This window comes from Sulfurimonas sp. (assembly GCF_018698455.1).
Lineage (GTDB): Bacteria > Campylobacterota > Campylobacteria > Campylobacterales > Sulfurimonadaceae > Sulfurimonas.
Genome location: NZ_JABIOQ010000054.1, coordinates 1 through 55,682, shown reverse-complemented (window position 1 = coordinate 55,682; position 55,682 = coordinate 1). Strand labels below are relative to the sequence as shown.

Genomic DNA, 55,682 nt, shown 5'->3' with positions numbered 1-55,682 from the left:
TACTAAAATCTCACCAGTTTTAGTTAAAAACAACTCAACACCGAAAATACCAACACCATCAAGAACTTCTATAGATTTTATAGATACTTCCAGCGCTTTTTCTTCTATTTCTTTAGATATTTTAGCTGGTGCCATCACTATGTCACAGATGTTCGTTCTATCATCAAAAAGCATCTCTACAACAGGATAACATTTGATTTCACCTTCTATATTTCTCGCTACGATGATGGCTAGTTCTTTGTCTATGTCTATGAGTTCTTCTATGAAAGACTCTGTTTGAAGAGCATTTGGAATATCCTCTGCTGATTTAAACATCTGGACACCCTTTCCATCATAACCCTCTTTTTTTGCTTTTTGTATAACTGGAAATCCAAAACTAGCAAGATCTTCATCAGTCTTAACGTCTTTGTATTTAGGAACAGCTATTCCTCTTTCATCTAAAAGTTTCTTCTGTTCATACTTGTTTTGAATGAGCTCTATTACATAAGGTGAAGGATGGATAATATGTCCATTATCATAGAGTTCTTTGAGTATTGAAGTCTCAACATGTTCTAACTCGAAAGTTGTGACATCACTTTCTTGAACTAGTTGCTCAAGCTTTGCTTTATCATGGAATCCGCCCATGATGTGTTTATCTGAGACTTGTGCTGCAGGACAGTTAAAAGTTGGATCCAAAATGGTGACGTGAAATCCCATCTTTTTGGCTTTTTGAGACATAATCTTTCCGAGTTGTCCCCCACCAATAATGCCTAGTTTTAAATTAGAATAGTTGAAATTTTTATCCATTTGTTCTCTTTTACTTAAAGTACAGTATTTTAACCTAATTAGCTTGTTAACTGTATAAAATATTTAGAGCTTGTGGAATATTTTTTTGACTTATCTTTATATTTTCCAAAAGTTATAGGAATCAAAAATAAAGAAGCACTCAACAATTAGTTGAGTTCTTGATCTTCTTCTTTGAACTTCTGGAAGTATTTACTAACAATCGTTCCAGCTGGCATACTGTCAATTTCTGAGAAAATTACATAACTAATTACAGCATGGATAACTAGAGTAACTATTAGACCTTCAAAGATACCGACTTTAAATACCAATCCTGCACATACAGTTGCAAGTAGTACAGCATAAGGACCAAATGTAGCGACATGTAGCAAGCCTAAGAACATTTTAATACCAACAAATGACATAATAATTGCCAATGCAAAGTAAGGTAAATAATGTAAATATTGAGAGTTAAATACAAAGAATGTTATAAGTACACCAATTACCAATACTGATAGTTTTGTATAAGCACCTGCAAGACGATTTGTTGAAGATTTTGCTAAACCATCAAGATTTGTCATACCGCCAAAAAAGCTCGAGCCCATGTTTGATACCCAAATGGACAATAAAGAATTATTTGAATTAGATGGACGTTCCAATGGGTCAATTTTTTCAATTGCCGCATTACTCATCACCTGTTCAATAACATCAACCACAGCAAGCATCAATGAGAAGAAAATTGCATAGATCCACAAATATAAAGAATCAAACTCAGGGATAGGCAGTGAAAGAGCAAAATCAACGTCTTCTACCATAAGCATTTTTACATCAACAAATACAGAAGCCACAATACCGTATACAATTAAAGTAAAATATGGTAATGCTGGTTTTGTATCTTTAAACTTTTTAAACAAAAGAAGAAAAATAATTGCTCCAACTATAGAAAGGGCAATTACTTGAAGACGAGCATCACTCCAAAACTCTTCACCAACACTCATACCAGCTGGTAACATCCATAGATATGGTAAAAATTTCAGAGCGATTTTTAAACCGATACCCGCTAATAAACCTTCAACTAAGTAAGGTGGCACAGCCCTTAAAAGATAGCGTTGCCAGTTAAAGCTCCATATTAGTGCTTGAAATGTCGCCGTCATAAAAACAATAAAGGCCATGTTCTCCATTCCAAAGGTTGCAACACCCATCGCAAGAATTGGGGCTAAACCTGCTGCAATTCCAGGAGCTCCTACATAGTTACCTGGACGAAATATAGCAAATATGAATGCAATAAAAGAGGCAAAAGCAACTGTTGCAAGTCCTACTTGAATTGGATAGTCTGACATCAGAGCAATACCAATAGATAATGGTATTGCCATAGTTGCTGTAATGACACCAGCTTGGAGATCGCGACTAGCATATTTCGCGACAAACGCGGCAGAACCGTAATCTATGTTCTGATTTTGCTTTGTATTTTCATTTTTCATAGTTTTACTACCCTAATTTTTGATTTAGAAATAATAGCTTTCAACTGTTTAAAAAAACTAAAGATAAGAGGCGAGAAAGTTTCTATTAAGATTTTATAAAGTTTAGCTGTATACTTATCACTAATTACTTTTTTTCTTTCTAGTTTTGGAAACCCTAGTTTTATTCGCTTTGTATTTATAACTTTTAAGATTTAGGGTGACTTTATCCGAGAGTTCATGTATGTCTTTGACCATACACTCGTCTTCTTTTTCAAAGTACTTTCTATTCTCTTCAAACTTACTCATAAGTTCTAAAAAATCTATGTCTTTTAAAAATGGATAGAGTTCAATCGAGTGTTCTTCTCCCGCAATCCAGTTGTCGAGTGCACAAACAACTAAAAACTCAGGGAGAAATGCAGGCTTGTCTTCATAGTGGTCTCTAATTACTTTTGCCATTACATCATAGTAGTTTATTAAAGGCTCTTCACTTTTAGCTAATTGTCTAAACATCGGATTCTGTTTAGATAACTCAACCAAATCAAGAAAATAATCTACATTAACAACACTATCCTGAAGATTAACCAGCAAGCTTCTAAGAGTCTCATATACATATATAGTATCTTCATTGGTTCCAACACTTGCTTTATACTCAGCTTCATCTATTTTAGCGAAGTAACGCTCAAGAGCGGTTCTACAAAACACAAGCAATGCCTCTGTTTTAACGTCTCTTAACATAGTTGGTCTTACTCTGTTTTTACAGTTGTCACTTATAAAGTTATTTATTGGCATTACACTCATGGTAACTCCTTAATATAGTGTGAAGTTATTTTTCACTGAAACTAAATTGTTTTCTTTTATTATTCTCAACATATCCGCTAGCTTAAGAGATTTGTCTTCTTCATTAGCAATTGAGCTCTTTACATCTAGTTTGAATTTTTTCATGTTTGTATCTAAGTATCCAGTATTAAACTTTCCAGATATAAAAGCCTCATCTCTTACTATTTCTCTATGAAGTGGTATGTTTGTTTTAATACCCTCTATGTAGTACTCATCAAGTGCTCGTCTAGCCTTAGCAACAGCACCTTTCCAGTCAAGTGCAGACACAATGAGTTTACCTAGCATTGAGTCATAACATGTAGGAAGTTCGTATCCAGAGTAGAGACTAGTGTCAAGTCTTACTCCCGGACCACCAGGAGTTAAATACTTTTTGACAGTTCCCGCCGTAGGCATAAAGTTATTTTGTGGATCTTCAGAATTAATCCTAAACTCTATAGCATAACCTCTGAAATTGATCTCTTCTTGCTTGTATTTTAACTTGTCCCCTCCAGCTATTTCTATCATTCTTTGAATAATATCAACTCCGGTAACTATTTCACTTACAGGATGTTCAACCTGCACTCTTGTGTTCATCTCTATAAAATAAATATTATCATCTTCATCAAGTAAAAACTCAACTGTACCTACACTTTCATAACCAAGCTTTTTCATGGCATTTACAGAGATGTCGGCAAGTTTTTGTCTAGTTTCATCATTTAAAAGAGGTGATGGAGTTATCTCTATCACTTTTTGGTGACGACGCTGTATAGAACAATCTCTCTCACCTAAATGAACTACGTTTCCATAAGCATCTGCGACAACCTGAATCTCTATATGCCTAGGGTTTTGGACATATTTTTCTATAAACACTTCGCCTCTTCCAAAGTACTTTATTGATTCATTAGTAGCCGAATCATACATATTTGAAAACTCTTTTGCGCCGTGAACGATTCTCATACCTCTTCCACCACCACCAAACGCAGCTTTTATAATAATAGGAAAGCCTATTACTTGAGCAATCTCTTCACCTTCTGCTTTATCAAGAACAGGAGTATTCGTACCTTCAAGGACTGGAACACCTATCTTTTTCATAGCAACTTTTGAAGCCATCTTGTCACCAAACAGTTCTATATGATGTGGTTTTGGTCCTATAAATATCAAACCATTATCCGCGCAGGCTTGAGCAAATTCAGCACTTTCAGATAAAAAACCATACCCCGGATGAATAGCATCACAGTTTGATTTTTTTGCTAAATCAATTATTTTATTATAATTTAAATAGGCTTCAACGGGATTACCTACTATTGGATAACATTCATCTGCTCTTGGAACCCATACTCCATTAACATCAGCCTCTGAAAACACAACAACACTTTCAATTTCAAGTTCTTTACAAGCTCGAATTATTCGCAAAGCAATTTCACCTCTATTAGCAATTAAAACTTTTGATATTTTTTTCATGGTTTTTCCAAAGTAATTTTAGTTATCGAAATTTTAGTCTCTTTAAAAAAAATATTCTTCACTAATATTGTTAAATTTATTATCTATTCTTGTTATGAATCCAGTCTATTAGTTTTATTTTTAATTACATAATATGCTATTTTTTTGTTATAATTAAAACTATGAAAAGAGATACACTTAATAAAAAAACAAAAATATCAAATGATATACTATTCTACATCTACACAAACATCGATGTAGACATAAATATGGATGAACTTGCACAGAGTTTTGACATTAGTAAGTTTTATATGCATAAAATATTTAAAGAAATATTCGGAAGAAATATATACCAAAGTATAAAATCTATAAGACTTCAAAAAGCATCTACTCTCTTACTTACAAACAAGTACTCTACGATCACAGAAATAGCTTCCTTATGTGGATATAGTTCTCAGACATCGTTTATTAGAGTTTTTAAAGAAAGATTTCTTATGACTCCAACACAGTGGAAAAAAGATGGGTATAAAAGATACTCACAAACAATACTAGAAGAATCACAAAAAGCAAAAGAGTCAAACGCGAAGTTTGACAACCTTGAAGCAAGTATTGTAAAAATGCCACAAATCGAAGCCTATTATATAAGACATAATGGCTATAACGATGAGATAAAACAGACTTGGCAAAAGATTCAAACATGGACTTATAGTAATAACATTAAAAACTATATACATATTGCCTTGTTTCATGATAACCCATCAGTGACTCACCTTGAAGAGTGTCAATATGTCGCTTGTATTGAAGTGAATGACAAAGCTATTCTTGAGCATGAACGACTACCAAAATTCAATATCTCGGATGGTGTTTATGCTAAGTTTGACATAGAAGGTGATGATGGTGATTTTTTACCATTTATGCATTGGCTTTATACTGAATGGTTGCCAAATAGTGAATACGAAACTACAACCAAACCACCATATGCTATCTATAAAAGAAACAAGTACCTATCAGATGACAACAGATTCGAATTAAGCTTTTATCTATCTATAAAGTTTTAAATTTTAAATTAAAAAAATCGACGGGACGAATCTTTCCTTTTTGCAGGGATTCATTTGCCTTTTGTAAAATGGGTATATTTTTTGAACAGTGTATATATGCTTCTTCAACATCTATCAGAATCCAGAAAACATTTTTCTGATTAATAGAAGTGTGAATTGTTTTTTCCTCACTATAATGAGAACTATCCATTAGGGAAATAAGTTCTTCTTCGTTTATCATCTTCGCTTTTCCATTAATGTGCATGCCCACCTTATTTTCAAAGAAATCAATAAATAAAAGACCAATATGTGGATTTTCAGAAATATTTCCAGCAGATGCTAAAACACCATTTCCTTTGTACTCCGCATAAACGACTCTTTTTTCATCTATTACCATTACAAAGCCAGCTTCACCACTTCTAAATGAGCTATCACACTCTCCATGAGCATCAGAAGTCGCTATAAACATCATCTCTTGCTTTGCTAAAAATGATTGCATATCTGGTGCTAAATAATCTAGCATCTGTCTACTGTAAAAATCTTTTGCTTTGTCCTGCGTTTTAAATACTTTTTGCATGTTATGTTCGCCATCGGAACCGGGTAAAGAAGTTTTCTTACCTGAGTTTAACAACACTATACTTGCACTAAGAAGTGCACCTAAAAACACTATGGTATAACCAGTTGGTAAGTCAAAATAGTATGAAATAACTATAGCTGAAATACTAAAAAACCATCCGAAGTAGAAACTAGAAAGTAGCGGATTTCTAAGTTTAAGTGATACTGCAACAAATGCAGGTGCTATAAGGAGTACAAAAACTACTAAAACACCGGCAAGTTGTACTGATGAAGTAACGGTTAACGCCAACAAAGAGAAAAATGCAAGCTCTTTAAAAAACCCTTCTAATCTAGGATAAACTTTCCAAAGGGCTAAAGCTATAAAAGCATATATAATGGCACTTTTCACAACATCCTCTGGAGATGTAAAAAGTATGTCACTTGCAAGTAGAGATTTAAAGTGTTCCATTCCCTCTGAGGAGTTAGATAAGACCATCATTATTCCACTCGCACCTAGGACATACAACAAACCAATAAAGGCTTCTAACTTTATATGTCTTTGTGAAGCAACTGCTATTAAAAGAGCACTAAAAAGAGCGAAACTCAGAGTAAGCACATAAAAGTACTCTTCATGAAAGTAACCTAAACTTATAGCCGAACCGAGTGCTGCGAACTGTGCTATAGCTAAGTCGGTAAAGATAATCCCTCTTTTTAAAATTCCTAAACCAAAGTAACTATGAAGCATTACAAGTATAACCACCAATGCTATGGGAGTAAGAAAAATATCTATCATTTTATAGCACCTGTTAGATAATCAAAAAGAGATATCAAATCTTCTATATTGTCTAAAGCACCAATATCGTGAGGCATTAAGATAATAGGAATTCCTGTTTTTGATGAGATGTATTTAGCACTCTTTGTAGAGTGATAAACATCATGGAGTATATAAGCTGGATTTTCTTTTTTTATAAGTTTTATAAGACTTATGATATATCTTGATGAGGGTGGGATACCCGGAAGTGGTTCTATAGTAGCAATACTAGTTAATCCGTATGCCTTATTAAAAAAAGCGAGATTATCATGAAACTGTATAACTTTTAGCCCTCTTTTAGTAAGCATTTTTTCATTCCATATACTTATTTTCTTTTTCCACATTTGGGAAAATTCTATATAATTTTTTTCATAAATATTTGTATCATCAGGATTAATTGAAGATAAATAGAGTTTAATAACATTTGCCAAAATTAAAATATTGTTTGGGTCAAGGTGAAAGTGTGGATTTCCATCTGGATGTACATCACCATTTGCTCGATCTACACTTGAAGGTTTGTTTATAAGCTCTATGTATCGAGAAAGGTTTAAAAAAGTTTTAGTGTTTACATTTGTTTTTGGATTACCTGCTCTTCTTATAAGTGGAGGCAACCAACCTATTTCAAGTTGACCACCGTTAATTATAAGTCCATCAGCATTTCTTACTTTTGCAATAAGTGAAGGTCTCGGGATAATAAAATGCGGATCCCAATTTCCTTTTGCTAGAACAACAGGATTTACATTTTTACCGCCTATACTTTTTGTTATAGCACCTATATAAGGATAAGAAACTGCAATATTTAGATTTGCAAGAAGGCTTAGAGGTAGTAGTGTTAGCAGCAGTAAATATTTATTCATAAAATCTTCTTTAAAGTTTGTTTTATCATTTGACACCTATAAAAAGGTGTCAAGTGCTTTTTAGAACGAGTGAGCCGAGTGTGCACCAATAGCAATGTTTGCTTGAAGCATAATCGTGTCTACGCTTTGTTTATGTTGTACACCATTATCATCTTCTTCACCATACATAGCATCATTATGGTTGTACTGAAGTCTAAAACGTGCGAACTCACTTGTGTGATACTCTACCATTCCAGAGTACTTATTTAGGTCAGTTGGAGCAAATGAATCATCTCCTGCACTTTTTTCTATGTCATTTTGATAGATTGTATCGTATCTCAGACCCATTTTCCAATTTTGGTTATGTGTGTAAATAAGTTGAGAATATAGACCGCTCTGTTTTTTATTTAAGGCTAGCACTGGTACTGTAGCATTTACATCTAAATTATACTGTGTACCATCCATCTCTCTACTTAACCACTCACTTTGCCATTTTATTGAGCTGTAAGAGTTAAACGAGTGTAAAACAACCAAGTCGGCTCCATAAAGTTTACTATCACCACTAAATACATGAGGTCCTTCCTCGTCAGTACTGTGGTCCACCATTGAACTACCTTGAGCATATGATACTCCACCAAAAATTGTAGTGTCACCAATGTCAAAAGAGGTTTTCACGTACCCTACCATGAGTGATGGAGCATCAACACCTTTAACTATTGGGTCTTCAACATCACCAATAGTAGCATTTCCAAACATCATTTCATTTTCACCTTGTAGAACTTCAAAACCTGCCATTAAGTAAAATGGAGTTGGCGCAGTCCACTGAAGTTGAGCACCAAGTTCATTTATACCGTGTGTTCCTAAAAAGGCTTCATAAACAAGTGGCATATCCCCAAAATCCCAGTAATGGTGATGCTGAGCATTTAAATAACCAAAGTTTGAGAGAATTTTTCCACCTCTCGCTCTAAGACCATTTCCAAGAGCTGTACTTGTAAAGTAAGCTTCTTCTATTTCGACTCCATGTTGGCTAAAGTGAAAAACGGCATCCATACTGAGAAATGGATCTACATTACTCGATAAAATCATTTCAACATAGTTTAGGTTAAAGCCTTGTTTTGCATTGTAAGTCGCATGAGTCGTATCCCCATCAGTGTGTTCACCTAAAAGTCCGTGAGCAATACCTGGAAGTTCTAAATGTCCGATTTCATCATTTTTCACACTGTTATTTACAAATGAGAAATCTAGAATTGCAGAGATGTCTGGAACATATTGTGATTGATCAAAGGTTCTTTTTTCAGCCGGTAGTAATGTAGCTACATCGCCATAAGCGAAACTTGCACATAGTGCACTTGATAATAGTATCTTATTTATTTTTTTCATAGTTGTATATCCTGTTTAATAATAATATTTTGTTTTTATAAAGTTTTTTGTTTTATTATTGGGCAGTTAGGATACTGAAGGTGGAGCACGGTTTTGGTTGTTTCTATCTTTTATATGAAGAGTGGAAATGAAGTTGTTTTGTGAAATTTTTTCAAAATGGATAATCTCGACAAGTTGAGATATATCAATGACATCAGCTGATATTAAATTATTGTTTACATTACAGACTAAACATGATGAATCATCATCAAGCATAATATGTTCTACTTCATGAGCAGCTGATAAAGTTGTAACAATTATAAAAAAGATAGATAACAGTACATTTAATTTCATAATTGGAATTTTATCATATTAAATTAAATATTTATATTATAAATTAATACAGACAAAATTACTTAAGTTTTAAATCCGATAAAACCCCAACTCAATAAGTATATATCAAAATTACGATACAATGAATCTATAAACTAAAATCATATGAAGGAGATCATTATGGCGAAAGGTAAAGACGTTCAAAAATCTGCAAAAAAGCACCTACTAAAACTTTAAAAGAAAAAAGAGAAGACAAAAAAGCTAAAAAAGAATCTAGAGGATAGTCTATTTATAAAATTGAAAAAACTTTAACTATAAAACCTGACTATATTGATGCCTATACTAATGGTTATCCGCTTATTTCCAAAAAGTCTATAACTAACTTAGAGCAATTGCCCGAAGAAGGAACCGTTATAAACCTTGTCGATGAGAAAAATAGATTTATAGTAAAAGGCTATCATGGAATTCAGAACAAAGGCTATGGCTGGGTACTTACTCAACACAAGAACGATTCCATAGACATAGACTTCTTTGTCAAAAAAATCAAAGCAGCAGTTGCCTATAGAGAAGAGTTTTATAAAAATGAGTCTACTACCGCGTTTAGAGTTTTAAATGGTGAAGGAGATGGTCTTGGCGGTTTAACCATAGACTACTTTGATGGTTTTTATATGCTTACTTGGTATAGCCTTGGTATTTATGCGCTCAAAGATATTATTCTTGAAGCATTAAAACAGAGTGTTGAGTACAAAGGTATTTACCAGAAAAAACGTTTTGATGGAAAAGGAAAATACCTTGATGATGACAATGATTTTTTATTTGGAAAAGAGGCAGATGCACCAATAATTGTTAAAGAGAATGGAGTTAACTTTGCCATATATTTGGATGATGGTGCGATGGTTGGAGTGTTTTTAGACCAACGAGATGTAAGAGCGGCCATTAGAGACAAATATGCTAAAGGTAAAACTGTTTTAAACACTTTTTCATATACTGGTGCATTTTCAGTTTTCGCAGCTGTTGGTGGGGCTAAAAAGACTACAAGCGTAGACTTAGCCAAACGCAGTCTAGTAAAAACACAAGAACAGTTCAATGTAAACGCCATTGATGTGCAAAAGCAAGACATCATAGTCGAAGACGTTTTTAACTACTTCAAGTATGCCGTTCGTAAAAAGCTACTCTTCGACATGGTCGTAGTTGACCCTCCGAGTTTTGCAAGAAGTAAAAAGCACACATTTAGTGCGAGTAAGGACTATGTCAACTTACTAAAAGAAGTCATTCAAATAACCAATACAAACGGAATAATCGTCGCTTCAACGAACTCTGCAAACTTTAGCATGATGACTTTTAGAGATTTTATATCTAAAGCGTTTAGAGAGTTAAAGGGAAAGTTCAAAGTCGAAGAGAGTTTCACTCTGCCAAAGGACTTCAAAGTCCTAGAGAAGTTCAAAGAGGGAGACTACTTAAAAGTTGTCTTTATTCGAAAGATTCGCTAGGTTTCTAGTGTTTCTTTTCAATCTGTCATATTTTTAACCCTACTCTCTAAAACAAGCTAATCTTACACTATGGATTTTAATAAACTAAACGCAGCACTCTATCAACAATCAGCAACATATAGATTTGCAAAGAAACCAAATGACTTTGACAAAGGTTATATGAAAATATCTAAGTGGTTAGCAGACTTATGTTATTACTATGAACATAAACGCGAGCAACAAGAGCTAGCTAATGGAGATGAGTTTATGTCTCTTATAAACGACTACAAGGCAAAGATAAGTGAACTTGGAGAAAGTGACTATAAAGATGGTTTACTAAAGGCTATTAGCGAGATTCAATAGTCTTTAGTCTAGGACTTTATATTAAAACTTATCTTTTTGTATAGTGGATACTCTTGAGCTTAAAGTGCTATACGGTAACAATAGTAAAGTCATTGTTATTGCTGAAGCCAAAGATGGAAAGTTTTATATGGCGGAGCATTCTTATTTTAGGGCAATATATGTCAATGTAGGTGGTTGATTTATATAAATAGAATAATATATTTCACAAATTCTTGACAGCTAATAAACTTGACTAACTACTTGAAATTAAATTGCACTATGCTTTTAATGTTTTAGAAGTGTCATAAACCATCTCATAATAGTAGTTGCCATTAAACTCAAACTCTTGTATCACTTCGAGTCCCAGTTTTCGTTTATGGGCTTCGTACGAGCGAGGGTTTATCTTGTTTACAAAGGTTACAAGAATTGGATAACGTTTAGACATCTCTTCTCTTGTAAAATCAAATATTTCAGGTAACACCTCAGTCCCTCTAACACTTTTATCTATGCAGATAGGTCCGTATTGGTAAGAGTTCTCTACACTTAGTGTTTGACCTAAGTAAGTTAGATTATGTAAATCTTTTATCATGTGTGCAAACATTGGCCATCTAGACCAAAACTGCCATGATGCAGCCATCACATAAGCCATAACCTTTTCATTTTGTACACCTATGAAAAGACCTTGCTCTGTAGTAATCAATTCTTCTAGTTCTTGTGCGCTAAACGCAGTCGTCACAAAACCATCTTTTTTTTCTTCTTCTTTTATAGTGTTTACTTGGTACTTAGAGTGCAATTCTAAAACACTCGGTATATCTTCTACTGTTGCTATTTTATATGTCATATTAAATCTTTGGATGCTATCTTCATTGCAATTTTTCTTGAAATAGGAAAAACAAGTAAAATCGTTGGAAGTGCGATGGCAAAAGCAAATATCCAAGCACGAAGCCATATTAGGATAAAACCATCTATAAGTCCCAAGTTTATAAAAGTAATTATCCCCGACATGATGAAACTCATAAAACCAGAGAGTAAAAAAGATTGCACTAGTGAGAGGTACTTAGAAGATATCATCTTATCCTGCTCTCATTTTTAATATCGCAGCAACATCTATCTTTTTTGTGTATTTCACAAATGCTTCACTTTTCTCTTGTATGGTATACATTGTCATTCTATCCGCTAACTCGTTACCTTCAAACCCTGCATGGGCTTTTATGTGTGAGAGTTTTACATCTTGTTTGATGTCGTTGTAGAGATAGTAAGCTTCTTTTATTATGTCAAGATTTTTAATCGCACCACCCTTTTTAGTCCAGTTCTTCTTTTCCCATGAAATAGCCCAAGTTTGTATGCAGTTTATCGAGTACATTGAGTCACACTTTATCTTAACCGTATTTCCATTTATAAGCTCTTTTTGCGCTAAAAGTAGAGACTGATAAAGAGCACCAAGTTCAGCGGTGTTGTTTGTTCCCATAGTTTCATAAAGTCCATACCAGAGTTCAGAGAGTTCCCCTCTTCTGTAAACAGCAACTCCCGAACCAGCTTTTCCAGGATTTGGAGTACAACCACCATCACAGTATATGGTAACATCGCCATTAGTACTAGGAGCACTTGTAGTGATCTGTATTTCTTTCTCAGTTTGTTCTACTATACTCATGTCTTCTTTACCGATTCGGCTTTTAAGCCTCACTTGGTCTAACGGATGTTGGCCTAGACGAAACTTTTGTAATGCCTTATAGTTTTTGATGATTCTATCACGAGCCACTTTCGCTTTTATGCCACCAATCAAGACAAAAAGTTCCGCTCTTGCATCTGAAAGTTGTTTGCCAAGTGCCATTTCTACCCATTGAGCCTTTTCATTCTCATCTATATCAAGTAAAATCAGCTGAGAGTCATTTATATCAGTATCCGTCTTTACACCTAATTCTAAGAATTCTTTCGTAACTATTTGCATTTTCTTTCCTTGATTAATTGTAACAATATTTTAGTTCTTTTGTTGAATCTTTCTTTCCCATTCTGATTGAGTAGCAACATCATAAACACTCCATCCTCGTTCTCTTAGAACTTTGGCACTGACACTACTTCTACTCCCTGTTCTGCAATAAACAACGATTTCTTTATTTTTAGGTAATGGTATTTTACCCTTCATAATATTTTTTATTGGTAAGTTAATAGAACCTGATATATGTTTAACTCTAAACTCTTTGGGTGTTCTTACATCAACTATTAACGCACCATTTTTCACAGCTTTTCTAGCTTTAAGTAAATCTTCATCACTAATTTTAGAACAACCTGAGAAGAGACCCACTATTAATAAGAACATACCAATTATTTCTTTCATTATTTACCTTTAATTAAACTTTTGACGATAAGAACAGTGTTTACAAAGTTCTTCTATAACATTTCCTGTACTCAGTATGGCCATTTGAGAGCTAAGTCCATGACAATGTCCCTTATCGCCTACAAAGTCAGCCTGGAGTGATGGCCATTCAAAAAGATTGTCATAGTTAAAAAGTACCTTAGATATTACTCGAAGTTTTTTACTCTGCATATCCATATCACTTGGAATTTCAGCACCCAGTTTTTCAAACATAGTTTGAATAACCTGAGTATTATAATCTTGTTGAGAATTGTCTTCTTCTTTATTCCATAGTCTATAGTTTATAAATGATTTAGTATTATTTTTACGGAATGCGAGTGTAAACTCTGCTATTTTTCCTAGGTACTCATCTAAAGATATAGGAAGTTTATTGCCCCTGTAACTATTAAGTGAGAAGTTTATTTGTTTGATTACCGGATGGTTGAGGACATCGGAATGAGAAGGTTTTAAGTAGTAACCAGCCGTTGTAATATGAACATTAAGCCCAACACTATGGCTTATGTCTAAATACTCTTTGAGGTTATCAACTATTAATGGATCACCAACGACATGATAGGCCACATCATTGGTAAAAGCTTTTATCTCTGTATTTATCTTTGTAAACAGTTCTATATCCATGTCACTTAAAACTCTACTAGCAGATGGACAAAAGTCACAAGAGAGTCCGCACTTAGATGTGAGTTCTATGTATACCTTTTGCATATGCTTGATTTTCAAAAATTAGTCTTTATTATGTAGTGCTAACTCTTTTTCTAGATACTCTCCAGTAAATGAGCCTGTCTCTTTATAAGTACTCGCAAGTTCTTCTGGACTTCCCTCTGCTATGATAAGTCCACCACCAGCACCACCTTCTGGTCCCATGTCTATAACATAGTCAGCATTTTTAATCATGTCAAGATTATGCTCGATGATAAGCATAGAATTTCCAAGTTCAACAAACTGGTGAAGTACCTTTGTAAGTCTGTCTACATCTGCAAAGTGAAGTCCCGTTGTAGGCTCATCTAAGATATAGAGTGTTTTACCAGTGTCTTTACGACTTAGCTCTTTAGAAAGTTTGATACGCTGTGCCTCTCCACCTGAAAGTGTCACTGCATTTTGCCCTAAAGTGATATACCCTAAACCAACATCAACAAGTGTTTTCATTTTCAAGTTTATCTTCGGAATTGGCTCAAAGAAAACATAAGCTTCATTAACACTCATAGAAAGAACATCTGCTATTGTTTTTCCCTTGTATAAAACTTCTAAGGTCTGGTTATTATAACGAGTACCATTACAAGAGTCACATTTAACCATGATGTCTGGAAGAAAGTGCATTTCTATCTTGTTTTGACCTTCTCCTTGACACTTCTCACAACGACCACCTTTAACGTTAAAACTAAAACGCGACGTCGTATAACCTCGTATCTGAGACTCTTTTGTTTGAGAAAAAAGATTTCTTATCTCATCCATAACACCTGTGTATGTTGCAGGATTTGAACGCGGTGTTCGGCCTATTGGGCTTTGGTCAAGATAGATAACCTTGTCTACATGTTCTAAACCAGTTATTTCTACACCAGCTACTTTGTTTACTTTTCTTGCATGGTTGAGAAGTTCACGTGCCGTTGGAAGTAGTGTTTGAAGCATAAGAGAACTTTTACCACTTCCACTTACTCCTGTAATACATACAAAGTTGTTTAGAGGAATTTTAGCACTAAGATTTTGTATGTTGTTAAGTGTGACATTTTTAATTTCTATATATTTATCTTGGGAGCGTCTATAAAAGTATTCTATTTTTTTACGGCCATATAAGTAGTCAGCCGTAAGAGTTTTTGCTTTTTTAAGCTTCTCTAACGTTCCACTAAAAACAACATTACCACCATACTTTCCAGCACCTTCACCAATGTCAATAATAAAGTCAGCATTTTCAATAGTTTCTTTGTCATGCTCAACAACTATAACACTATTTCCCTTCTCTTGAAGTGAGCGCAGTGTTCTAATGAGTTTTTGAGTATCTCTTTCATGAAGTCCAATACTTGGTTCATCTAGCACATATAAAACACCAGTTAAACCACTTCCTATCTGTGAAGCGATTCGTATGCGTTGTGCTTCTCCACCTGAAATACTTCTTGCATCACGTCCAAGTGTAATGTAGCTTAAACCAACATCAAACAAAAAGTATAAACGCTCTCGAATCTCATTTAAGATTGGTGCTGAAATCTGTTCATCTTGTGCATCCATATATTCAAAATTTGTTTTATCAGCGAACCATTCATACGTTTCACCGATTGGCATTTTAAGTAAGTCTGCTATTCCCTTGTCTGCAACTCTCACAGCTAAAGACTCGTGTTTAAGACGATTAGAATCACAAATGCTACACACTTTCTCACTCATGTAGTCAGCTAACTCTTTTTCATCTTTAAACATGTCATAAGCTATACGAATTATTCCAGGGAAGAGGCGTTTGACTTCATGGTTTTTCCAAAGGAATGTCACTTCTTCTATGTTTCCATGAAGTATTGCTTTTTTCTGGTACTCTTCTAATTCTGAATATGGCACTGTTATATCTATGTCATTATGTGCACAAAATCCCTTTAAAAATGTAAAGTAATAGCCCTTGTTAAAACCATAAACAATCTTAACGGCTCCCTTTTCAATACTCAAATCTCCATCAATGATTTTTTCTTGGTCTAATGCGTAACGCAGTCCTAAACCATCACATTCTGAACATGCACCTTTTGGTGAGTTAAACGAGAATGAGAGAGGTTCTAGTGGATCAAAACTGATTTTACAGTCAAAACAAGCATTATGCTCTGAGTAGTGCATATGTGCCACACAATCAAGTTCTTCATGATTTAGTATTTCTATTTCTAGTTCGCCATAAGATTCTTTAAGTGCTTTTTCAACATCGGCAGCTATTCTCTCTTTATTTTCAGGCTTTACAACAACTCTATCGATGACAACTTTAATAGTGTGTTTTTTAGTTTTTGAGAGTTCTATTTCCTCATCAAGACGTACCATTATTCCATCTATCTGAGCACGAAGATAGCCCTTTTGAACTAAAGACTCAATCATCTCTGCATAAGAACCTTTTTTCTCACGAACAAGAGGGGCCAAGAGAACAAGTTTTGCATTTGCAGGAAGTTTATGAACTTCGTTAATAATGTCTGAAGCAGACATTTGAGAGATAACTTTTTGACATTTATGACAATGCTGTACACCGACACGAGCATATAAAAGTCTAAAATAATCATAAATTTCAGTAATCGTCCCAACTGTTGAACGAGGGTTTTTTGAAGTTGTTTTCTGGTCAATTGCAATAGCAGGAGTAAGTCCTTCTATCTTGTCAACATCAGGCTTTCCAACACGGTCAAGGAACTGTCTTGCATAAGAAGAAAGTGACTCCATATAACGACGTTGTCCCTCAGCATAAAGAGTGTCAAAAGCGAGAGTAGACTTTCCACTTCCACTGATTCCAGTCATTACAACTAATTCATTTTTTGGTATAACTAAATTTATATTTTTTAAATTATTTTCTCTTGCACCTGTTATGGTGATAACATCATTTTTTTTCAAATTATTTCATCCTATTTATATAAATATTCTCTGTACTAGATAGACTACCACGCACAAGTAAAAAACTACAAGTAAATTTTTTTGTAGCATCGTGTTTACAGTATCTTTTAAGGCTATTCCTACATAAACACCAAGTAAAGAAGCCAAACCAACAATCACACCATCTTCGTACATAATATTTCCCGCTAAAGAGTGAGAAATAAATCCTGAAATAGATGAAAAAACTACAAAAAATAAACCAGCAGAAATTGCTTTTTTTAGTGGTACATGTAAGTAACCGACTAAAATAGGAATAAGTAAGATACTCCCACCAACGCCAATAGTCATACTTAAAGCACCTAATAAAAAACCTATAATAAAAAGAGCCATACCATGTATCTCTTTTACCTGTTCATGTTCCTGCGTTTTGAAAAATAGCTTTAATAGTGCAAAAGTTGCAAAGCTTAAAAATACAAGTTCAAGTGCTTGTGTACTAACAGCAGAGGTAATCGTACCACTTAAGAGTGCACCGATAAACCCTCCAATAGCAATATTTAACACCATAGGCATATCTAAAGTGCCCTTTTTAGAATTTAAGTAACTTCCATAGATAGAACTAAAGACCATCTGTACAATTGCAATGCCAATGGCATCTTTTGTTTGATAGTCTAAAAACAAAAGTAAAGGAACTAAAATCGTTCCTCCTCCGATACCGAAAAAACCGGATAACACTCCAACAGAAATACCAATTAAAATTAATTCAAACATAACTATCCATAAATATTTTGCGAAGTATACTCGAATAAGACTTCACAATAGATATAAGGGTACATTTAATTTTACTTTGTGTTTCATTAAAGTATAATTATTCCTAATCAATAAAAGGTATACCATGATAGACACTATAGAAGAGGCTCTAAAGAATTTTTGTACTCATCAAATAAGAGAAGAATTTGAAATTTCTAACGAAATTTGTAAAAAGAGCACATTTATTGCTTACGTAGATATTCAAACTGCAGATAACATAAAATACCGAGTCTATATTGCCTATGATCAAAACTTTATACAAAGAATCTCAACAATTTTTCTCGAAGAAGATAAGAGTGATAAAGCAACACTCATAGACATGGCATTAGAAACAGCAAATATGATTATTGGCAGTGCTAAGCTTATATCTGAAGCTCAAGCCGAAAATCCTTATACAATGGGTATTCCAAATTTTGAAAAGATTGGTGACTTTGATATAACTTGTCAAGACTTCAAAACTATAAAAATTCAAAACGATGAATTAACTATCGCAATTAAGGAAATAAATGGCTAAGAAGCTAAAACATAATTTTTTAGAAAATCATAACTATAACGAAGAAGAACTCTCTTGGATGGACTATTCTGGTGTTTTAGATATGCAAGTAGAGTTTGTTGCCGATTTAGGCGAAACAAAACTCACACTAGGTGAAATTCTAAAACTAGACCAAGGCTCTATTATTGATCTTAAAAAACCAGCAGGTGAAAGTGTTGAGTCTTATGTAAATGGCCGTATACTAGGTAAGGGTGAGGTTATGGTTTATGAAAAGAATCTTGCCATTCGTATTAATGAAGTTTTAGATTCTAGTGCTGTTTTATACCACCTCTCAAAAGAAAAACTATGATTAAATACTTTTTACTACTACTGCTTCTTCCACTTTCACTTTTTTCATCAAAAATACTTAGTTATAACATTTATGAGAGAACAGATAGAGCCGATGTCATGATTACCTTTGATACTCCATATCACGGAAATATCAAACAGAGTATAAGTAACTCAAAAATTATTATAAAGCTTAGGGATGCTTCTATAGAATCATCCAAAATAAAAAAAGTATCTTCCCCCTATCTTCAGTCACTTGCAATAACAAAGCTCAAAGGGCAAACGCAGCTAGTGGCTCTTGTCTCTCCATCAGTTAGACTTATAGCTTCCAAAACAACTGATGCATATGGATTGAGACTAAGATTTACTAGTAAAGTAACTCAAGCACCAATGATAAATAAGCAGTTAGTTACCCAACAAAATCCTTTTTCGGCACTTCCTACTAAAAAGAATAGTGATATGTCTTCAAGCTATTATATAGTTGTTGGTATCTTAATTCTAGGTATTATTATACTTATGATTTTAAAAAATAAAATTCAAGGACAACAGCCTAAAAAATCAAGGCAAGCAAAAAACTCTTGGCTATTTAAATCTACAGATCAAGTAAATGACATACAAGCTCAAAAAACTGATTATAGAGATGTTTCTATTAGATTTCAAAAATTAATAAATGATAAGAATAGTGTTGTAATGCTAGATTTTGGTGTAGAGAGTTATTTGGTTCTCATGGGAAATAGTAACATTTTACTCGACAAATTTACTGACAATAAACCTAGTAATCAAGAGGAATTTGAAAGTGTTTTACAAAGTAGGAATCAAGAACTAGAAGACTTTTTGGGAAGTAACTATTCAGAGGGCTCTAGAAAAGAACCTCTTCAAGCTTACAAAGAAAAAGCGGCATCACTCATTTATAGTAACGAATCTATCTCTTAAAAGTTTTTTAATAACTTTTATCTGATCAAGATCTAATATATAACTCTCATCCATCTGCTTATTAGAGTGGAAAACTTCCGTTACAGTTATACCGTAAGGATCCTTTTTCTCTTTTGTCACCTTCCCTGACTCATCAAAAGTGTAAAGATAAAGAGTTTTTCTTGTTGTCTGAATATAATATGTCAGTATAATCTCATCAGAATGTTTCTTCTCGAGAGATACAACAACTCTCTGGTCATCTTTATACTCACCTTGTAAGTTTAGTAGTTTTTGAGCATCTTCTATACTTAAATAGCCTATATAAAACTTATTGTAAAGGTCATGATACCTTTGCACTTTGAAGCTCATTAAGAAGTTCATATCAATGATATGCTTTTTACTACTTCTAATTGTCTTAGTTATCCATGACATGGTATTATAATATCTGAAATTATGAAGCTTAAGAATATGTGCTTCTATCATACCGCCAGTTTTAATAATCTCTTTTGCTTGAATTTTTGGTTTATTCTTTGAAGTAAGGTATTCTAAGACATTCCCTGCTGAAAATTCTTTAGTAAACCACACTTTACAGTAGTCTGGAAACTGTTTGTGACCAGTTGCACCTTCATTTAAAATGATAAGTGCTTTAATCTCATAATGAGGAAATATTATTTCTAAAAGTGCTTTTTTCTTTCTTAGTCGACGTCTAAGCTTTAGAACTGACTTTACAAGTGTCATTTCTACAAAATAAAGTTCATTCTCTGTAGTAACAAACATTGCATCAAACTCGCTAATTTCTCTACTTTTAGTTCTATAAACTATCTGTTCTTTTTCGCTAATAGAAAGTGTATTTGCATAAGCTTTATGTCTATTCTGATGAAAACCCTTCAGTACAAACTTATCTATATAGTCATTTTGTTGTGCATAGCGTAGAAGTTTTTCATAAACAAAATTTTCAAATACTTCACCCTCAAAAGAACGATAAGAACTCATATATGCTGGATCATCTACTTCTAAGCCTTTGGCTATTAAAGAGAGAAGGTGTTTTGTATTATAATCATAGTATAAAAGATTATCTTTTATATCAACGGGGTCTAGGTCTTTGATTGATTTACTAATGCCTAACATGTTCAAGCCATTTCTCCATTACTAAAGAATGTGTCAAGTCTATCTCTATACTCTTGTATATCTGTGATATTATTAACCTCATTTCTAAGCACTGAAGCTCCTCTATAACCTTTAGAATATGTATGTGTATGTTTTCTAAACATAGGTACACCAAAAGAGCCATAAAACTCTATCATTTTATCAAAGTGTTCCATAATAATCTCATGTTTTAATTTTGGATCTATCTCTTGGATACCGGTACGAAGCTGATGAAATATCCATGGAGAACCAACGGCACCACGGCCTATCATTAAACCATCAGCCCCAGTATGCTCTAAAACCCATTTTGCCTTATCATAAGAATCTATATCTCCATTTGCTATAACAGGTATATTCACAGCTTCTTTTATCTCTCTTATAGCATCATAATCAACAGCTGCCTTAAACTTTCCAGTTCGAGTACGTCCATGAACTGCTAAAAAATCAGCACCGCTTCCTTCTATCATTTTTGCTATTTCAACATGATTTTTATCTTCAAAGCCAAGTCTCATTTTCACAGATGTTAAGCTTTTATTTGAAGTATCTTTTATACCCTTTATGATATCACTCATGAGAGGTAAATTTAGCAGAAGAGAACTTCCGCTACCATGTCCAACTACTTTTGGTACAGGACAACCACAATTAAGGTCTATAACGTCTATTCCTTCGCGTTCATTTAAAATCTCAACAGCACGTTTAGCCATATCAACCTCTGAAGCAGAAATCTGTACAGAATAAGGATCTTCATTATTCGATTTTAGTAGCATATGGAGAGTTTTTTTAGAGCCATGGGCAAGAGCATTTGAACTAAGCATTTCACTTACCGTCAAATCCGCACCAAATTTTTTAACGACACTTCTAAAAGGTAAATCTGTAAAGCCGGCGAGTGGTGCTAAAACATAGATTGGTTTTTCAAAAGAGAGGTTTTCTATCATAATATTAAATAAACAATTCTATATTAAAGTTTTTATTTGCTTCTTTAAGCGCTCGGTATGCTTTAAAATTTTGATACTCTTCAGTTTGCGAGATATCAAGTATATCATCAGCTAACGAGAGCATCTCTAAATCAAAAAGTGTATAAAGGTAAGCATCCATAGCATCATCATTTTCTTCACTGAAAAGTTCAAATAATTTCATTCTCTGTTCTGGAATCATGCCACCACGAGAAATAGTAGCTGAGAGTTGAATTAGGTCTTCTTTAGTCAAGTCTAGTTTTCTAAGAAGTACAATGAGTACATCATTTGAAATTTCTAAAGTATTTTCATCTGCATTAACACGAGACAAGATGGTGCTTAAAGACTCTTTTGTAAGTACCTCATTATACTTTTCAATCATTGGAAGAGAAGCTGTTCTAACAAAATCAACATAAACTTCTTCTCTTAGAACAGTTGCATACTTACTAGCATTTAGGAGTATTATTTCAGCAGTAAGTTCTTCTTTTTTATATCTATTTCTTTCATTTTGAATAACTAAGTCATTTGTTGTAAGAAGGTTATAAGGCTTTAAGTCGACAATCTCGCCATTTTTTATTCCATCAATGGCTTTTAATACAGTGTCAATTTTAGTATTATTTGTTGTTTCTAAATCTGCAGTAGGGAAAATTTTAATATTTTCTAAAAGCATTCCCATTAATTTATACTCTGGTGTTTTAAAGCTATATTTTCTACCACTCTTACTAAGATATGTATCGACTATGGCATTTATAATTTTCTCATAATCTTTTTCAGATTTACGAAGATTCAAACTACTAAGAAAAGAATAAAATAACATATGCAAGAGACTCGCTATATATAAAACAAGCAGAGGTAATAAGACTAAAAATGCTACAGGAAGAGGTGGCATGGAAATACTAAATAGTTCTAATGCGATACTCTCTTGTGTTATATACATATAAACGAACGAACCGATTAGTGCCATCAATAAAAAAGAGGCTATTGAATATCTTTTGATATACATGATAATCCTTTATTAAGTTTTTTCTATTATCTCTCTACAATCAATACAATAAATTGCATGCGGTTTTACTTTTAATCTCTGAAAACCTATATCATCTTCGCACATTTCACAGATTCCGTAGCTTAGATTTTCTATTTTACCTAATGTAACTTCAATTTCTGATAATTCTTGTGTTTGCTGAATAACAATTGCACTTTCAATCATTGCATTGTTATTAACTGATGCATGATCACCCTCATCATTCAACTCTAAAGAATTTAATTGACTTAACTCAGCATTTACACCATTAATATTTTTCTTTATTTGTACTTTACGACTTTCTAGTAGCTCTTTAAAATAATTTAACTCACTTGTTTGCACTTGTGTATCCCTTTACTTATGATATGGATGGTTACTTAAAATAGAAAAACCTCTATAAATCTGTTCTAGCAATACAGCTTTAGCGATTTTATGACTCATAGTAATTTTTCCAAGACTTATTACAGCATCACTTTTTTTCAAAAAGTCATCCTCAAATCCATAAGCTCCACCTATAAAAAATTTAATTGACATTTTATCATTTAAAAGCTTACTAAATTCATAACTGTCAACAATTTTACCATCAGGGTGCAATAATACAGTATAAGAACTTCCTATATGGGGCTCCAATACCTTTGTATATGCCTTCTGAGAGGCACTTGGGGAGACAGTGTGTGCTTTTGTTACATCTTTAGTAAAGATTTCAATATCTTCTACTTTTGCAAACCGAGAAATCATTTTTATAAGCTCTTTATAGAGAGGATCGTAAATACTCTTCTCTTTTTTAGCGATACTTACAAGTTCTAGTTTCACTTAAGAAGTCCACTTCCAATTACTCGATATGTTACATGTTCAAAGTCGTCTTCTAATGTTACTCCACCAATAGCACCAACGAGATGCTTTGATTTAGAGGCAATCTTATCAAGTGAGTCTCCTAGTGTACCTGTTATATCATGCTTTGTTGTAGTGTCTCTAAATGCACCTAATCCAATATAGTTAATATCAAGGCTATTTGCTTGAGCCACTTCTTCTTCGTTATGAGTTGAAATACCTAAAATTTTATCTTCAGAGACTACACTTCGGAGTATTCTAATAGCTTTAGTAATATCTTCATCTACAAGAGCTAAATCCCCCTGTCCCATATGAACCCCATCACAATATTCTATAAGCTCATATGCATCATTAACTATTAAAAAACCCTCATATATTTTTCGAATTCTGATGAGTTGTTGTTTAATAAAAGAGACATCAGAATTTTTACTTCTATATTGAATTATTTCTGCATTATGTAATTTAGCTATCTCTACAAATTCTTCAAGAGTAACACCCTTAGTGTCCAGCATATCTTGATCGCAAAGAGCATATAGTTTCATACTAAACTTTTAAAAGAGTAAGCATATCTGCAAGAGTTTTTTTAAGATTATTTCTATTAACGATCATATCAATAGAACCTTTTTCAAGTAAGAACTCTGCACGTTGAAAACCATCAGGAAGAGCAGAGCCTATCGTCTGTTCTATAACACGCTGTCCAGCAAATCCGATAAGAGAACCTGGTTCAGCGATGATAATGTCTCCAAGGGTTGCAAATGAAGCGGAGACTCCACCCATTGTTGGATCAGTTAATACTGAGATATATGGAAGTTTGTGTTTTGCAAGTTTTGCTAAAGCAGCTGAAGTTTTACTCATTTGTAAAAGTGAAAATGTAGACTCTTGCATTCTAGCTCCACCAGAAGCAGAAAGGATAACAAGACCTTCACGGTTTTCTACAGCACGGTTCACGGCACGTACTATCTTTTCACCTTCAACAGAGCCTAAAGAACCACCCATAAATGCAAAATCAAAAATAACAACTTGTGCAGATACTCCATTCATAACAATAGAGCCACTAACTACTGAAGACTTATGCCCTGTTTTAGCAAACCCTTCTTCTATTCTTTGTGTGTATGGTTTTTTATCTACAAACTTTAATGGATCTAGTGGTTCTAGAGTATCATCAAACTCAACAAATGTGCCCTCATCTGCTAAAAGTGCTATACGTTCTTTCACACCAATACGAATATGATATCCACATTTAGGACAAACATAATTTTGGTTCTCAACTTCTCTATAATACATTGTAGAAGAACAAGACTTACATTTAATCCAATGTGAAGATGCTTCTGCCTTTACTGGCTGTTTATTATCAAAAGTTTTATGAAAGAGGTCAAATAGGTTCAAAAAAAATCCTTAAATTATATAATAGCTCTTATTATATCTAATTTATACTTATTCTATTGAATTTTTGTTTTACTTTTTTGAGTATTTCTTATCTTCTCTATATCCAAAAGTAAAACTAAAATCACAGTAGTACTTGGAAAAGCTCCTCTAATAGGTATGGATGAGATAAGCTGTAAGGCAAATGGCTCTAAACATTGGCATTAGACTTTTCAGAAGAGAGTAAGACTTTGATAGTTTCAGATAAATCACGAGCAACCAAGGTTATCAAGAACACAGGAAAGTGCTCTCTTTTAAAGAGGGTGGTTAGTTACAGAATATGGATAACATATATTTTTTCATTTTAGTAGAGATTCAGATATATTGTAGCATGACCATTAAACACAGCCATTACTACTAAGTCAGCACTAAAGTCACTTGTGATCTTTTGCTGTTCGCAAAAGAGATACACCTTTTAAACATTCATCGATTAAGTTATCTATTTTTTCTTCTGTTGAACCGACTACTACACTTAAATTATTAATGCAACTGACACATTTTTCAAGGGATGACTTTTTACTTTCTATATTTGCAAATGATGAGCAGCTAGCTATTTCATCATTCTTTGCAGATAGATTTATACTTAAGACAATTGTTATTAGTACTATTTTTTTATACATAATTTTTCCAAATTTTATTTTAGTAGAGATTCCTATATACTTCGTACAGCTTTACAACCATCAAGCGAAGCCCTAAACTATTATTAACCCTAATGACATTTGATATTATAACTGCATCTTCATTTGAGCTTTTAAAATACAAATAGCATTTTTTACTATTCCCCTCTTTTACTAGCCTCTAATGTAGGCCGAGCACCTCTTGGAATTACCATCCATATTTTTCTAACTTCACTTCTAAAGCTATGTAAAATATCTTGTGCTTTTTGACTTCCAGTTTTAAGAACATAGTCTTTGAGAAGATTTTTAAGCTCAAACATATCTGCATCAAACTCATCATTATCAATTCTAATTGCTTCTACAAGCTCCGTATTTATCTTTTCGTAGAATGTTCTATCTTCATCATAAACAAATGCTTTACCACCAGTCATACCGGCACCAAAATTAACACCTGTTTTACCTAAGATTACAACTATTCCACCTGTCATATATTCACATGTATTATCTCCAGTACCTTCAACAATAGTAGTCGTACCAGAGTTTCTTACCGCAAATCTCTCGCCAACTTGACCATTGATATAAAGAGAACCACCAGTTGCACCGTAAAGACAAGTATTTCCACCAAGTGCAAACTCTTGCCCGCTATTTTCAGCTGTAATTACAATGTTTCCACCGTTCATACCTTTACCGATGTAGTCATTACCTGCACCGTCTATGTTGATATTTATTCCCTTAGTCATAAATGCACCAAGTGATTGTCCTGCTACACCTTTCATATTTAATGTAATTGTGTTATCAGGTAATCCGTCATTTCCATATCTTGAAGCAATCTCACCTGAAATTCTCGTAGCAAAACTTCTATTTAAGTTAGAGATCTCTTTTTCTAATACAATCGGTTTTTCCGGATTTTCAATTGTAGGAAGCAACTCTTTAATAAGCTCTTTTTCATACTCATTTTGATCGTACGGTTCATTAAACGGTACTTGACAAGTATTAACACCCTCTATTCTATAAATTAGTGATTCAAAGTCAAATTTTTGTGCGAACTCATCATCAATAACTTTAAGAAGGTGATCTTGTCCAACAATCTCTTCTAAAGTTTTATATCCAAGTGACGCAAGGATCTCTCTAACATCCTCAGCTAATAGTGTGAAGTAGTTAATAACCTTATCAACATTACCATTGAATTTTTCTCTTAACTTTTCATCTTGAGTAGCAACACCAACAGCACATGTATTCATGTGACAGACTCTAAGCATGATACATCCAACAATTACAAGTGCACCGGTACCAAATGCATACTGTTCTGCACCAAAAATAGCAGCTTTAACAACATCTAAACCAGTTTTTAAACCACCATCAGTTTCAAGTGTAACTTGTCCTCTTAAGTTATTTACTTTAAGAGAGTTATGCGCTTCAGAAAGACCTAGTTCCCAAGGGTTACCAGCAAATCTAACTGATCCAATAGGCGCAGCACCTGTACCACCGTCCCCACCTGAAATAATGATCTTATCAGCATATGCTTTAGCAACACCAGAGGCGATTGTGCCAACACCAGCAGAAGATACAAGTTTAACTGCAACTTTAGCTCTAGGGTTAGCTTGCTTGAGGTCATAAATAAGCTGAGCTAAATCCTCAATTGAGTAAATATCATGATGTGGTGGAGGTGAAATCAACGTAACACCAGGTTTTGTAAATCTAAGTGTTGCTATAAGTGGAGAAACCTTTGATCCAGGCAACTGTCCACCCTCACCGGGTTTAGCACCTTGTGCAACCTTTATTTGGATTTCCTCGGCAGATTGTAAATACTCCGGTGTAACACCAAATCTACCTGATGCAACCTGCTTTATCTTAGAGTTTCTATTACTTTTAAGTCTCTCTTTTGCTTCACCACCCTCACCTGAGTTTGATTTTCCACCGATTGTATTCATAGCTACTGCTAAAGTTTCATGTGCTTCTTGTGAAATAGACCCCATAGACATAGCCGCTGTTGAGAATCTTTTAAAGATTTCCGATAAGGGCTCAACATCATCAACTGGAATCGCTTCTCTATCACTTTTTAGTTCAAAGAAATCTCTAATAAATTTCTTATCTCTTCCATTTACTAACTCTTTTAATTTATTCCAATCTTCTTTTTTTCCAGATGCCCCAGCATTTTGAATTGCAGCGATTGTTGGTTTAGATAAATCATGGAACTCTTCACCTTTTCTATACTTGTAGTATCCACCTTTGTATAGTGCTTTGTCTTTACCTTCAAATTTATCGGTAAACGCTCTTTTATGATTAGAATTTAATCTCTCATCAATATCTTCATAACCGAGCCCTGCTAACAACGAAATACTTCCATCAAAACAATCATTTACAATTTCTTCGCTTAGCCCGATCACATCAAAAAGACGAGAGTTTTTGTATGATGAAATAGTTGAAATTCCCATTTTAGACATAATTTTTGAAAGACCTGCACCCATAGCTCTTCTAAATCTTCTTAAATTATGAGGCATATCTTCCGCATACTCTGTACCTTCAGCTATTTGCTTAACTGTATAATATAGAAGATAAGGAAAAATAGCTACTGCACCATATGCAATCATACAAGCAGCTGAATGTGGATCATAAACTTCTCCAGTAGCTGCAACAATACTTACAAGATGTCTCAGTTTTACATCTAGTAGCCTTTGACTAATACAACCAATTAGCATTAGCATTGGGATTACTTTATTGTTTTCATCTAACTCTCTGTCATCCAAAATAATAGTTCTTACACCATTATCTCTTACATCTACTATGATCTTTTCTATTAAAGCATCTAGAGAGCCTCTGAGGTCATGAGTATATGTTGTTGCATATTTACCAACTTTATATGCTGGATCATATTTTGAAGAGCTTGTATCACCAAACTCTAGCAAAATTAGAAATTTTTCTTTTGACATAACAGGAAGCACTGTCTTAAGTCTCTTCCCATGTTCTGCATCATCTGCAAGAATATTTCTTTTTTCTCCAAAACCAGTATTTAAACTCATTACAATTTTTTCACGAATTGAGTCTATTGGAGGATTTGTCACTTGGGCAAATTTTTGCTTAAAAAAGTCTGTAAAATTTCTTTGCTCAGTCGAGAATGCTGCAATTGGTGTATCATCACCCATTGCACCCGTTGTCTCTTTGCCCTCTTTTAACATTGGACTAATTACTTGTTTATTTAACTCTTGAGTGTAGTTGAAATATCGCTGTTTTGCTTCCATTTCACTCTCTTTAAACTTACAATCTTCAAAATCAGCTGTAATTGCATGCTCTTGAAGATAAGACATATTTTCAGACAGCCATTTATCATAATTATGCATACTTTTAAGATGCTTATTGATATCTTCATTTTTAAGTACTTTTCCGTATTTAAGGTCGATTCCAATCATCTCTCCAGATTGCAGTCGACCTCGCTCAAGAATCTCCTCTTCAGGTAACTCTAGTACACCATATTCAGATGAGATGAGCATTCTATTGTCAGTTGTACGGATATATTTAGCTGGTCTTAATCCATTTCTATCGATCACACATCCGATATATCTTCCATTTGTCATACTTACTGCCGCTGGTCCATCCCATGGCTCAAAACAAGCACTTGCATACTCATAAAAGGCTCTAAGTTTTGAATCCATAGCATGGTCATTATGCCAAGGTGCGGGAATAAGAGAACGGGCTGCTTTAAAGAAGTCCACTCCATTTACCTGTAAAAACTCCATAAAGTTATCTAAACTAGCAGAATCACTCATTCCATCTTGAATAACATCCGTGAGTTTACTCATCTCTTCATCTGAAAATATTCCAGATTTAACGGCTGCCATCTTCATTTTTACATTAAATCGATTTGCTGTAACAGAGTTGATTTCTCCATTATGGGCAATACTTCTAAATGGTTGTGCTAGTTTCCATTGTGGTAAAGTATTTGTAGAGAATCTTTGGTGAAATAAACAAAAAGATATTTTAAAATCTTCCGAGGCCAAATCTGTGTAAAAATCTTTGATATGTGTTGGCATAACAAGACCTTTATATGATATAACAGTTGTTGAAAATGATGGGATATAAAATGTTGTATCATCTTGAAGCTTCGTTTCTATCTCTTTTCTTGAAAGATACACAAGTGCATCCAGTCTTTCATTTGCAACTGGGGAATCTGCTACAACAAAAAGCTGCTTGATAGTTGGAAGTGACTCTAATGCTTGAGCCCCTAGTGCGGCAGTATTGACAGGTACTTCTCTTGCATAGACAACTTTAAGATCATTATTTTTACATATAGATTCCATAGTATCGAAATCACTTTCATTATTTGAAAATACCATAGCTACAGCATACTTTTCTGGAATATCAACACCATTACTAGCAAGCTCTTTTTCAAAAAATGATTTTGGCATAGAAAGTAATAAACCTGAACCATCTCCTGTTTTACCATCTGCTGCTACAGCCCCTCTATGCATCATTCTTGATAATGAAGTTACTGCATCCTCTAAGTTTTTATGTGTAGGTTTATTGTCTATTGAAGCTAATAGTCCAAATCCACAGTTGTCTTTAAAAGAAGTTAATAAATCTAAATTGCATGCCATTGTAGTCCTTCTTGATTATTATAAATAATTATTTTTTTATCCTATGGATATTTTCAATCCTATGGACATTATGAGTATGGAATTCTATCTAATAAAGCATTAAAACAAGGTTAATTTGGTATACTCACAGTATGCAAGGTTTTATCATAAACATTAACAAAGTTAAAGATGAAGATCTTATAGTTACTATTCTTTCAAAAAACAACTTGGAAACCCTTTATAGGTTCTATGGAGCACGCCATGGAACTATAAATATTGGCTTCAAAATAGACTATGAAATAGAGCCCTCCGCCAAATCAACTATTGGTAGACTCAAAGATGTTGTACACATTGGTTATAAATGGATAAACGACTATCATCTCCTGCGTTTATGGCAAGATTTCCTCTCTCTTTTTTTTAGTCATCTTAAAGATGCAGAAAATCTTGGAACTTTTTACTTTGACCTAATAGACAATGCCTCAAATAAATGGGCGAAACAAAATCCAAAACGTGTAGCTATTGAAACCTATGTTAAACTTTTAGCGCATGAGGGAAGACTTCACAAGGAGTTGTACTGCTTTTTATGTTCTAAGGAGATACAAGGCGAAGTATCACTCATCCGTGCCTTTCTTCCAACTCACTATAATTGTACACATACTTTAGGCATTAAACGCGAAGCGCTTAATGCACTCTACGAAAACCATTCAAGTCTTTTTTTAAGTGACAAAGAAGTTGATAGACTTTGGCGTATTTTACTTGAAGGGCTTTAATGCCAGAGTTGTTTAAAAAAATTTACAACTAAAGAGGAGAATTTATTCTTTCCTAGCAACAAGCGAAGCTACCATTGTTGCTTCTCCTCTAAGATTTACATCTTGTCTCTCTTCATAATAAATAACATCAAGTCCAATAAAAGCATGAAGCAACTCATTTTTTCTAAGTAAAAATTCTGGATTTACTGGTTGAGTAAACTCTCCATGTGCAATGATAAAAGTCTCAAAAATAATAACTCCACCACTACGAAGAGCTTCTTTCATCTGAGGTATAAGGCGTCTTGATAAATAGTTAATGTTCACGATTAAATCGTATTTGTTTATCTCTAAATTATAAGTATCTAAATCAACATCAAATTTTTTAATGGCCTTTATATCTTGAATTTGAGAAAGAGCATAGTCACTAATATCAACAGCATCAACTAAAAACCCTTTCTCTGCGAGAAAATGAGTGTTTCGTCCTACTCCACATGCTATATCTAATGCTTCACCAACATCTGCAGCCCCTATATATTTTTCTATTATCGGTTCTACATTATGACGCATTGGTTTTTCTACATGGCGCTTGTTCCATCTTTCTTTATCTTCTGTCATTTTTTATGTCGTTCTGAAGTTGTAAAATATAGAAGCAACAACCATAAAGCAAATTTTTCTAAGTTTATATATCATAATACTACTCTTGATTTTTTTTATCATATTGACCTGAGTTATTATATCTATTTATCACCTTATAATCAATTATTTGACAAATATACTCAATAATTAAAGCTGACTCCCTTATTTTCAACAAGCAACTATCTATCTTACTAACTTCTTTGAATATTTTATTTTTGTGTCTATTATCATGATACTGATGTACGATATTTTCTACATTAACAACAATTACCTAAACTTTTTAAAATTGTGCCGAATATAGTGGCTAAATATAAGCAAGAATCAACATGCAAATACAAGTCTATTATGAATACACTTTTTTGAGTTTACGGAAATTTTGAGAAATAAAGACTTTTCTAGTTGGAATTCTTCTCATAAATTGGCAGTCAAATTCAGTGTCCGATTTTGATACTGTTTTTGTTTGAATACCTTATGGAACACGGAAAACTAATGTGAGTACTATGTGTTCCAAATATGAGAGGTACTTGAATACATAAAACTGTCTACTTTATAGGGGACATTCCAAGTTCCCTTTTTTAATAAGTAGTCCATCTGCATCATAGCTATTTTCTTCTGTTGTCTCTGCATAACCTATGTTTTTTACTCTGGAAAAGTCATCATACTCAAATACTATAGTCTCACTAAGTGTGCCTGTATATGCAGCAAAAGGACCTTGAACCTGAATGTTCATTTTTTATCTGACTAAATGGTGGAGTATATCAACAACTTGGGATTCAGAGCTTACAACAGCTGATGCAGCAGCATCAATCTCTTTAAGAGCATGTATAAACTCTTCAGGATGAATAACTATAACCTTTTTACCTAATGCCGAAGCGTATCCAGCATCAAATGCGGCATTCCATTGTTTATACTTCGGACCAAACTTTACAACCAGGATATCTGCTTGTTTAATGAAAGTATGGTTTCTCATAGAGTTTATTTTCGCACTTATATGGTCGTTATAAAAACTACTTTTTTGTTCTCCTATTACATCTTTACCTATGTCATCACTACTGGCATGATCATGTTCAGGTATAAGAAATTCAATATCATGATTTTCACAACCTCTCATAATTTCTTCTCTCCAGTTAGAATGAATTTCACCCGCAAGATATACAGTGTACATATTGATTCCTTTAAAATTTTCTTTATTATCTCTTAATTTTCTTAAGCTAACACATATAAAGAACTTAAACTATTGTAAAGTTAGATAGAATTATTCAAGCAAACAGTCTTGACTGTTCATATAAGAACCCCTAATTAAACTAAGGAATTAGAAAATGGAAATAAAAGTATATTTTTGTGCTGTCATATACAATGAGGATTCTGAAATAATCCAAATAACGGACATTAAAAAACAAGCGGCTAATGACGGCGTAACAGATGTTATATCTCAACTTCAAAACTCAAAAACTACATTGGCAGCTTTATATAAAGATGGCTGGAGATTAATTCAAGTTGTTTCTTCTCACGAGACGAATGGTTATAGACTTTTTCTAGAAAGAGGCTAATTTTTCTACGAAGAACATCGTTCTCAAACTTAGTCTAAAAACCTATTTCTTATGTCTAAGTTTGAAATACTGCAGCTTTCACTCTGTCCAAAAACTTTATAACGATTTTTTGCAATAAGGTCGTAAATAAAGTCTCTAGTAAATCTTGGAACCACGATACATACAAATAACAGTTTCCAAAATCCACCTAAATTCTTAAAAATATGCAGTGCCGCTGAGGATTTTATATGTATTGTCCCTCGTTTGGAATAAACAAGTGAATCAAAATCAGATGTGGAGAGATTATTTTCATTTAGTAAATCTTGTCCAGCCCTAGACTCGAGAGAAGCAAAATAAAACTTAGACTCAGAGTCTCTTCTGTAAATAAACCTTACAATTGCAGAACATAAATTACACGTTCCATCAAATAATATAATATGTAATTCATTTTTATTGTTCAATTTAAACTAATGGTTTATTTTTTAATTGACGATGTAAAATACGCCATCATCTTTTTCATTTTAGGAAGTACTGGGGAGTTTTTTATCTTATAGTTATCAGAAAGGTATCGTGTTTTTCTATAAGCAACTATCACCTTGCCATCTTTTTCATACACCATGATACGCATAGGAAGTTCATATCCCATTAAAATATCAGCTTGCATGAGTTTTGTTCCTGCCTTTGGATTTCCAAAAACTATTACCTGAGAAAATGGAAGATTCATATCTACAGAAGTCGCATTTTTTTGATGATTAAAAACAGTAAAGATAGAAAAACCTTTTTTTTCTTCAATCATTGTACTAATTTTATTGACTGTCGTCTGAGCATTGTACTTGCTCTCTATTTCAACAAATGTTGAGGCATAAGTATTTAGTACTATAAGTAGTAAAACAATAACTTTTTTCATATTCGTCCCTTATATTATTAAAGCATATTAATTAGAAACAATTCTTCTTAATGTTTTATATGCGATATATAAATCATAGTATACATTGTTATACTCATTTTCTGCTTGGGTTAGGTTTGATTGAGAAACTAAGAGGGTTAGTGTTTGGACATCTCCATAACTATATCTATCTGCGGTTATTCGATAATTTTCTTCTGCACTACTTTTAGCACGAGCAGCTACATGCTTTGCACTTTTAGCAACTTTATAGTTTTCATATGCTTGAACAAGCTGATTTTTTAGATCTAACTTGAGTTGATGTAAGCTAAAGTTGTATTGATTTTGTTGCTCTAGTAAAGCTTTTTTCATTGCTGAATTTCTCATTCCAGCATATAAACTCCAAGTAACATTCACTCCATAACTTGTTTGATCTTTTGCTTGAAAAACTGATTCGCCTGATACTCTCTCTTGGCCATTAATCTGATGTCTAGCTTCAAGATTTACCTTTGGTAGATAGTTCCCATTAATAGCATTTTTCTGAGCATTGAATGATTTACTCATAAGTTTCATTGCTTTCATTTCACTACGGTTTTGCATCATTTTTAATTCTAAAGAAGTTATGTCTTCTACATCACTTACACTTGCATCAAAATCATCTATTAACTCATTTGTATCAATATTCAGAGCTATAGTATTTGCCAAATTGCTCTTTACTTTTACTAGATTACTTTTCCCCTGAATGAGTGCTTGCTCAGCTTTTAGTTTTTCAACATCAATGAGAAGTAAATCATTTTTAGCTACTACACCCTGCTCGTATCTTACCTTTGTATCATCGTATTGTTTTTCGAGTGATACAAATTGTTTTTCTTGTGTTTTAATGAGCTTTTTTGCTTTGAGGTAATTAGTATAAGCTACAATAACGGAAAGCTTTAAGTCCTCTACTACAGCTACCTCCTGTAGTTTAGAAGACTCTAACTCAAACTCTTTAGAATCAACCGTATAATAGTCAGAAAGACCATTAAACAAGTTGTACTGTAGATTTATATTATAATTATAACTAGTACTAAATGCGAAAGTTGTCGGGTTTTCCAACTTCTTCCAGTTAAATCCAACTTCAAGGGTAGGATGATAAGCACCTATTGCTGCATCCTTTATATACTCATGATACTTAACAGTACTTTTAGAGATTGAAATTTTTGGAGAATTTTTCAAAGCTAAATCAATGGACTCGGATAGTGTCAATCCAAATACAAGTGCATAAGATGAAACTAAAGTTAAAACTACTCTCATGAAATATCCTTTTCTTTTTTACCTTCAAGGCTGAGTATTAAGTACATCAGTGCAGGTGTAACTAAAATAGTAAATAGCATTGATAATGCTAGTCCTCCCGTAATTACTGAACCTAAACCTCTATAAAATTCTGAACCTGGACCAGGGATTAAAACCAATGGCAACATTCCAAATACTGAAGTTAAAGAACTCATAAAAATAGGTCTTAAACGCGAGCTTGTCGCCTCTATAATTCCTTCTTTATTTTCCATTCCATTATGTCTTATGTTATTTAATGACTGATGCACAATTAAAATGGCATTGTTTACAACGATTCCAATTAAAATAATAAATCCAAGCATGGTAAGTATGTCAAGAGGTTGTGGTGCTACAAACATATTTGTCAGTTTTAGACCTACAAATCCACCGGCAGTCGCCATAGGTACAGTAAATAAAATTACTAGTGGATAGATAAAGTTTCCAAATAAAGCACTCATTAAAAGATAAATAATTGCAAGTGCAAACACTAAATTCCATTTCATAGAAGTAATCGTCTGAGCTAGTTTATCTGCCTTCCCTGCAAGTTTTACTTTTTCTCCACCTCTAAGCATAGCTGGAGGAACAGTCTCTTTAACAATTTTTTCGAGTATCTCTACACTTTCTTCTAAGGTCATTGTAGTTGGTGGTGTCACCTGAAGAGTTATGGTTCTTTTACCATCAACATGACGTATCTTTGTAATGCTCGTTGTATGTGTTAATTGAGATAGTTCAGACATAGGGACTAAACCTGCATTAGGTGTTGATATTTGAGTAAGATAAAGTGCTTCAGGTGAGTTAATCAAATTGTCTTGAGATTTTAAAATCATATCTATAGACTTTTGTCCATCTTGTGTATACTCGCTAATTTTACGTCCATCTAGAAGAACATCTGCAGCAAAACCAAAACTTCTACTATTCATACCTACATTTACAAGAGCGTTACGGTCTGGAATAATCAAGGCCTCGGGAAACAATAGCTCAATAGATGGTACTGGACGCACTTGAGCACCTTTGAGACCTTGTGAAATTGCACCAAATAACATTCCACCAATGTCAGTTAGTTTTGACATATCTTGACCACTTATATCTATGTCAATATTACGCCCTTCTCCTATACCTTGTTCAAATACTCCACGTTGTAAAGATATACCAAAAATACCAGGAAAACTATTTACAATAGGCATCATAAAAGGAATATATTCAGCTCCCCTAGTCTCTTCTCTAGAAATCATTCCTTGAATAATAAAATCGCCAGCTGCTACATAAAAACTATTTGCGATAGGTGGAATACCATCAATCTCTTCTTTATAATGAGGTTCTAGGTGTTCATATATTTTATGCCCAATATCTTTCTTTTCCTTCTCAGACAATCCTGGAGGTGGAATTAAAATATTCATTATAAGATTTTGATTTCCTTGTGGTAAATACTCCATTTTTGGGAACAACATTATGATTGTAAGAACAGAAATTGTTCCCATAACAATGAGCATTATAAATTGGTTGAGTCTTCTCTTTAAACTCCAAGTCACACCTGACATAAATAAAGCATTGATTTTTTTAGCCATTTTTTTTAAAAATGAATCTGGCTTGTCTACAATAACATGTTTTGCTTCATGGTCCTTTGAACTTAGTTTAATAAGTTGTGTCCAAAACATTGGTATAACAGAGATCGAAACAAATAAAGAAAAAGTAATTGCAGCAGTAACAGCAATAGCAATATCCTTAAACAGTTGCCCTGCTTCTGACTCTAAAAAGATTACTGGTAAGAAAACAGCTATTGTCGTTAAAGCAGAGGCTACAAGTGCACCCCAAACTTCAGTTGTTCCATCATGTGCTGCATCAAACGGTTTTTTACCCATCTTTAAATGTCTATCTATGTTTTCTAAAACAACTATGGCACTGTCAAGTAACATTCCTACGGCAAATGATATACCAGCAAGCGATATAGTGTTTAAACTTCTATCCATGATGTTTAAAACAATAAAAGTAGCCACAATACTAATCGGAATTGCAGCCGATACTACTGCCGTAGGTAAAAATGAACGTAAAAATAGTAATAAAACTATGATTGCTAAAACTGCACCAATGGTAATATTTTGCTTTACTAAGTCAATCGCACCTTGAATGTAGCCTCTTTGGTCATAGAACCAGTCAAGATGTATATCATGTGATGGAAGTATATTTGCATTGAGGTGCTCTACTACTTTTTCTACTCTGTTAGTAGTATCTACAACATTTGCAGAGGGGTCCATTCTAACACCATATATAAGTGCCTTATTTAAGCCGTTTCCATTTGACTGTAAAATGTTTGCTACAACTTTACTGTAGCCTTTAGATATCTCGGCGACATCCCCTAAACGAATACTTTGTTCACCATCATTAAAAAGTACCATTTGTTCTAGTGCTTCTATAGATGTAAACCTTGCAGATGTTCTCACTCTATATGTTCGTCTATCAATATCTACCGTTCCGGCTGCTGTATCAATATTTTCATTTTGGATAGCTGTCGCAATGGAATCTATAGTCAACCCATGTGCAGCTAGTCTCTCTGGGAAAAGTTTGATATGGAGTTCATCTTTAGTTCCACCGGGAACAAAAATACTTGCTACGCCCTCCACTCTTTCAAACATCTCTTTTACATCATTGTCTAAATATGTCAGATATGTATCTACATCTCTATTATTACCCGCGTTTACAACAAAGCCTAACCATATAGTTGGTGATGCATTAGAACCAGCTGATTGAATAATTGGTTTTTGGACATTTTCAGGGTAGCGATCAACTTGATTGAGTTTATTTGACACTTCAAGAAGTGCTTTATTCATGTCTGTTCCGACTTCAAATGTTAAAGTTATTTCTGAAATATTATCAGATGCAGTTGCTTCATAACCAAGTAGTCCAGGAGTAGATTTTAGTTGTTCTTCTTGCTTCTCAATGATATCGCGTTCAACTTCACTTGGTGTGGCACCTGGCCATAAAGTCACAACTCCGATTTCTGGTTCTATTACGTTAGGTGTTAGTTTATATGGAAGCTGAGTAAGAGAAACTATACCAAACATCAAAATTAATACTATACCAACAAAAACACTTACAGGTTTTTTTATAGATGTATCAATCAAGTTCATCAGTCTGCCTTCTCAATTACCGGCATATTAGGAAATATTCGCTCATTGCCTTTTGTGATGACTTTCATACCCGCACTCAGACCTTGAGCATGAACTGCTGCTTCATGTTTAACATAATTGATAACTTTGACTGGTATCATTACAGCTTTAGAGTCTACCACACAAAAAACGACAAAACCACCAAACCGCTTAATCACAGCATCACGAGGAACAAGTAAAGATTTTTCTTTTTTTATTGTTGGTACTTTTACATCTACTCTCATGCCTTCTATAAAGTTTTTTTGATTTTTCAGTGAAAGTTTTAGTGGAAATGTACGACTACCTTTATCTGCTAAAGGAATAATATTTTTGACATAAACATTTATCTCTTTAGAATTTATTTTTGCCTGCAGCATTTGTTTTTTTGAAATTGTATTAAAAAGTTTACTAGGAATGTTTATTTTAGCTTCTATGCTATTTGGGTCAATAATATTAAAAACACTACTACCTACCGCTACCCATTCGCCTATGTCAACAGATCTTTCTACAACAACTGCGTTATATGGTGCTTTAATTGTTTTGTTTTGTAGCTCTATTTCCATTGAAAGCAACTCTGCTTTATGTGCGTCAATTTCTGCGTTTAAAGCTTCTAGTGTATAAAATGTAGTGTCATAGCTACTTTGTGCAATACTTTGCTTTTTTAATAAAGCATCTGCTCTCTTTAAATCTGTTTTTTGCTTCGTTTGTTGTGAAATAAAAGAAGACAATATTGCTTCTTTCGCTTTTACCTTAGCTTCAAGAATTGAACCCTCTAGTTTAAGTAAAGGAGCACCTTTTTTAACAAATGACCCCTCTTTAACAAAAAGTTTACTTACTACACCTGAACTTTCCGATGCTAATTTAGAGTTTTTATCGTAGTATAAAGTTCCTACATAGTTTTGGAGAGAACTTACATAACCCTCTTTGACTATTACTGTCTTGACTAGCGATGCACGTGGCTGACCGTTTGCTTGTAAATTTAAAAGTAAAGCTATTGCCAATAGTATATGTTTCATTTTTTGCACTTCCTTAATTGTCTTTCCGGAAAGATACCATACTAAATCTTACATATTGCTTTCTAGAAAGATATATTTACTTATACTAATAAATCTAGTATAATTAGGTCATGAATGCAAATGAATTAAAATTACGTCTTGACAATAAAGACAAAGAAACATGTAGTAGTGATATAGGTTATGTTGTCTTACCTTTAATAATACTCTCTCAAAAACTTTTATCAGATATTTCTAAACTTTTAGATGAAGAGTTCAACCTATCAAACAGTGAATTGGATGTTTTAGCATCCTTACATTCTTCACAGGATGAAGACCACACTCTAACTCCTACACAGCTCTATGAAAGATTGTTTTTCTCCTCGGGTGGTATGACAAAAGTTCTCAATAAGCTACAAATAAAAGAGTTCATTATAAGACTTGAAAATAAAGAAGATAAAAGAAGTAAACTTGTACAATTAACACCTACCGGGATAGAAATTTTAAAAATTGCATTGGCTGATGTAACAAAACTTGAAGAAACAATTTTTTCAAATGTAAACGACAATGAAAGAAAACAACTTTCAAACTTACTCTTTAAAACACTTACTCATTATGAAGTATAGTACTAAAGAGAGTAAATGCATTTAGACCTAACTCAGGGTGATATAAAACCCCATATATTCAAATTGGCTTTCCCTGCCGTCATAGGTTACTTTTTTCATACTATGTTTAATGTAACAGACACTTACTTTGCCGGTATGATTTCAACTGAAGCACTTGCCGCTCTTTCACTCTCAGCTTCTGTATTTTTCATGATTTTAGCTATAGCTATAGGAATGAGTGAGGCATTAACCTCTCTTACTGGGAATGCTCTGGGCGAAAAAGATATACCAAAGGCTCAACATATAGCACTCAATGGCATTGTATTTTCGATACTTCTTTCTATATCTCTTTCTATTATAGGTCTTATCGCTACTCCCTATCTTGTAGAAGCCCTGGGCGACCCATCTTATGTAAAAGCAACACTAGAATATATAAATATCATACTCTATGGTGTCATCTTTTTTGTAAGTTCATTTTTTCTCAATGCCCTTTTAAATGCCCTTGGGGATACGAAATCATTTAGAAATATACTTATTTTTACTGCGTTTTTAAATATACTGCTTGACTATATGTTTATCAAATACTTTGAAACCGGTGTAAAAGGCATCGCGTTTGCAACTATAATATCTGAGAGTATTGCTATGCTTTATCTCTTTTACAAGCTCAACAAAACAAAACTTTGGCACAAACTCTCAGACTATAGATACGATCAAAAAATCATAAAAAAACTTCTACTTCAAGGAATACCTCCAAGTGTTAATATGTTCATGATGGCGTTTGGAATGTATATCATCACATACTTTGTAGCTGACTATGGAAAAGAAGCCGTTGCCGCATATGGCATTGGTATGAGAATTGAGCAAATATTTTTAATGCCTATAGTTGGTCTAAATATCGCTGTTCTTTCTATAGTTTCACAAAACAGTGGAGCAAAAGCCTATGAGAGGATTTCTCCAACAGTAAATCTCGGAATATTCTATGGATTTATTATTAGTGCTATTGGGGTTATCTCTTTCTTTTTGTTTGGGGAGCAATTTGCCTCTACTATGACGACAAACCCCATAGTTATCGCTCAAACAGCTCTTTACCTTAAGGTATCTGGCTTCGCTTTTTTTGCATTTGTGCTAGTTTTCATCTATGTCGCGATGTTGCAAGGCATAGGTAAACCCGCTATTATTGTGCCTATCAGTGTTTATAGACAACTCATAGCTCCTATAATCGTGTTTAGTATTCTTGCATACTTACAAGTAGATATTATTTATCTATGGTTCTCTCTTACTGCTATTATATTTTCATCAGGAATATTTTTATGGTGGTATGCTGAGAAGACTTTAAAAACTCTCTAAAAGCGAGTTAGTATCATAATCTTGGAAAGCATTTAGTGTTTAGTTTGAGTAACTTGCATATATGACCCTGATGACAATGATCCACTGATACCAAATTAAAGAAGCAATTTAAATATCCAAGGGAAAACAAAGAAAACGAAAAACTAAGAGCACTTTTCTTAGAAGGCTTTAGTGCTTATAAAAAAGAACATGATATTCAAGCACATCAATGGCCTAAAGAATTCAAGCTAGAGCCTCTACGAATGAAGCGTTATATGCCTAACTCTCAAGATATGTTTGATGAACATGTAGAAGTAACTAATCTTAAAACTGCAAAAAGATTTATGGTTGCCTTTTTATACCTAAATGATGACTTTATTGGAGGAGAAACAGACTTCCCCCAGTTTAAGATAATGGTTAAACCAAAACAAGGAAATTTACTTCTTTTCCCAGCTATGTGGAACTGGTTACATAAAGGCTGTCCAGTAAAAGGTAAAAATCCAAAGTATATAGTAAGCACTATGATGCATTATGTATAAAAATAAGAAAGAATTTAAGGATTATAGATGAATAATAATACACTGACATTTAATAAAGGTAGTTATTCTAATCATGTTTTAAAGTTAAATCATGACTACCAAAATATTGATATACGATATATGATACAAAATATTTTTATGAAGGTTGTGTAATGAAAGTTTTAATTTTAATATTTATTTTACTTAGTGGAGTTTTTGCAGATGAAAAAGTATGGATTCCTTATGTTGAACGAGATGCAGGGAAAATTGATAGTGCTGTACTTGCTCTCGATGGAAAAAGTTTTTACACTTTAAAAGATGGACTTATTACGAGGTGGCAATTAAATCCTATAAAAGAAATGAGTTCTTTTTCTTCAGACATAAAAGTAGCAAGGGGAACATTTAGCAGAGTAAGTATGTTTATTGTAGAAAATAATTCACATATGTTACTATGGACAAGAAATGAATTTGAATTATGGGATCTAACATCAAATACATTACTTAAAAAACATTTCATTAAAACTGCAGCGATACTTTATATTAATAATATGTTTATAACAGTAGATAAGGATGGTACTATTGTTAAGAGAGATGCTAATACACTTGAAATAATTGTAAAGTCAAAAATAGATATTTTATTTGAGAGTGAACCTAATGAAGAGATTAATTTTATTATAGGTAGTGATAGATATCTGTTTTTTGGGAGTAAAGACTTTTTTATACAACTTGATACAAAAACATTGAAAAAAGTTCAAGAATTAAATATTTATGCTCCCGCTATTTCATCCCATGAAGACTATTTATATTATAAACTAAAAAATTGTCATGTAAATGAAAAATGCCAATTTGGATACTGTAAATATATGCTTTCAATAAAAACTGGAGTAATTAAGCATTTAGTACTTAATGAATATGCAGATGAAAACGAACTACATGAGTTTAAAAAAACAGCAAGTATGATAAAAAGAATATACCCTGCTGGGTATTTAAGTAAGTTCGGAAAATCATCAAAAACAAATAATCATATTTTATCTTTAGGCAGTGGTCGTGGTAAAAATGCTTATTCGAGAACTTTAGGAGTCCGTTGGTTTATCTATGATAGAGCTAATAATGATAAATATAATGTATTTTTCCTTTATGAAAATAAAGAATGGATATTTATGGATGAAAAAAAGAATTTTGAAATATCAAAAAATGGACGGAAATACATGAAAATGGCAAAAAAGAAAAGTACTAACGAAAATGAACTTCAAATAAATGAGATTAGTGATGAAGTTTTTAAAAAATATAACATAAAATTAGAGATAAAGGAAAAATAATGGCAAAGTACACCTTAACAAAAGAAAATAAAGCATTTTTTGAAGGAAATAATTCTCTTCAAGCAGATTATAATAGTATAAGTCAAGAATTATGGAATGTTTTAAATGCGGTAGGAATGTATGGACTACAAAATGAAGATATTTATGACAATACTAATGCAATTTCAATTGATATAAGTTTTTCTAATAGTGGGTACACAGATGGAACTATGCTGATTGACTATGCAATAGAAATCCCAGAACTAAATGGTTCAGGAGGCTTTACCCCAGTAGAAGATATTACAGGTGGATATAAAAATACATTTAGACAACATGATGGTAATGTGACTATTGTACATGAATTAGGACATGTTATTCTTCAAATATTATCAGGTGATACATATAATCCATCAAATGAACTAGCTAACGCAGTATTAGTCAGAAATTACACCCCAGGGGTAATATCTCCACTTTTTAAAATTACACCCCAATGTTACCCCTGGGGTGTAATTTCGATTAATATTAGGTGCGAAAGTTAAGATCATTACCTAATCGTTCTACCTTTGTGTTCTCTCTAAGATCTTATACGAGTAACTTGCATTAGCTACTGTATAGGTCTCTTGGTCTAACTCTCCGTAGACTCCTAGCTAAGCCTATTTTTATACTCTTCATACCCAAACTCTTTTATAAGCTCCAACTCTCCGGACTTACATCTAATCACTAACGAAGGGAGTTTTATACCATTAAAAGTTGTGTTCTTTACAAATGTATAATGAATTTGGTCTTCAAAAATTATTTCATCACCTACTTTGAGTGGTTCATCAAAAGAGTAATCTCCCATTATGTCACCGGCAAGACAAGTATTACCACCAAGTCTATAGGTATACTTTTTATCATTGGCAATTGAAGAACCCCTCACATCTGCTCGATATGGCATAGAAAGAGTATCTGGCATATGTGCTTCTGCTGAAGTATCTAGTATGGCTATGTTCATACCATTTTCAAAAATGTCAAGTACTGTTGATACTAAGTAACCACATTCCCAGCCAACTGCTTCTCCAGGCTCTAAATAAACGTCAACATCATATTTTTTCTTAAATTCTTTGATTATCCAAATAAGTTTCTCTACATCATAGCCTTTTTTAGTGATATGATGACCACCTCCAAAGTTAATATACTTTAAATTAGTGAAATATTTTGAAAAATTAGCTTCAAAACTTGCTAAAACCTCTTCTAAAGCACTAACATCCTGTTCACATAAGGCATGAAAGTTTAGTCCATCCACCTGTTTTAGGGATTCTTCATCTATATTTGCTAAAGTTGTTCCTAAACGCGAGTAAACACCACAAGGATTATACATATCAACTGGAGATAAAGAAACTTCAGGATTTATTCGTAAAGATGTATGAATTTTTGGATTAATTTCTTTGACTTTTAAAAGAAATCTGTTTAACTGGTTTGGGGAATTAAAGATTATGTGATCGGATATTTTTGCTATTTCTTCTATCTCATTTGCTTTAAATGCAGGAGAATAAGTATGAACTTCTGCATTCGGGTTATGTTTACAAAACTCTTCTCTTGCTAGTTTTGCTTCATAAAGTCCACTTGCCGTACACCCATTGAGGTACTTAGAAACTAGTCCAAATGTACTCCACATTGCAAAACCCTTAAGAGCAACTATTACTTTTGCTCCGCTGCGTTTTTGCACATCATCTAAAATACGAAGGTTTTTTTCTAAAAGTTCTTCTTCACATACATAGTATGGTGTTTCCAAGTATTTATTGTTCGTCATACTTTTTTCTAATTCTTTTTGCCACAACCATAAATCTTTCACCATTAAGTCCCATATCATTAACTTTTTGAGTTGCTTTTTTAATAGATTCTTCCGTTAAAACTTCTTTTAAATTAATGGCAGTTCTTATTACATCAATAGCATTAGCATACTGCTTAACTACTGTACTCGTTTGCTCTACATCATCTTTATATGTTTTACCATCTAGCTCTTTTAAAATCTCAGTATAAATAGGTTCCAAATGCCAATGTTCAAATAAAAGAGCACTAAGGTAGTAGGACGTAGTTGCTAAAAACTCCTCTTCAAACTCTTGTATGTTTGTACAAGCTAAAAAACCTTCTCTATAAACCTCAAGATAATCACTTGCATTAAGCTCTTTTGAGACTATTAGTTTACCTGATTCCATTATTAGAGCGAGAGCTGTTAAGACATGAGTATCTCTTAAATCAACTTTTGCATACCACTGCATCATCAAAGAACTTTGTAAAATACACATCTCATTAAATTGAGCATTATTGAAGCCATATATGTCAGTATCAGCCTTTAACTGGTTACTCATGGCAAAGTGTATAACAAGTGCATATATCTTTGTAACACCAAATAGTATTACAGCCTGAGAGACTGAAGATATTCTATTTTTAAAACCATAATATGGAGAGTTTATCATCTTTAAAATATTAGCCATCAACATTACATCTGACTCTATCATTCTCACTAGCTTCTTTATATCAACATTCTCAGAACCAAATGCATATAGGCTTTGCATTACTTTTGCAATATCTGAAAGTGGCGGCATATCATCTATATTTTTTATCATACTCTCATAAGTCATCTATAACTCTTTTATCTGCCAAGGTAATCCCTGTCTACTTAATTCTTGCATAAATGGATCGGGATCAAACTCTTCCATATTGAAAACACCAGTTCCATTCCATTTTCCCTCTAACATTAGTTTAGCACCTATCATAGCTGGAACTCCTGTTGTGTATGAGACTGCTTGAGATTTTACTTCTTTATAGCACTCTTCATGGTCACTTACTTGGTAAATGTATATCTTCTTTCGCTCTCCGTCTTTTATACCATTAAAAACAACACCTATGTTTGTCTTACCCCATGTTTTTTTACCAAGAGAAGCAGGATCTGGAAGAAGTGTCTTTAAAAATTCTATTGGGACTATTTTCTGTCCTTTATGCTCGATTGCTTTTATGCCTAACATTCCCACGTTTTGTAAACATTTCATGTGAGTTAAGTAGCTATCACCAAAAGTCATAAAGAAACGTATACGTTGAACACCTTTTATATGTTTTATAAGTGATTCTATCTCTTCATGGTAAAGTAAAAATGAGTTACGCTCACCAACTTCTGGATAATCCCACATCATTTTTACTTGCATAGGTTCTGTAGTAAACCAACGACCAGCTTCCCAGTACTTTCCATTGGCAGATACTTCGCGAAGGTTTATTTCTGGGTTAAAGTTTGTTGCAAAAGCATGTCCGTGGTGACCATCGTTACAATCCATAATATCAATAGTTTCAATGGTGTCAAAAAGGTGCTTTTGAGCATAAGCACAAAAAACATTCGTAACACCCGGATCAAAACCACTTCCTAAAAGAGCCATTACACCAGCTTCTTTAAATGCGGCATCTCTTTCCCACTGAAGCTTATACTCAAACTTAGCCTCATCTGGATGTTCATAGTTAGCCGTATCAAGGTACGGTGTTTTAGTTTCTATACAAGCATCCATAATAGTAAGGTCTTGATACGGAAGTGCCACATTTATAACTATGTCTGCGTTTATCTCATTTATAAGACTTACTATTTCAGGTGTATTATCGGCATCTAGTTGTCTTACTTCTATCTTCGCGTTTGGAAGTTCTGATTTTACCTTTTCACATTTACTAAGAGTTCTACTTGCTAAAACAATGTTTCCAAAAACATCTGCGTTCATTACACACTTATGTACTACTACACTACCTACTCCACCTGCACCTATTATCAATGTTGTTTTCATTTATACTACCTTATATGCTATGGCTAAAACACTAGCCCAAATTAATACTGTTACTATCAAACTCATTAAAACTAAAGTCGCACCTACATCTTTTGCTTGCTTTGCTAAGATATGATATTCCTGAGTCACTAAATCTACAACTCGCTCTATCGCTGAGTTCATTATCTCTGCTAATATCGGGAGAAAAAGTGAAATAAAAAGTATACTAGACTCCCCAAAACTAAGAGGGAGACTCCATGCAATACTTCCCATAACAACTAAGTTTACTAGTTGCCATTTAAAAGATGTCTCATTTTTCACAACATCTATAAAACCTTCTAAGGCATAAACGCCATTACGATATAAGTTATGCTTTGGCTTATTTAGCTTCATATTTATCCTTCATTGAGTTTATTATCTCTTTTAATTCATCAACTTGAGTGTATTTACTTACAGGGCTTGAGAAGTAAACATTTACAAGACGCCGTTTATAGAATGGTTTTGCTTCGTTTGCCTTATTTCTAGAGAAAAAACTACCATACATTCCTTGGATAAATACAGGAACAATAACCCCATCATAATCTTTACCTATAAGCTCATACCCTTTATAAAACTTACCTAGAGTAGAGTCTGAACTTATTTTTCCCTCTGGGAATAAACCAACTATCTTTCCAGCTTGAAGTCTCTTTGTAGCCTCTTTAAACGCGTCTTTTGAAGCTTTTACGGAAAGTGGCATAACTTCACCTTTTTTAAAAAACATATTAAAAAATTTCCAATTATATATATCTTTATCCATCATATAGTTTATATGGTGTTTCATAGGTAACTGTATAATTATCCAATCAACCCAGCTTACATGATTACTTAAAAGCAGTACGGCTCCACTTTGTGGTATATTTTCTAAACCAATATAATTATACTTATGTCTTAGGCTTGAAAATATTTGCATTATTGCCCAAAATATTTCTACAAAATATCTTTTAATTGTAATATAAGAAAGATAAACACCCACTAAAGTCATTAGATAAAAAAGTATCTCTGAATTCATTCCATAATATGCAAAAATCGTAGTTAATGTCAAAAAGGAAATCATAAACGCATACTGTATGAAATTATTCCCGGCTAATATCGTTCCCAAATGTGCATTAGGAGCTAAAAATTGAATACGGGCATTGAGAGGAACCATTAAAAAACCAGAAAATATACCAAATAGACTAAACATTAAAGCCATCACATTCATCGAGTGAACCAAAGGTATGAAAAAGACGAGAGTTGTAATTCCTACTGCTCCGATTCCAACTAGTCCCATATTTATAAAATATTTTGAGAATTTTGCCGCCATAATAGAACCAAACACTATACCTATACCTGCTAGAGCCATAACTCCTTGAATATAAATCGTATTTGTAACGAGGAGTTCCCTCTTTGCATACTCCCCAAAAACAGCTAAAACCACTTGAGATATAGACCAAAATAGACTCAATGCGATGATTGATTGAAATATCTCTTTTTTTCTAGTTGTCGTTTTTAAATTTTTTCGTAAATAATCACCTTTTAAATATTTACTCATATTAAAGGTTGCTTTACTAGGCTCAGTCATTTTATTTGGTAATTTAGTTGCTAAAAACCATTCAAATAAAGAAGAGACTATAAGGATCCCTCCAATAGGTGCAACAGTTTTCAAAATGTCTGCTTCGCTACTTAATTCTTTGGAGTACAATCCTTCGAATAAAACTGTATAAAAGATTATCCCACCAAGTATTGCTACGGTAGTTACTGCTTGAACTGCTGCATTTCCTTGACTTATAAACTTTATTCCCACAAGTTCTTTTATGTAACCATATTTTGCAGGTCCAAATATAGCACTCTGAAGTGAAAGTAAAAATGCCATTGCAAACGCCATTACAAAATAACCATTATAGTATGAATAGGTTATCCCTATGGTTATAAATACGGCTAACATTGAAGAGTGTTTCATTATTTTATTTTTAGCAAATTTATTTGACAAAAATCCAGTTGGAGAAAAAATCAATATAAAGGGTAGAAGCACAAGAGCATTTACAATAGCCGTCAATACTATTTGAGTGCTACCATCATAAACTTTAAAAACCGTATTTTGAACGATTATTTTATGACCTAAATCGGTAAAAGCATTTAAAAATATCACAAAGAGATAATTAAAAACTCCAACTATTTTAAACATCTACTTCCGTGGCTAAAACCGTACTCCAACCTTCATAAAAACCTTGATTTTTTTGAACAGCTTCATATAATGCTATGACAACTTTTTGTACTTCCTCTGATGAAACACTATGTTCTTTTATTAATGCTAACCCATGTTCAAACTCTTCACTACTTATCTCGTCTTTAATCTCAAAACCTTCAAGTGTAAAAGTATTAACAAATCTGTTTTTTTGAGTAGGAAGTTCGAAAGAGACATAATGTTCTACTTCTCGAACAGCACTTAAATCATCCTCTTCTTCTAAAAGAAGGTTTATAATCTTTTCACTCTGTATATGAGCTAACTCTAGTTCAGTTGGTGCTAAATTTTTATAGTGAAAATCCCACTTAGTATCTTTAACAGTACTACTTTCATATGCATAGTTTGTACTTTTAAGAGCCTCTGTCACTAGTTTGTCTAAGGACTTAGAATCTTTTGCATAAAAATATAATTCACTCCATCCATCAACAAGTCTACTCCCTACGTATTTTGCTTTATCTTCGTGTTCTAAAGAGATAACTAAAGACTCTTTTATCTCCAAAAATTCTTCATAAGCTTCTTCTACTGCAGATTCTAAATCAAATTTTATGAAGATACTCAGTAACCATGAATAGTTACTGCTGTATCCAAATGCATTAACATCTACATCTACCTCTATTCCGATCTTTTCACCATCATTAACTCTCGTATAAAAATCTCTCATAATCTCTCTTATTTATAATATTTTGGAGCTAAATATCGATCAGCTCTTTTATTTCTAAACCAAACCCACTTAATCCTACTAAATCGCCCTGTTTCATAGAGGTAATAAGGTTCATCTGTTTTATACCAAATGACTTTATTATCTGTGCACCTATTCCAAACTCTTTTGGAGCGGAATTATCTTGATGGTGAGTTTTGTTGATAAACACTAAGATTCCACTATTTTTCTTAAGGTATTCTATTGAGCTTGTAAGGTTATTATACTTATTTTGATTAAGCAAAAGGTCTATATCTGGCATAACATTATGAACACGAACATTTGCCACTTCTCCTGCTGAATAAAATTCTATGGCAGTATGTTCTATCTCATCATGATCTTGGAATGTATGCTGATTTACTTTTACTCCAAAAAATTCTATTTCTTCAACTTTTGTTGTGTTTATAAGTGACTCATTTGCAAGTCTGTACTCAACTATGTCTGAGATAAAAACTGTTTTAAGATTATGGTTCTCGCCAAATACATCTAAATCATCACGACGAGCCATTGTCCCATCTTCTTTAATGATTTCACAAATAACTCCAGCTTCACTGAGCCCAGCTAAACGACAAATATCCACAGAACCCTCTGTATGACCTGTTCGAATAAGAGTGCCACCATCTTTAGCTATAAGAGGAAAGATATGTCCAGGCTTAACAAGTTCTACTGCCTTAGATATAGGATTTGCAAGAATTCTTATAGTATCGTTACGCTCACTTGCAGATATACCAGTTAAAGCATCTTTTGCATCAACAGAAACAGTAAAAGCTGTCTCATATGATGAAGTGTTTGAACTTACCATCGGGTTTAAGTCAAGCTTTGTCGCAATTTTTTTACTTAAAGCAACACAAATCAAACCACGAGCATGCATAGCCATAAAGTTTACATGCTGTGGTGAGCTAAACGAAGCTGCATAGACTAAGTCACCCTCGTTCTCTCTATCTTCATCATCAATCATGATGACCATATTCCCTTTTTTTATCTCTTCAATTGCTTGGTGTACTCTTTTAATAGGTGTCATAAATTCTCTTTTAAATATTTTAGTCTATTATATTGAATTTTTCATTAAAATTAGGTCACAGATAATTTTTAAAATTTATCCCTAAAATGCTTGACATTAAAAAGGTTTTTGTCTATAATTTCGGCTCATAAACAGACTAATGTTTGTTTAAATAACGCGGAATAGAGCAGTTCGGTAGCTCGTCGGGCTCATAACCCGAAGGTCGCAGGTTCAAATCCTGCTTCCGCAACCAATTTATAAACTATAAGTGTTGGGGTATCGCCAAGCGGTAAGGCACTTGCTTTTGGTGCAAGCATTCGGGGGTTCGAATCCCTCTACCCCATCCATCCAACAATCTAACAACATCCAAATAACTCTAAAAATAGCCTAAAATACGAACTCACACTAATTTATTAGTCTAACTTAATTCAACATATGCTATAGTAATCTCAACTATTTAGGGGCTTTTTTAGGGGCTGACTATAAAATAAGCCCTTACCTACCAAATAATAAGCCCCTATCACTATGAGGAAGCACTATGGCTAGAACTACTATACCCCTTACAGACACCAAAATTAAAACCTCCAAAACAAAAGAAATAGATTATAAGTTATTTGATGGTGGGGGCTTATATCTTTTAGTAACAAAAGCTGGTGGCAAGCATTGGAAATTAAAATATTCATTTAATAATAAAGAAAAAAAACTATCTTTAGGGGCTTATCCAAGTATCTCTCTTTTAAAAGCTAGAGAACTAAGAGAAATACATAAAATTGATATTGCTAATGGTATTAACCCTAGTGATAAAAAAAAGGAAGCAAAGGTAATACAAGCAAAAGTAAATACCCAGCATCTCAATACATTTAAAGCCATAGCACTGCAAAGATTAGAAAAAATAAAAGAGGATATTAGTGAGCCTCATTATAAAGGAACTATGAGAGGGTTTGTCAATGACACATTTCCATATATAGGAGATAAAAGTATAGATGATGTAACCGCTCAAGATATTATATCTATTCTGAGGAAGATGATGGAACGAGATGTTAGAAACTCTACTCAAAAAGTTTATCAAACAATAGGAAAAACTTTTAAATGGGCTGTTGCACATGGACTTGCACAAAGAAATCCTGCTAGTGATATTGATATTAGTGAAATAATAGGTCAGTCAAAAGAAGAGCATTATCCTACTATCATAGATGATAAAGGGATTAGAAACCTTCTTACAAGTATCAAAGAGTATGGTGGTGAGTCTTCAACAAAATATGCACTTTTATTTTTAACTTATACTTTTGTACGGCCTACTAATGCAAGGTTAGCACTTTGGAGTGAAATAAATATAAAATCAAAACAATGGTGTATCCCTGCAAAGAAGATGAAAACAAAAGATGATTTTATCGTTCCTCTACCTGATACACTTATTTCATTACTAGAAGATATAAAATTATATTCTGGAGACAGCCCTTACCTATTTCCATCGACGAAGAGTACCTCTACACCATTAAGCGATGGTGCCCTACTTGGTGCAGTAAGAAGAATGGGGTATACAACAACAGAATTTACCCCTCATGGGGTTAGAGCTATGTTTAGTACATTGGCACATGAAAAGAGTGGATTTAAATATGATGTAATAGAAACTCAACTTGCACATAAAGTTGGAGGTAAAGTACCCCAAGCCTACAACAGAGCCAAATATCTTAATGAAAGAGTTGAGCTTATGCAATGGTGGAGCAATTATCTCGAGGAGTTACAAAAATAAATGGGTGTAAATGATAAAAGTAATTTTATAAAAAGATTAGAAAAACTTGATGACTTTTACTTACCTTTTCCTATGCTAAAAGATTACATGGATGGAGAGGTAAAAGACAAAACTTATAAAGAATATTATAATGGAAAACCAGAATTTCTCTCTCATATAAAGATGAATATTATTAAAGGTATCATTCTTAATAATGACAACCCTTTTGAAGTCTTATATAATTTAGATGATGAATGTATAAAGAGCATATTTTATCTTTTGGCGAAAACACATAAAGCTCTAAACTATTTTGATGAATATTCTGACAACTTTCGAGAGCTAAAAACTAGAAATAATCAAGGAAATATTGAAAATAAGATAAACGATGTCATTCAGTACATTATGGAAACTGACCAAGAAGTGGATAAGCATATTAATAAAGTAGTCTCTACAAAGGAGACAATAGACAAATATTCAACACCTAATGGTTTTATTACATTTGAATATCTAAGAGCCCTACAATTATCATTAAAGAACAATCACTATACCGTACAGCAAGTGTTTGAAAACTTTCTATATGAAATGTACCTTATTCTTAAAGAAGAAAAGGTAGATGATAAGACTATTAAGAAAACACAAATTTTCAACACAGTTAATTCAATTATTTCCGACTACTTTCAAGAGATTAAATTTAATCATAACAATGATGAAAGAGATTATTTTGGCATTAAAACAAATTTGAATAATTTTATAAAACAACATTATAATTACGAAACAGCTGCTGGAATTGATTTAACTCACTCTATTCGAAAATAAAACTCCTTTTAAAAAGTGAACTCACTTTTTACTATCACACTCAAGATTGATACTCTTCAATAATCCAATGACGGTTGGAGAACATCAAGTAAATCTAAATACTGATGTTAAATCTTAGGCCTAAGTCTTCATAGTTGAACTATGTAAGGTATATATATGTGTAATACAAGTAATTCAGGAATGAAACAAAAGAGATATTATCGTGCTAAAGAATTAGCAGAGTTGTTAGGTATTGGATTGAGTACGGTATGGCTATATGCGAAAGAAGGCAAACTTAAACCTAAAAAAATAAGTCAAAGAGTCACAGTTTTTGATATAGATGATGTCAATCAACTCTTCATTGATGTAGAAATGTCTTATTCATGAAGCCATATTTTCAAAAAAGCAGTGATTTTATCTCTAATTATATTCCGACAAAAACGATAGATAGATGATATCTTTTTTAGATGGTGTAAAACTACTTTTTATTCCCATTGTACTGGGCTTTAATTAGTATCATTATGAAGTGATTTGATGTTCTCCGCTTAATATATAATTATATTAGCACTCACAACAAAGATTAACTATCTTTATTAACAGTATCGGTATAGATACAATTCGCTTTATGCCACCATCTAAAACACTTCAAAAGTTTTTGTGTACACATAATTTAGAGATAAGAAACAGTAGTAAAAACTACATCATCAATAAATACTTTGAGACTAAAGAAATCAAACAGAGTAGAGACTATGATGTTAGTTTTGTGGAGATAGGCAACACTAATAATTTAAGTGGGTATATCTTAATAAAGCATAATATTGAGAGTCAATCAATTTCTAAAAATAGAAAGAAGAGAAAAGACTTTTACTGTGAAGTGATATTTACTGGTCTAAGACAGCCCACTAAGTATATTAGCATTGATACCTATTCAATTTTAAGTTTGTTTATTAATAGATTTAAAATATCAGATATGGACATTTGCTTTGATGGAATAAATGAGCTTGAGATAAATCAGAATGCATTAAATAGCTACTACTGGTTATTTAAAGATTATATTTCATCATTTAACGATGCATTGATAGAGAAAACGAGTTTTTATATAAACAAACCTCAATATGTAGAAGGAGATACTAGCACTATAAAAAAAGTTATTCTTTATGACAAGTATCTAAAAGAAACTAGACACAAGACTCTGAATAGTGCCCACAAACATTGGAAGAGATTGGAGGCCACTATCGCTATGCAATACAAGCTCAAAGGATTAATGATAGATGATTATATAGTGGATGTACTTAACATATCAAGCAAATATTTCCAGTTTAATGATTTTAATTTGGATTATATTTATATGCAACTAAAATTACTGCTAGATAGAAGAACTCATAAAGGGGCTAAATCTCTTTAGGTTCTTCATTAAACTGTTGTAGAAAATTCAACACCTAAACTCCTATAATATAGTACTTTCATGATAAAATTCTACAGATTTTTTGATATAAAAGGAAGCAAAAACAAAATCATAAAAGCATCTATTTGACGAGAATTTAGCTAATACTCATTCAAAAAGGAAGCGGTGATTAGATTATAAATGAAATCGTTCTTTTACATCCAAAGCTATCTCAGCTTTATTAATATCTTCCATACTCTTTGCAATGTAACAATTAAATAAGATTAAACTCTTTCTATCAATCAATTTATATTTCTAAATTTCGTGATAAATAATTATTACATATTGATGTATAGAATTTTATCTTATCAATAATATTTTCAACTAAAACAACATCAATCATCTTGAATGCTTCCTTTAAAGTACTGTTTTCATCCAATAAAGGTAACAGCTTATTGTTGTCAAAAATTATTATTGAGTCACTACTTCTGTCTAGTTTAATTATTCCAGATTTTACAATATTGTTCTTCTTGTTGCCTTCGAACAAAAATGGCTTTGTTACAATAGATATTGTAAATAATCCAAATTCTTTAGCTATTTCGGAGATAATAGGAGTTATTGTAGTTCCTGTGTTACCTCCAAAACCAGCGATACAAAAGACCATGCTTGAACTTTGAAAAAGAGTTTTTATTTCATCTATTTTCAATGGTAAGTAACTAGATTTTTCAATGTTTACTGCTCACGCTGGACTCGCTCGGACACCCAGCTGTCTTTTCGTCGGACACTCAGCTGGAAACTGCTCGGACAGCTAGCT

At 33.1% G+C, this 55,682-nt stretch carries 58 protein-coding genes and 2 tRNA genes; 20 read left to right on the top strand and 40 right to left on the bottom strand.

Annotated elements, in window-relative coordinates:
• The 4 genes from HOG88_RS07325 to HOG88_RS07310 all read right to left on the bottom strand — a co-directional run.
• A partial coding sequence (locus HOG88_RS07325; RefSeq protein WP_295004702.1) for an ATP-grasp domain-containing protein occupies positions 1–786 on the bottom strand: 786 nt, incomplete at its 3' end.
• Positions 787–932: 146 nt separating this feature from the next.
• Complete coding sequence (locus HOG88_RS07320) at positions 933–2,243, bottom strand: SulP family inorganic anion transporter (protein WP_295004700.1); 1,311 nt, start codon at positions 2,241–2,243, stop codon at positions 933–935.
• 120 nt (positions 2,244–2,363) lie between these two features.
• Positions 2,364–3,020 (bottom strand): hypothetical protein, encoded by a 657-nt coding sequence (locus HOG88_RS07315; RefSeq protein ID WP_295004698.1) that lies wholly within the window; start codon positions 3,018–3,020, stop codon positions 2,364–2,366.
• A 9-nt stretch (positions 3,021–3,029) separates the two neighbouring features.
• Positions 3,030–4,499 (bottom strand): acetyl/propionyl/methylcrotonyl-CoA carboxylase subunit alpha, encoded by a 1,470-nt coding sequence (locus tag HOG88_RS07310; protein ID WP_295004696.1) that lies wholly within the window; start codon positions 4,497–4,499, stop codon positions 3,030–3,032.
• A gap of 161 nt (positions 4,500–4,660) precedes the next feature.
• On the opposite strand from HOG88_RS07310, the gene HOG88_RS07305 reads away from it, so the two are divergent.
• Complete coding sequence (locus HOG88_RS07305) at positions 4,661–5,536, top strand: GyrI-like domain-containing protein (protein ID WP_295004694.1); 876 nt, start codon at positions 4,661–4,663, stop codon at positions 5,534–5,536.
• Here the strand turns inward: HOG88_RS07305 and HOG88_RS11920 are convergent.
• The 4 genes from HOG88_RS11920 to HOG88_RS07280 all read right to left on the bottom strand — a co-directional run bounded on the left by HOG88_RS11920 (position 5,523) and on the right by HOG88_RS07280 (position 9,430).
• Complete coding sequence (locus HOG88_RS11920) at positions 5,523–6,863, bottom strand: pyridoxamine 5'-phosphate oxidase family protein (protein WP_348653003.1); 1,341 nt, start codon at positions 6,861–6,863, stop codon at positions 5,523–5,525. The genes HOG88_RS07305 and HOG88_RS11920 overlap by 14 nt on opposite strands.
• Entirely contained in the window at positions 6,860–7,738 is an 879-nt protein-coding gene (locus HOG88_RS07290; RefSeq protein WP_295004692.1) for a zinc ABC transporter substrate-binding protein, read from the bottom strand. The genes HOG88_RS11920 and HOG88_RS07290 overlap by 4 nt, the downstream gene beginning before the upstream one ends.
• Positions 7,739–7,798: 60 nt before the next feature.
• The gene (locus HOG88_RS07285) at positions 7,799–9,097 is read right to left on the bottom strand and encodes a hypothetical protein (protein ID WP_295004690.1); all 1,299 of its coding nucleotides are present in this window, start codon (positions 9,095–9,097) and stop codon (positions 7,799–7,801) included.
• 66 nt (positions 9,098–9,163) lie between these two features.
• Positions 9,164–9,430 (bottom strand): hypothetical protein, encoded by a 267-nt coding sequence (locus HOG88_RS07280; protein WP_295004688.1) that lies wholly within the window; start codon positions 9,428–9,430, stop codon positions 9,164–9,166.
• 266 nt (positions 9,431–9,696) lie between these two features.
• On the opposite strand from HOG88_RS07280, the gene HOG88_RS07275 reads away from it, so the two are divergent.
• Together HOG88_RS07275 and HOG88_RS07270 are read left to right on the top strand one after the other, a co-directional pair.
• Positions 9,697–10,899, top strand: a complete 1,203-nt coding sequence (locus tag HOG88_RS07275; RefSeq protein ID WP_348653005.1) for a class I SAM-dependent rRNA methyltransferase — start codon at positions 9,697–9,699, stop codon at positions 10,897–10,899.
• A 69-nt stretch (positions 10,900–10,968) separates the two neighbouring features.
• Entirely contained in the window at positions 10,969–11,241 is a 273-nt protein-coding gene (locus HOG88_RS07270) for a hypothetical protein (protein WP_295004686.1), read from the top strand.
• 256 nt (positions 11,242–11,497) lie between these two features.
• On the opposite strand, the gene HOG88_RS07265 is transcribed toward HOG88_RS07270, so the two are convergent.
• Genes HOG88_RS07265 through HOG88_RS07235 form a run of 7 tightly spaced genes read right to left on the bottom strand, consistent with a single transcriptional unit; the run spans position 11,498 to position 17,893 of the window.
• On the bottom strand, positions 11,498–12,061 hold the full coding sequence (locus HOG88_RS07265) for a GNAT family acetyltransferase (RefSeq protein ID WP_295004685.1): 564 nt from the start codon (positions 12,059–12,061) through the stop codon (positions 11,498–11,500).
• On the bottom strand, positions 12,058–12,291 hold the full coding sequence (locus HOG88_RS07260; protein WP_295004682.1) for a DUF2798 domain-containing protein: 234 nt from the start codon (positions 12,289–12,291) through the stop codon (positions 12,058–12,060). The genes HOG88_RS07265 and HOG88_RS07260 overlap by 4 nt, the downstream gene beginning before the upstream one ends.
• 1 nt (position 12,292) lies before the next feature.
• Positions 12,293–13,168 (bottom strand): ribonuclease HI, encoded by an 876-nt coding sequence (locus HOG88_RS07255; RefSeq protein WP_295004680.1) that lies wholly within the window; start codon positions 13,166–13,168, stop codon positions 12,293–12,295.
• Positions 13,169–13,198: 30 nt separating this feature from the next.
• On the bottom strand, positions 13,199–13,555 hold the full coding sequence (locus HOG88_RS07250; protein WP_295004678.1) for a rhodanese-like domain-containing protein: 357 nt from the start codon (positions 13,553–13,555) through the stop codon (positions 13,199–13,201).
• Between the two features lie 9 nt (positions 13,556–13,564).
• A complete protein-coding gene (locus HOG88_RS07245) occupies positions 13,565–14,311 on the bottom strand; it encodes a radical SAM/SPASM domain-containing protein (protein ID WP_295004676.1) in 747 nt (248 codons plus the stop codon).
• Between the two features lie 3 nt (positions 14,312–14,314).
• Positions 14,315–17,146 carry an excinuclease ABC subunit UvrA gene (gene uvrA, locus HOG88_RS07240; protein ID WP_295004674.1) on the bottom strand — a complete coding sequence of 944 codons (2,832 nt, stop codon included), beginning with the start codon at positions 17,144–17,146 and terminating at the stop codon, positions 14,315–14,317.
• Between the two features lie 15 nt (positions 17,147–17,161).
• Positions 17,162–17,893 (bottom strand): sulfite exporter TauE/SafE family protein, encoded by a 732-nt coding sequence (locus HOG88_RS07235; RefSeq protein ID WP_295004672.1) that lies wholly within the window; start codon positions 17,891–17,893, stop codon positions 17,162–17,164.
• 124 nt (positions 17,894–18,017) lie between these two features.
• On the opposite strand from HOG88_RS07235, the gene HOG88_RS07230 reads away from it, so the two are divergent.
• The 3 genes from HOG88_RS07230 to HOG88_RS07220 are packed head-to-tail and all read left to right on the top strand — an operon-like array spanning position 18,018 to position 19,685.
• On the top strand, positions 18,018–18,446 hold the full coding sequence (locus tag HOG88_RS07230; RefSeq protein ID WP_295004670.1) for a chemotaxis protein CheX: 429 nt from the start codon (positions 18,018–18,020) through the stop codon (positions 18,444–18,446).
• A complete protein-coding gene (gene fliN / locus HOG88_RS07225) occupies positions 18,439–18,774 on the top strand; it encodes a flagellar motor switch protein FliN (protein ID WP_295004668.1) in 336 nt (111 codons plus the stop codon). The genes HOG88_RS07230 and fliN overlap by 8 nt, the downstream gene beginning before the upstream one ends.
• The gene (locus HOG88_RS07220) at positions 18,771–19,685 is read left to right on the top strand and encodes a hypothetical protein (RefSeq protein WP_295004666.1); all 915 of its coding nucleotides are present in this window, start codon (positions 18,771–18,773) and stop codon (positions 19,683–19,685) included. Before fliN ends, HOG88_RS07220 begins: the two co-directional genes overlap by 4 nt.
• Here the strand turns inward: HOG88_RS07220 and HOG88_RS07215 are convergent.
• The 9 genes from HOG88_RS07215 to gltB all read right to left on the bottom strand — a co-directional run bounded on the left by HOG88_RS07215 (position 19,653) and on the right by gltB (position 30,246).
• Positions 19,653–20,792, bottom strand: coding sequence for a hypothetical protein (locus tag HOG88_RS07215; RefSeq protein ID WP_295004664.1), 1,140 nt, complete (start codon positions 20,790–20,792; stop codon positions 19,653–19,655). The two genes, HOG88_RS07220 and HOG88_RS07215, sit on opposite strands and share 33 nt — an antisense overlap.
• A 2-nt stretch (positions 20,793–20,794) precedes the next feature.
• A complete protein-coding gene (gene dusB, locus HOG88_RS07210; protein WP_295004662.1) occupies positions 20,795–21,745 on the bottom strand; it encodes a tRNA dihydrouridine synthase DusB in 951 nt (316 codons plus the stop codon).
• A 4-nt stretch (positions 21,746–21,749) separates the two neighbouring features.
• A complete protein-coding gene (locus HOG88_RS07205; RefSeq protein WP_295004661.1) occupies positions 21,750–22,766 on the bottom strand; it encodes a hypothetical protein in 1,017 nt (338 codons plus the stop codon).
• A gap of 12 nt (positions 22,767–22,778) precedes the next feature.
• Positions 22,779–23,126, bottom strand: a complete 348-nt coding sequence (dksA, locus tag HOG88_RS07200) for an RNA polymerase-binding protein DksA (protein ID WP_295004660.1) — start codon at positions 23,124–23,126, stop codon at positions 22,779–22,781.
• A gap of 12 nt (positions 23,127–23,138) precedes the next feature.
• Entirely contained in the window at positions 23,139–23,597 is a 459-nt protein-coding gene (locus HOG88_RS07195; protein WP_295004658.1) for a 23S rRNA (pseudouridine(1915)-N(3))-methyltransferase RlmH, read from the bottom strand.
• Positions 23,594–24,157, bottom strand: a complete 564-nt coding sequence (locus tag HOG88_RS07190) for a thiamine phosphate synthase (RefSeq protein WP_295004656.1) — start codon at positions 24,155–24,157, stop codon at positions 23,594–23,596. Before HOG88_RS07190 ends, HOG88_RS07195 begins: the two co-directional genes overlap by 4 nt.
• Position 24,158: 1 nt before the next feature.
• Positions 24,159–25,001: an acetyl-CoA carboxylase, carboxyltransferase subunit beta gene (gene accD, locus HOG88_RS07185; protein ID WP_295004654.1), complete on the bottom strand. Its 843-nt coding sequence runs from the start codon at positions 24,999–25,001 to the stop codon at positions 24,159–24,161.
• A gap of 410 nt (positions 25,002–25,411) precedes the next feature.
• Entirely contained in the window at positions 25,412–25,657 is a 246-nt protein-coding gene (locus HOG88_RS07180) for a hypothetical protein (protein WP_295004652.1), read from the bottom strand.
• Positions 25,658–25,812: 155 nt separating this feature from the next.
• Positions 25,813–30,246, bottom strand: a complete 4,434-nt coding sequence (gene gltB / locus HOG88_RS07175) for a glutamate synthase large subunit (protein ID WP_295004650.1) — start codon at positions 30,244–30,246, stop codon at positions 25,813–25,815.
• Between the two features lie 131 nt (positions 30,247–30,377).
• Between gltB and recO the strand changes: the two genes are divergently transcribed.
• Entirely contained in the window at positions 30,378–30,995 is a 618-nt protein-coding gene (gene recO, locus HOG88_RS07170) for a recombination protein RecO (RefSeq protein ID WP_295004649.1), read from the top strand.
• Between the two features lie 42 nt (positions 30,996–31,037).
• Here the strand turns inward: recO and HOG88_RS07165 are convergent, their stop codons facing one another.
• The 3 genes from HOG88_RS07165 to HOG88_RS07155 form a co-directional block, all read right to left on the bottom strand.
• The gene (locus HOG88_RS07165) at positions 31,038–31,589 is read right to left on the bottom strand and encodes a methyltransferase (RefSeq protein ID WP_295004648.1); all 552 of its coding nucleotides are present in this window, start codon (positions 31,587–31,589) and stop codon (positions 31,038–31,040) included.
• Positions 31,590–32,157: 568 nt separating this feature from the next.
• Complete coding sequence (locus HOG88_RS07160) at positions 32,158–32,340, bottom strand: hypothetical protein (protein ID WP_295004647.1); 183 nt, start codon at positions 32,338–32,340, stop codon at positions 32,158–32,160.
• A gap of 3 nt (positions 32,341–32,343) precedes the next feature.
• Positions 32,344–32,775, bottom strand: coding sequence for a YtoQ family protein (locus HOG88_RS07155; protein ID WP_295004646.1), 432 nt, complete (start codon positions 32,773–32,775; stop codon positions 32,344–32,346).
• 154 nt (positions 32,776–32,929) lie between these two features.
• On the opposite strand from HOG88_RS07155, the gene HOG88_RS07150 reads away from it, so the two are divergent.
• Complete coding sequence (locus tag HOG88_RS07150) at positions 32,930–33,160, top strand: hypothetical protein (RefSeq protein WP_295004645.1); 231 nt, start codon at positions 32,930–32,932, stop codon at positions 33,158–33,160.
• 29 nt (positions 33,161–33,189) lie between these two features.
• Here the strand turns inward: HOG88_RS07150 and HOG88_RS07145 are convergent, their stop codons facing one another.
• Genes HOG88_RS07145 through HOG88_RS07125 form a run of 5 tightly spaced genes read right to left on the bottom strand, consistent with a single transcriptional unit; the run spans position 33,190 to position 39,492 of the window.
• Positions 33,190–33,600 carry a thiol-disulfide oxidoreductase DCC family protein gene (locus HOG88_RS07145; protein ID WP_295004643.1) on the bottom strand — a complete coding sequence of 137 codons (411 nt, stop codon included), beginning with the start codon at positions 33,598–33,600 and terminating at the stop codon, positions 33,190–33,192.
• A gap of 14 nt (positions 33,601–33,614) precedes the next feature.
• A complete protein-coding gene (locus HOG88_RS07140; RefSeq protein WP_295004641.1) occupies positions 33,615–34,046 on the bottom strand; it encodes a DUF302 domain-containing protein in 432 nt (143 codons plus the stop codon).
• Between the two features lie 27 nt (positions 34,047–34,073).
• Entirely contained in the window at positions 34,074–35,315 is a 1,242-nt protein-coding gene (locus HOG88_RS07135; RefSeq protein WP_295004639.1) for a TolC family protein, read from the bottom strand.
• Positions 35,312–38,458: an efflux RND transporter permease subunit gene (locus tag HOG88_RS07130; protein ID WP_295004637.1), complete on the bottom strand. Its 3,147-nt coding sequence runs from the start codon at positions 38,456–38,458 to the stop codon at positions 35,312–35,314. The genes HOG88_RS07135 and HOG88_RS07130 overlap by 4 nt, the downstream gene beginning before the upstream one ends.
• A complete protein-coding gene (locus HOG88_RS07125; RefSeq protein WP_295004635.1) occupies positions 38,458–39,492 on the bottom strand; it encodes an efflux RND transporter periplasmic adaptor subunit in 1,035 nt (344 codons plus the stop codon). The genes HOG88_RS07130 and HOG88_RS07125 overlap by 1 nt, the downstream gene beginning before the upstream one ends.
• Before the next feature lie 110 nt (positions 39,493–39,602).
• On the opposite strand from HOG88_RS07125, the gene HOG88_RS07120 reads away from it, so the two are divergent.
• The 6 genes from HOG88_RS07120 to HOG88_RS07095 all read left to right on the top strand — a co-directional run bounded on the left by HOG88_RS07120 (position 39,603) and on the right by HOG88_RS07095 (position 43,754).
• Complete coding sequence (locus tag HOG88_RS07120; protein WP_295004633.1) at positions 39,603–40,094, top strand: MarR family transcriptional regulator; 492 nt, start codon at positions 39,603–39,605, stop codon at positions 40,092–40,094.
• 15 nt (positions 40,095–40,109) lie between these two features.
• Entirely contained in the window at positions 40,110–41,420 is a 1,311-nt protein-coding gene (locus tag HOG88_RS07115; protein ID WP_295004631.1) for an MATE family efflux transporter, read from the top strand.
• Positions 41,421–41,662: 242 nt separating this feature from the next.
• Positions 41,663–41,938, top strand: a complete 276-nt coding sequence (locus HOG88_RS07110; protein WP_295004629.1) for a 2OG-Fe(II) oxygenase — start codon at positions 41,663–41,665, stop codon at positions 41,936–41,938.
• A gap of 27 nt (positions 41,939–41,965) precedes the next feature.
• On the top strand, positions 41,966–42,091 hold the full coding sequence (locus HOG88_RS07105; RefSeq protein WP_295004627.1) for a hypothetical protein: 126 nt from the start codon (positions 41,966–41,968) through the stop codon (positions 42,089–42,091).
• Positions 42,091–43,236 (top strand): hypothetical protein, encoded by a 1,146-nt coding sequence (locus tag HOG88_RS07100; protein ID WP_295004626.1) that lies wholly within the window; start codon positions 42,091–42,093, stop codon positions 43,234–43,236. Before HOG88_RS07105 ends, HOG88_RS07100 begins: the two co-directional genes overlap by 1 nt.
• Positions 43,236–43,754 (top strand): hypothetical protein, encoded by a 519-nt coding sequence (locus HOG88_RS07095; RefSeq protein WP_295004625.1) that lies wholly within the window; start codon positions 43,236–43,238, stop codon positions 43,752–43,754. The genes HOG88_RS07100 and HOG88_RS07095 overlap by 1 nt, the downstream gene beginning before the upstream one ends.
• A 104-nt stretch (positions 43,755–43,858) precedes the next feature.
• Here HOG88_RS07095 and nspC read toward each other — a convergent pair whose 3' ends face one another.
• From nspC to HOG88_RS07060, 7 genes are read right to left on the bottom strand one after another with little or no spacing between them, the layout of a single operon-like run.
• Entirely contained in the window at positions 43,859–45,007 is a 1,149-nt protein-coding gene (gene nspC / locus HOG88_RS07090; RefSeq protein WP_295004624.1) for a carboxynorspermidine decarboxylase, read from the bottom strand.
• Positions 44,994–45,839 (bottom strand): HDOD domain-containing protein, encoded by an 846-nt coding sequence (locus tag HOG88_RS07085; RefSeq protein WP_295004623.1) that lies wholly within the window; start codon positions 45,837–45,839, stop codon positions 44,994–44,996. Before HOG88_RS07085 ends, nspC begins: the two co-directional genes overlap by 14 nt.
• Positions 45,840–47,018: a saccharopine dehydrogenase family protein gene (locus HOG88_RS07080; RefSeq protein ID WP_295004622.1), complete on the bottom strand. Its 1,179-nt coding sequence runs from the start codon at positions 47,016–47,018 to the stop codon at positions 45,840–45,842.
• Complete coding sequence (locus HOG88_RS07075; RefSeq protein ID WP_295004621.1) at positions 47,019–47,390, bottom strand: diacylglycerol kinase; 372 nt, start codon at positions 47,388–47,390, stop codon at positions 47,019–47,021. It lies immediately after the preceding gene.
• Entirely contained in the window at positions 47,377–49,200 is a 1,824-nt protein-coding gene (locus HOG88_RS07070) for an MFS transporter (protein WP_295004620.1), read from the bottom strand. The genes HOG88_RS07075 and HOG88_RS07070 overlap by 14 nt, the downstream gene beginning before the upstream one ends.
• Complete coding sequence (locus tag HOG88_RS07065; protein ID WP_295004619.1) at positions 49,193–49,921, bottom strand: DUF695 domain-containing protein; 729 nt, start codon at positions 49,919–49,921, stop codon at positions 49,193–49,195. The genes HOG88_RS07070 and HOG88_RS07065 overlap by 8 nt, the downstream gene beginning before the upstream one ends.
• Before the next feature lie 28 nt (positions 49,922–49,949).
• Complete coding sequence (locus HOG88_RS07060; protein WP_295004618.1) at positions 49,950–50,978, bottom strand: bifunctional 3,4-dihydroxy-2-butanone 4-phosphate synthase/GTP cyclohydrolase II; 1,029 nt, start codon at positions 50,976–50,978, stop codon at positions 49,950–49,952.
• Positions 50,979–51,133: 155 nt separating this feature from the next.
• On the opposite strand from HOG88_RS07060, the gene HOG88_RS07055 reads away from it, so the two are divergent.
• From HOG88_RS07055 to HOG88_RS07030, 6 genes are all read left to right on the top strand, one after another.
• Positions 51,134–51,210, top strand: a tRNA-Met gene (locus tag HOG88_RS07055).
• 19 nt (positions 51,211–51,229) lie between these two features.
• Positions 51,230–51,304: transfer RNA gene (locus tag HOG88_RS07050), tRNA-Gln, on the top strand.
• A gap of 191 nt (positions 51,305–51,495) precedes the next feature.
• A complete protein-coding gene (locus HOG88_RS07045; protein WP_295004617.1) occupies positions 51,496–52,710 on the top strand; it encodes an integrase arm-type DNA-binding domain-containing protein in 1,215 nt (404 codons plus the stop codon).
• Positions 52,711–53,505, top strand: coding sequence for a hypothetical protein (locus HOG88_RS07040; protein ID WP_295004616.1), 795 nt, complete (start codon positions 52,711–52,713; stop codon positions 53,503–53,505).
• 156 nt (positions 53,506–53,661) lie between these two features.
• On the top strand, positions 53,662–53,871 hold the full coding sequence (locus HOG88_RS07035) for a helix-turn-helix domain-containing protein (protein WP_295004615.1): 210 nt from the start codon (positions 53,662–53,664) through the stop codon (positions 53,869–53,871).
• Between the two features lie 238 nt (positions 53,872–54,109).
• Complete coding sequence (locus HOG88_RS07030; protein WP_295004614.1) at positions 54,110–54,889, top strand: hypothetical protein; 780 nt, start codon at positions 54,110–54,112, stop codon at positions 54,887–54,889.
• Positions 54,890–55,175: 286 nt separating this feature from the next.
• Here HOG88_RS07030 and HOG88_RS07025 read toward each other — a convergent pair whose 3' ends face one another.
• The gene (locus HOG88_RS07025) at positions 55,176–55,574 is read right to left on the bottom strand and encodes a hypothetical protein (protein WP_295004613.1); all 399 of its coding nucleotides are present in this window, start codon (positions 55,572–55,574) and stop codon (positions 55,176–55,178) included.
• Positions 55,575–55,682 lie beyond the last annotated feature (108 nt).

Bases quoted from the DNA above. Each gene is read 5' to 3' on its own strand.
- HOG88_RS11920 (WP_348653003.1), bottom strand. From the start codon at position 6,863: ATGATAGATATTTTTCTTACTCCCATAGCATTGGTGGTTATACTTGTA.
- HOG88_RS07030 (WP_295004614.1), top strand. From the start codon at position 54,110: ATGCCACCATCTAAAACACTTCAAAAGTTTTTGTGTACACATAATTTA.
- HOG88_RS07255 (WP_295004680.1), bottom strand. From the start codon at position 13,168: ATGCAAATAGTTACGAAAGAATTCTTAGAATTAGGTGTAAAGACGGAT.
- HOG88_RS07190 (WP_295004656.1), bottom strand. From the start codon at position 24,157: ATGAAACTATATGCTCTTTGCGATCAAGATATGCTGGACACTAAGGGT.
- HOG88_RS07235 (WP_295004672.1), bottom strand. From the start codon at position 17,893: ATGTTTGAATTAATTTTAATTGGTATTTCTGTTGGAGTGTTATCCGGT.
- HOG88_RS07150 (WP_295004645.1), top strand. From the start codon at position 32,930: ATGGAAATAAAAGTATATTTTTGTGCTGTCATATACAATGAGGATTCT.
- HOG88_RS07220 (WP_295004666.1), top strand. From the start codon at position 18,771: ATGATTAAATACTTTTTACTACTACTGCTTCTTCCACTTTCACTTTTT.
- HOG88_RS07125 (WP_295004635.1), bottom strand. From the start codon at position 39,492: ATGAAACATATACTATTGGCAATAGCTTTACTTTTAAATTTACAAGCA.
- HOG88_RS07265 (WP_295004685.1), bottom strand. From the start codon at position 12,061: ATGACATATAAAATAGCAACAGTAGAAGATATACCGAGTGTTTTAGAA.
- HOG88_RS07280 (WP_295004688.1), bottom strand. From the start codon at position 9,430: ATGAAATTAAATGTACTGTTATCTATCTTTTTTATAATTGTTACAACT.
- HOG88_RS07320 (WP_295004700.1), bottom strand. From the start codon at position 2,243: ATGAAAAATGAAAATACAAAGCAAAATCAGAACATAGATTACGGTTCT.
- HOG88_RS07080 (WP_295004622.1), bottom strand. From the start codon at position 47,018: ATGAAAACAACATTGATAATAGGTGCAGGTGGAGTAGGTAGTGTAGTA.
- HOG88_RS07035 (WP_295004615.1), top strand. From the start codon at position 53,662: ATGTGTAATACAAGTAATTCAGGAATGAAACAAAAGAGATATTATCGT.
- recO (WP_295004649.1), top strand. From the start codon at position 30,378: ATGCAAGGTTTTATCATAAACATTAACAAAGTTAAAGATGAAGATCTT.
- HOG88_RS07040 (WP_295004616.1), top strand. From the start codon at position 52,711: ATGGGTGTAAATGATAAAAGTAATTTTATAAAAAGATTAGAAAAACTT.
- HOG88_RS07260 (WP_295004682.1), bottom strand. From the start codon at position 12,291: ATGATATCTTCTAAGTACCTCTCACTAGTGCAATCTTTTTTACTCTCT.
- HOG88_RS07075 (WP_295004621.1), bottom strand. From the start codon at position 47,390: ATGAAGCTAAATAAGCCAAAGCATAACTTATATCGTAATGGCGTTTAT.
- HOG88_RS07095 (WP_295004625.1), top strand. From the start codon at position 43,236: ATGGCAAAGTACACCTTAACAAAAGAAAATAAAGCATTTTTTGAAGGA.
- HOG88_RS07165 (WP_295004648.1), bottom strand. From the start codon at position 31,589: ATGACAGAAGATAAAGAAAGATGGAACAAGCGCCATGTAGAAAAACCA.
- HOG88_RS07120 (WP_295004633.1), top strand. From the start codon at position 39,603: ATGAATGCAAATGAATTAAAATTACGTCTTGACAATAAAGACAAAGAA.
- HOG88_RS07215 (WP_295004664.1), bottom strand. From the start codon at position 20,792: ATGTTAGGCATTAGTAAATCAATCAAAGACCTAGACCCCGTTGATATA.
- HOG88_RS07060 (WP_295004618.1), bottom strand. From the start codon at position 50,978: ATGACACCTATTAAAAGAGTACACCAAGCAATTGAAGAGATAAAAAAA.
- HOG88_RS07305 (WP_295004694.1), top strand. From the start codon at position 4,661: ATGAAAAGAGATACACTTAATAAAAAAACAAAAATATCAAATGATATA.
- gltB (WP_295004650.1), bottom strand. From the start codon at position 30,246: ATGGCATGCAATTTAGATTTATTAACTTCTTTTAAAGACAACTGTGGA.
- HOG88_RS07315 (WP_295004698.1), bottom strand. From the start codon at position 3,020: ATGAGTGTAATGCCAATAAATAACTTTATAAGTGACAACTGTAAAAAC.
- fliN (WP_295004668.1), top strand. From the start codon at position 18,439: ATGGCTAAGAAGCTAAAACATAATTTTTTAGAAAATCATAACTATAAC.
- HOG88_RS07285 (WP_295004690.1), bottom strand. From the start codon at position 9,097: ATGAAAAAAATAAATAAGATACTATTATCAAGTGCACTATGTGCAAGT.
- HOG88_RS07115 (WP_295004631.1), top strand. From the start codon at position 40,110: ATGCATTTAGACCTAACTCAGGGTGATATAAAACCCCATATATTCAAA.
- HOG88_RS07070 (WP_295004620.1), bottom strand. From the start codon at position 49,200: ATGTTTAAAATAGTTGGAGTTTTTAATTATCTCTTTGTGATATTTTTA.
- HOG88_RS07130 (WP_295004637.1), bottom strand. From the start codon at position 38,458: ATGAACTTGATTGATACATCTATAAAAAAACCTGTAAGTGTTTTTGTT.
- HOG88_RS07085 (WP_295004623.1), bottom strand. From the start codon at position 45,839: ATGACTTATGAGAGTATGATAAAAAATATAGATGATATGCCGCCACTT.
- HOG88_RS07270 (WP_295004686.1), top strand. From the start codon at position 10,969: ATGGATTTTAATAAACTAAACGCAGCACTCTATCAACAATCAGCAACA.
- HOG88_RS07140 (WP_295004641.1), bottom strand. From the start codon at position 34,046: ATGAAAAAAGTTATTGTTTTACTACTTATAGTACTAAATACTTATGCC.
- HOG88_RS07045 (WP_295004617.1), top strand. From the start codon at position 51,496: ATGGCTAGAACTACTATACCCCTTACAGACACCAAAATTAAAACCTCC.
- HOG88_RS07105 (WP_295004627.1), top strand. From the start codon at position 41,966: ATGAATAATAATACACTGACATTTAATAAAGGTAGTTATTCTAATCAT.
- HOG88_RS07290 (WP_295004692.1), bottom strand. From the start codon at position 7,738: ATGAATAAATATTTACTGCTGCTAACACTACTACCTCTAAGCCTTCTT.
- HOG88_RS07250 (WP_295004678.1), bottom strand. From the start codon at position 13,555: ATGAAAGAAATAATTGGTATGTTCTTATTAATAGTGGGTCTCTTCTCA.
- HOG88_RS07135 (WP_295004639.1), bottom strand. From the start codon at position 35,315: ATGAGAGTAGTTTTAACTTTAGTTTCATCTTATGCACTTGTATTTGGA.
- nspC (WP_295004624.1), bottom strand. From the start codon at position 45,007: ATGACGAACAATAAATACTTGGAAACACCATACTATGTATGTGAAGAA.
- HOG88_RS07230 (WP_295004670.1), top strand. From the start codon at position 18,018: ATGATAGACACTATAGAAGAGGCTCTAAAGAATTTTTGTACTCATCAA.
- HOG88_RS07310 (WP_295004696.1), bottom strand. From the start codon at position 4,499: ATGAAAAAAATATCAAAAGTTTTAATTGCTAATAGAGGTGAAATTGCT.
- HOG88_RS07110 (WP_295004629.1), top strand. From the start codon at position 41,663: ATGAAGCGTTATATGCCTAACTCTCAAGATATGTTTGATGAACATGTA.
- HOG88_RS07205 (WP_295004661.1), bottom strand. From the start codon at position 22,766: ATGTATATCAAAAGATATTCAATAGCCTCTTTTTTATTGATGGCACTA.
- HOG88_RS07155 (WP_295004646.1), bottom strand. From the start codon at position 32,775: ATGTACACTGTATATCTTGCGGGTGAAATTCATTCTAACTGGAGAGAA.
- HOG88_RS07065 (WP_295004619.1), bottom strand. From the start codon at position 49,921: ATGAGAGATTTTTATACGAGAGTTAATGATGGTGAAAAGATCGGAATA.
- HOG88_RS07100 (WP_295004626.1), top strand. From the start codon at position 42,091: ATGAAAGTTTTAATTTTAATATTTATTTTACTTAGTGGAGTTTTTGCA.
- dusB (WP_295004662.1), bottom strand. From the start codon at position 21,745: ATGATAGAAAACCTCTCTTTTGAAAAACCAATCTATGTTTTAGCACCA.
- HOG88_RS07160 (WP_295004647.1), bottom strand. From the start codon at position 32,340: ATGAACATTCAGGTTCAAGGTCCTTTTGCTGCATATACAGGCACACTT.
- HOG88_RS07180 (WP_295004652.1), bottom strand. From the start codon at position 25,657: ATGTATAAAAAAATAGTACTAATAACAATTGTCTTAAGTATAAATCTA.